54 protein-coding genes (1 of these 54 cut by a window edge) are annotated in these 55,893 nt (G+C 64.2%); 23 read left to right on the top strand and 31 right to left on the bottom strand.

The genetic code is table 11. The features are described from left to right. From AC0SZ7_RS16025 to AC0SZ7_RS15990, 8 genes are all read left to right on the top strand, one after another. Window positions 1–238, top strand: the end of a protein-coding gene (locus tag AC0SZ7_RS16025) for a phosphate ABC transporter substrate-binding protein PstS (RefSeq protein WP_475505290.1). The gene continues 749 nt to the left of window position 1, outside the view; only the last 238 of its 987 coding nucleotides appear in the window; its start codon lies beyond the left edge, outside the window; its stop codon occupies window positions 236–238. A gap of 391 nt (window positions 239–629) precedes the next feature. After that, window positions 630–2,663: an ABC transporter permease subunit gene (locus tag AC0SZ7_RS16020; protein WP_475505306.1), complete on the top strand. Its 2,034-nt coding sequence runs from the start codon at window positions 630–632 to the stop codon at window positions 2,661–2,663. A gap of 17 nt (window positions 2,664–2,680) precedes the next feature. Further along, complete coding sequence (gene pstA, locus AC0SZ7_RS16015) at window positions 2,681–4,351, top strand: phosphate ABC transporter permease PstA (RefSeq protein WP_475505289.1); 1,671 nt, start codon at window positions 2,681–2,683, stop codon at window positions 4,349–4,351. 84 nt (window positions 4,352–4,435) lie between these two features. Further along, a complete protein-coding gene (gene pstB, locus AC0SZ7_RS16010) occupies window positions 4,436–5,272 on the top strand; it encodes a phosphate ABC transporter ATP-binding protein PstB (protein WP_416421779.1) in 837 nt (278 codons plus the stop codon). Between the two features lie 124 nt (window positions 5,273–5,396). Beyond that, complete coding sequence (phoU, locus tag AC0SZ7_RS16005; protein WP_416421780.1) at window positions 5,397–6,155, top strand: phosphate signaling complex protein PhoU; 759 nt, start codon at window positions 5,397–5,399, stop codon at window positions 6,153–6,155. A gap of 162 nt (window positions 6,156–6,317) precedes the next feature. Beyond that, window positions 6,318–7,214 (top strand): response regulator, encoded by an 897-nt coding sequence (locus tag AC0SZ7_RS16000; RefSeq protein WP_475505288.1) that lies wholly within the window; start codon window positions 6,318–6,320, stop codon window positions 7,212–7,214. A gap of 163 nt (window positions 7,215–7,377) precedes the next feature. Continuing rightward, on the top strand, window positions 7,378–7,719 hold the full coding sequence (locus AC0SZ7_RS15995) for a hypothetical protein (protein ID WP_475505287.1): 342 nt from the start codon (window positions 7,378–7,380) through the stop codon (window positions 7,717–7,719). Between the two features lie 35 nt (window positions 7,720–7,754). After that, window positions 7,755–8,651, top strand: a complete 897-nt coding sequence (locus AC0SZ7_RS15990; protein ID WP_475505286.1) for a peptidoglycan DD-metalloendopeptidase family protein — start codon at window positions 7,755–7,757, stop codon at window positions 8,649–8,651. A 13-nt stretch (window positions 8,652–8,664) separates the two neighbouring features. Here the strand turns inward: AC0SZ7_RS15990 and AC0SZ7_RS15985 are convergent, their stop codons facing one another. The 3 genes from AC0SZ7_RS15985 to phoB form a co-directional block, all read right to left on the bottom strand. After that, entirely contained in the window at window positions 8,665–10,005 is a 1,341-nt protein-coding gene (locus tag AC0SZ7_RS15985) for a hemolysin family protein (protein WP_475505285.1), read from the bottom strand. 100 nt (window positions 10,006–10,105) lie between these two features. Then, window positions 10,106–11,428 (bottom strand): phosphate regulon sensor histidine kinase PhoR, encoded by a 1,323-nt coding sequence (gene phoR, locus AC0SZ7_RS15980; RefSeq protein WP_475505284.1) that lies wholly within the window; start codon window positions 11,426–11,428, stop codon window positions 10,106–10,108. 42 nt (window positions 11,429–11,470) lie between these two features. Continuing rightward, window positions 11,471–12,160 (bottom strand): phosphate regulon transcriptional regulator PhoB, encoded by a 690-nt coding sequence (phoB, locus tag AC0SZ7_RS15975; protein WP_008366891.1) that lies wholly within the window; start codon window positions 12,158–12,160, stop codon window positions 11,471–11,473. Between the two features lie 149 nt (window positions 12,161–12,309). Between phoB and AC0SZ7_RS15970 the strand changes: the two genes are divergently transcribed. After that, window positions 12,310–12,702, top strand: coding sequence for a COG4315 family predicted lipoprotein (locus AC0SZ7_RS15970; RefSeq protein WP_475505283.1), 393 nt, complete (start codon window positions 12,310–12,312; stop codon window positions 12,700–12,702). A 99-nt stretch (window positions 12,703–12,801) separates the two neighbouring features. On the opposite strand, the gene ubiA is transcribed toward AC0SZ7_RS15970, so the two are convergent. After that, on the bottom strand, window positions 12,802–13,692 hold the full coding sequence (ubiA, locus tag AC0SZ7_RS15965) for a 4-hydroxybenzoate octaprenyltransferase (RefSeq protein WP_475505282.1): 891 nt from the start codon (window positions 13,690–13,692) through the stop codon (window positions 12,802–12,804). After that, window positions 13,692–14,291, bottom strand: coding sequence for a chorismate--pyruvate lyase family protein (locus tag AC0SZ7_RS15960; protein ID WP_475505281.1), 600 nt, complete (start codon window positions 14,289–14,291; stop codon window positions 13,692–13,694). The genes ubiA and AC0SZ7_RS15960 overlap by 1 nt, the downstream gene beginning before the upstream one ends. Before the next feature lie 111 nt (window positions 14,292–14,402). Here AC0SZ7_RS15960 and AC0SZ7_RS15955 point away from each other — a divergent pair, with 111 nt between their 5' ends. The 3 genes from AC0SZ7_RS15955 (at window position 14,403) to AC0SZ7_RS15945 (ending at window position 16,211) form a co-directional block, all read left to right on the top strand. Next, complete coding sequence (locus AC0SZ7_RS15955) at window positions 14,403–14,570, top strand: rubredoxin (RefSeq protein ID WP_027616797.1); 168 nt, start codon at window positions 14,403–14,405, stop codon at window positions 14,568–14,570. Window positions 14,571–14,598: 28 nt separating this feature from the next. Then, on the top strand, window positions 14,599–15,747 hold the full coding sequence (locus tag AC0SZ7_RS15950) for an NAD(P)/FAD-dependent oxidoreductase (RefSeq protein ID WP_475505280.1): 1,149 nt from the start codon (window positions 14,599–14,601) through the stop codon (window positions 15,745–15,747). A gap of 188 nt (window positions 15,748–15,935) precedes the next feature. Next, a complete protein-coding gene (locus AC0SZ7_RS15945) occupies window positions 15,936–16,211 on the top strand; it encodes an HU family DNA-binding protein (protein ID WP_008366879.1) in 276 nt (91 codons plus the stop codon). A 51-nt stretch (window positions 16,212–16,262) separates the two neighbouring features. Here AC0SZ7_RS15945 and AC0SZ7_RS15940 read toward each other — a convergent pair whose 3' ends face one another. The 3 genes from AC0SZ7_RS15940 to AC0SZ7_RS15930 form a co-directional block, all read right to left on the bottom strand. Beyond that, entirely contained in the window at window positions 16,263–16,598 is a 336-nt protein-coding gene (locus AC0SZ7_RS15940) for a tryptophan synthase subunit beta (RefSeq protein WP_475505279.1), read from the bottom strand. Window positions 16,599–16,698: 100 nt separating this feature from the next. Next, the gene (locus AC0SZ7_RS15935) at window positions 16,699–17,424 is read right to left on the bottom strand and encodes a DUF3142 domain-containing protein (protein ID WP_475505278.1); all 726 of its coding nucleotides are present in this window, start codon (window positions 17,422–17,424) and stop codon (window positions 16,699–16,701) included. After that, a complete protein-coding gene (locus tag AC0SZ7_RS15930) occupies window positions 17,421–19,589 on the bottom strand; it encodes a PA5441 family protein (RefSeq protein WP_475505277.1) in 2,169 nt (722 codons plus the stop codon). The genes AC0SZ7_RS15935 and AC0SZ7_RS15930 overlap by 4 nt, the downstream gene beginning before the upstream one ends. Before the next feature lie 215 nt (window positions 19,590–19,804). On the opposite strand from AC0SZ7_RS15930, the gene iolG reads away from it, so the two are divergent. From iolG to AC0SZ7_RS15900, 6 genes are all read left to right on the top strand, one after another. Further along, complete coding sequence (iolG, locus tag AC0SZ7_RS15925) at window positions 19,805–20,818, top strand: bifunctional inositol 2-dehydrogenase/D-chiro-inositol 1-dehydrogenase (RefSeq protein ID WP_475505276.1); 1,014 nt, start codon at window positions 19,805–19,807, stop codon at window positions 20,816–20,818. 310 nt (window positions 20,819–21,128) lie between these two features. Further along, entirely contained in the window at window positions 21,129–21,581 is a 453-nt protein-coding gene (locus AC0SZ7_RS15920) for a MarR family winged helix-turn-helix transcriptional regulator (RefSeq protein WP_475505275.1), read from the top strand. Then, window positions 21,578–23,665: an FUSC family protein gene (locus tag AC0SZ7_RS15915; protein WP_475505274.1), complete on the top strand. Its 2,088-nt coding sequence runs from the start codon at window positions 21,578–21,580 to the stop codon at window positions 23,663–23,665. The genes AC0SZ7_RS15920 and AC0SZ7_RS15915 overlap by 4 nt, the downstream gene beginning before the upstream one ends. Next, the gene (locus tag AC0SZ7_RS15910) at window positions 23,662–23,871 is read left to right on the top strand and encodes a DUF1656 domain-containing protein (protein WP_008366872.1); all 210 of its coding nucleotides are present in this window, start codon (window positions 23,662–23,664) and stop codon (window positions 23,869–23,871) included. Before AC0SZ7_RS15915 ends, AC0SZ7_RS15910 begins: the two co-directional genes overlap by 4 nt. Beyond that, the gene (locus AC0SZ7_RS15905; RefSeq protein ID WP_475505273.1) at window positions 23,868–24,761 is read left to right on the top strand and encodes an efflux RND transporter periplasmic adaptor subunit; all 894 of its coding nucleotides are present in this window, start codon (window positions 23,868–23,870) and stop codon (window positions 24,759–24,761) included. Before AC0SZ7_RS15910 ends, AC0SZ7_RS15905 begins: the two co-directional genes overlap by 4 nt. Continuing rightward, a complete protein-coding gene (locus AC0SZ7_RS15900; protein ID WP_475505272.1) occupies window positions 24,758–26,194 on the top strand; it encodes an efflux transporter outer membrane subunit in 1,437 nt (478 codons plus the stop codon). Before AC0SZ7_RS15905 ends, AC0SZ7_RS15900 begins: the two co-directional genes overlap by 4 nt. Before the next feature lie 377 nt (window positions 26,195–26,571). Here the strand turns inward: AC0SZ7_RS15900 and AC0SZ7_RS15895 are convergent, their stop codons facing one another. After that, the gene (locus tag AC0SZ7_RS15895; RefSeq protein ID WP_475505271.1) at window positions 26,572–27,330 is read right to left on the bottom strand and encodes a slipin family protein; all 759 of its coding nucleotides are present in this window, start codon (window positions 27,328–27,330) and stop codon (window positions 26,572–26,574) included. A 3-nt stretch (window positions 27,331–27,333) separates the two neighbouring features. Then, entirely contained in the window at window positions 27,334–27,819 is a 486-nt protein-coding gene (locus tag AC0SZ7_RS15890) for an NfeD family protein (RefSeq protein ID WP_475505270.1), read from the bottom strand. A gap of 80 nt (window positions 27,820–27,899) precedes the next feature. Here AC0SZ7_RS15890 and AC0SZ7_RS15885 point away from each other — a divergent pair, with 80 nt between their 5' ends. Together AC0SZ7_RS15885 and AC0SZ7_RS15880 are read left to right on the top strand one after the other, a co-directional pair. After that, a complete protein-coding gene (locus tag AC0SZ7_RS15885) occupies window positions 27,900–28,139 on the top strand; it encodes a DUF2789 domain-containing protein (protein ID WP_475505269.1) in 240 nt (79 codons plus the stop codon). Window positions 28,140–28,313: 174 nt separating this feature from the next. Further along, the gene (locus AC0SZ7_RS15880; protein WP_475505268.1) at window positions 28,314–28,952 is read left to right on the top strand and encodes an NADH:ubiquinone oxidoreductase subunit N; all 639 of its coding nucleotides are present in this window, start codon (window positions 28,314–28,316) and stop codon (window positions 28,950–28,952) included. Between the two features lie 109 nt (window positions 28,953–29,061). On the opposite strand, the gene AC0SZ7_RS15875 is transcribed toward AC0SZ7_RS15880, so the two are convergent. From AC0SZ7_RS15875 to AC0SZ7_RS15835, 9 genes are all read right to left on the bottom strand, one after another. Then, entirely contained in the window at window positions 29,062–31,515 is a 2,454-nt protein-coding gene (locus AC0SZ7_RS15875) for a TonB-dependent siderophore receptor (protein WP_475505267.1), read from the bottom strand. Window positions 31,516–31,601: 86 nt separating this feature from the next. Continuing rightward, window positions 31,602–32,564: a FecR domain-containing protein gene (locus tag AC0SZ7_RS15870; RefSeq protein WP_475505266.1), complete on the bottom strand. Its 963-nt coding sequence runs from the start codon at window positions 32,562–32,564 to the stop codon at window positions 31,602–31,604. Further along, a complete protein-coding gene (locus AC0SZ7_RS15865) occupies window positions 32,554–33,054 on the bottom strand; it encodes a sigma-70 family RNA polymerase sigma factor (RefSeq protein ID WP_475505265.1) in 501 nt (166 codons plus the stop codon). Before AC0SZ7_RS15865 ends, AC0SZ7_RS15870 begins: the two co-directional genes overlap by 11 nt. Window positions 33,055–33,222: 168 nt before the next feature. Then, on the bottom strand, window positions 33,223–33,693 hold the full coding sequence (locus tag AC0SZ7_RS15860) for an SRPBCC family protein (protein WP_475505264.1): 471 nt from the start codon (window positions 33,691–33,693) through the stop codon (window positions 33,223–33,225). A gap of 26 nt (window positions 33,694–33,719) precedes the next feature. Then, on the bottom strand, window positions 33,720–37,109 hold the full coding sequence (locus AC0SZ7_RS15855) for an amino acid adenylation domain-containing protein (RefSeq protein WP_475505263.1): 3,390 nt from the start codon (window positions 37,107–37,109) through the stop codon (window positions 33,720–33,722). Window positions 37,110–37,124: 15 nt separating this feature from the next. Then, a complete protein-coding gene (locus tag AC0SZ7_RS15850) occupies window positions 37,125–38,054 on the bottom strand; it encodes a diiron oxygenase (RefSeq protein WP_475505262.1) in 930 nt (309 codons plus the stop codon). After that, on the bottom strand, window positions 38,051–38,824 hold the full coding sequence (locus AC0SZ7_RS15845; RefSeq protein ID WP_475505261.1) for a DUF3050 domain-containing protein: 774 nt from the start codon (window positions 38,822–38,824) through the stop codon (window positions 38,051–38,053). Before AC0SZ7_RS15845 ends, AC0SZ7_RS15850 begins: the two co-directional genes overlap by 4 nt. A 538-nt stretch (window positions 38,825–39,362) precedes the next feature. After that, window positions 39,363–40,118, bottom strand: a complete 756-nt coding sequence (locus AC0SZ7_RS15840; RefSeq protein WP_475505260.1) for a thioesterase II family protein — start codon at window positions 40,116–40,118, stop codon at window positions 39,363–39,365. Between the two features lie 74 nt (window positions 40,119–40,192). Next, window positions 40,193–40,882 (bottom strand): GntR family transcriptional regulator, encoded by a 690-nt coding sequence (locus AC0SZ7_RS15835; RefSeq protein ID WP_475505259.1) that lies wholly within the window; start codon window positions 40,880–40,882, stop codon window positions 40,193–40,195. 357 nt (window positions 40,883–41,239) lie between these two features. Here AC0SZ7_RS15835 and AC0SZ7_RS15830 point away from each other — a divergent pair, with 357 nt between their 5' ends. Further along, window positions 41,240–41,611 (top strand): helicase, encoded by a 372-nt coding sequence (locus AC0SZ7_RS15830; RefSeq protein ID WP_475505258.1) that lies wholly within the window; start codon window positions 41,240–41,242, stop codon window positions 41,609–41,611. 35 nt (window positions 41,612–41,646) lie between these two features. Here AC0SZ7_RS15830 and AC0SZ7_RS15825 read toward each other — a convergent pair whose 3' ends face one another. The 6 genes from AC0SZ7_RS15825 to exbB form a co-directional block, all read right to left on the bottom strand. Continuing rightward, complete coding sequence (locus AC0SZ7_RS15825) at window positions 41,647–43,047, bottom strand: aminoacyl-tRNA deacylase and HDOD domain-containing protein (RefSeq protein ID WP_475505257.1); 1,401 nt, start codon at window positions 43,045–43,047, stop codon at window positions 41,647–41,649. A 128-nt stretch (window positions 43,048–43,175) separates the two neighbouring features. Continuing rightward, complete coding sequence (gene recG, locus AC0SZ7_RS15820) at window positions 43,176–45,251, bottom strand: ATP-dependent DNA helicase RecG (RefSeq protein WP_475505256.1); 2,076 nt, start codon at window positions 45,249–45,251, stop codon at window positions 43,176–43,178. Then, on the bottom strand, window positions 45,248–46,180 hold the full coding sequence (locus tag AC0SZ7_RS15815) for a hydrogen peroxide-inducible genes activator (RefSeq protein ID WP_416421813.1): 933 nt from the start codon (window positions 46,178–46,180) through the stop codon (window positions 45,248–45,250). Before AC0SZ7_RS15815 ends, recG begins: the two co-directional genes overlap by 4 nt. A 93-nt stretch (window positions 46,181–46,273) precedes the next feature. Next, window positions 46,274–47,017: an energy transducer TonB gene (locus AC0SZ7_RS15810; RefSeq protein ID WP_475505255.1), complete on the bottom strand. Its 744-nt coding sequence runs from the start codon at window positions 47,015–47,017 to the stop codon at window positions 46,274–46,276. Beyond that, window positions 47,014–47,439 carry a TonB system transport protein ExbD gene (gene exbD / locus AC0SZ7_RS15805; RefSeq protein WP_475505254.1) on the bottom strand — a complete coding sequence of 142 codons (426 nt, stop codon included), beginning with the start codon at window positions 47,437–47,439 and terminating at the stop codon, window positions 47,014–47,016. The genes AC0SZ7_RS15810 and exbD overlap by 4 nt, the downstream gene beginning before the upstream one ends. Before the next feature lie 3 nt (window positions 47,440–47,442). Then, the gene (exbB, locus tag AC0SZ7_RS15800; protein WP_475505253.1) at window positions 47,443–48,408 is read right to left on the bottom strand and encodes a tonB-system energizer ExbB; all 966 of its coding nucleotides are present in this window, start codon (window positions 48,406–48,408) and stop codon (window positions 47,443–47,445) included. A gap of 190 nt (window positions 48,409–48,598) precedes the next feature. Here exbB and AC0SZ7_RS15795 point away from each other — a divergent pair, with 190 nt between their 5' ends. Beyond that, the gene (locus tag AC0SZ7_RS15795) at window positions 48,599–49,456 is read left to right on the top strand and encodes an SDR family oxidoreductase (RefSeq protein WP_475505252.1); all 858 of its coding nucleotides are present in this window, start codon (window positions 48,599–48,601) and stop codon (window positions 49,454–49,456) included. Between the two features lie 88 nt (window positions 49,457–49,544). Here the strand turns inward: AC0SZ7_RS15795 and AC0SZ7_RS15790 are convergent, their stop codons facing one another. The 6 genes from AC0SZ7_RS15790 to AC0SZ7_RS15765 form a co-directional block, all read right to left on the bottom strand. Beyond that, complete coding sequence (locus AC0SZ7_RS15790; protein ID WP_475505251.1) at window positions 49,545–50,282, bottom strand: hypothetical protein; 738 nt, start codon at window positions 50,280–50,282, stop codon at window positions 49,545–49,547. A 59-nt stretch (window positions 50,283–50,341) separates the two neighbouring features. Next, window positions 50,342–50,722, bottom strand: a complete 381-nt coding sequence (locus AC0SZ7_RS15785; protein ID WP_008366837.1) for a RidA family protein — start codon at window positions 50,720–50,722, stop codon at window positions 50,342–50,344. Between the two features lie 32 nt (window positions 50,723–50,754). Then, window positions 50,755–52,863: a bifunctional GTP diphosphokinase/guanosine-3',5'-bis pyrophosphate 3'-pyrophosphohydrolase gene (gene spoT / locus AC0SZ7_RS15780; protein ID WP_416421819.1), complete on the bottom strand. Its 2,109-nt coding sequence runs from the start codon at window positions 52,861–52,863 to the stop codon at window positions 50,755–50,757. A 57-nt stretch (window positions 52,864–52,920) separates the two neighbouring features. Further along, window positions 52,921–53,184 (bottom strand): DNA-directed RNA polymerase subunit omega, encoded by a 264-nt coding sequence (gene rpoZ, locus AC0SZ7_RS15775; RefSeq protein ID WP_003177259.1) that lies wholly within the window; start codon window positions 53,182–53,184, stop codon window positions 52,921–52,923. Between the two features lie 165 nt (window positions 53,185–53,349). Further along, window positions 53,350–53,970: a guanylate kinase gene (gmk, locus tag AC0SZ7_RS15770; protein ID WP_475505250.1), complete on the bottom strand. Its 621-nt coding sequence runs from the start codon at window positions 53,968–53,970 to the stop codon at window positions 53,350–53,352. Window positions 53,971–53,982: 12 nt separating this feature from the next. Further along, the gene (locus tag AC0SZ7_RS15765) at window positions 53,983–54,846 is read right to left on the bottom strand and encodes a YicC/YloC family endoribonuclease (RefSeq protein ID WP_475505249.1); all 864 of its coding nucleotides are present in this window, start codon (window positions 54,844–54,846) and stop codon (window positions 53,983–53,985) included. A gap of 230 nt (window positions 54,847–55,076) precedes the next feature. Between AC0SZ7_RS15765 and rph the strand changes: the two genes are divergently transcribed. Further along, window positions 55,077–55,799, top strand: coding sequence for a ribonuclease PH (rph, locus tag AC0SZ7_RS15760; RefSeq protein ID WP_027980786.1), 723 nt, complete (start codon window positions 55,077–55,079; stop codon window positions 55,797–55,799). Window positions 55,800–55,893: the final 94 nt, after the last annotated feature.

Raw genomic sequence — 55,893 nt, 5'->3', positions numbered from 1 at the left:
CGTCGAAGACACCGAGGAAAACGCCCTGAACGGCAAGTACCCGCTGTCGCGCTTCCTGTTCCTGTACGTGAACAAGGCGCCGAACAAGCCGTTGTCGCCCATGGAAGCGGAGTTCGTGAAGCTGGTGCTGTCACAATCCGGTCAGCAGGTCGTGGTAAAAGATGGTTACATTCCGCTCCCGGCCAAGGTCGCTGCAAAAGCTTTGGCAGATCTGGGGCTGAGCGAAGGCTCAAAGTAAGTAGAATGTCTGGCGGGCCCGTTCTAGAGGGCTCGCTTACTGATTCACCTGGTTTGCTGCCCAGAATCGCTGGGCGGCAGACCTTGCTGCGTCAATTCACTGTCATGTTTCTGTAATACGAGGCCGCTAGGGTGTGCGCATGAACGATTTGGCCAACTCTGCAATGACCCCGCGCAAACCCCCGGAGCGCATCGACTTCAATACCCCGGAGCTGGTGCGCAAGCGCAAGCTGCGGGCGCTCAAGGACCACCTTTCCCGCTGGTTTGTGCTGGTGGGAGGCTTGGCCGTGCTGGCCGCCATCACCCTGATCTTCTTCTACCTGGCCTACGTGGTAGTGCCGCTGTTCAAGGGCGCCGAACTGACGGTGAAGACGCCCATCACCCCGGCTTGGATGCAGGAAGCCGGCAAGCCGCTGATGCTGGCCCTGGAAGAGCAGAACCTGGTGGGCATGCGGGTGTCCGACCGCGGCCAGGCATTGTTTTTCAGCACCCGTGATGGCAGCGAACTGAAGCACGTCGACCTGCCGCTGCCGCCTGGCACCACGGTTTCCTCGATCGGTGAAGACCAGCCCGGCAGCGCTTTGGTGATCCTGGGCCTGTCCAACGGCCAGTCGCTGATCTTCCGGCACAGCTACAAAGTGACTTACCCCGATGGCCACAAGACCATCAATGCCAACATCGACTTCCCCTACGGCCAGGCGCCGCTGACCCTCGACGACCAGGGCCGCGCGCTTGAGCACGTCAACCTCAGTGCTACCGATGATGCGCTGATCGTGGCTGGCTCCACCGGCCCGCAGTTGCACGTGCTGTCGCTGACCAAGTCGGAAAACATGCTGACCGGCGAAACCGAGACCGCCCAGGCCACCATCGAACTTCCGCAGATGACCGAGCAGGTCAAGGCCATCTTCGTCGACCCGCGCCAGCAATGGTTGTACGTGATCAACGGCCGCGCCCAGGCCGACGTGTTCAGCCTGCGCGACAAGAGCCTCAACGGCCGGTACAAACTGCTGGAAGACGCCAATGCCGAAATTACCGCCAGCACCCAGCTGGTGGGCGGCATTTCGCTGATCGTCGGCACCTCCAAGGGCGGCCTGGCGCAGTGGTTCATGGCCCGCGACCCCGACGGCGAACCGCGCCTGAAGCACATCCGCGATTTCCAGATGGGCACCGCGCCCATCGTCGACATTACCGCCGAGCAGCGCCGTAAGGGCTTCATCGCCGTCAACGCGGTGGGCCAGCTGGGCGTGTTCCACAGCACTGCGCACCGCACCCTGCTGGTCCAGCAGGTGGCCCAGGGCCCAGGCGTGCTGGCGCTGTCGCCGCGCGCCAACCGCATCATGGTCGAGGAGGGCGGGCGCCTGGTGCCCATGACCCTGCTCAACCCGCACCCGGAAGTGTCGTGGAGCGCGTTGTGGGAAAAGGTCTGGTATGAAAACTACGACGAGCCCAAGTACGTCTGGCAGTCCACCGCCGCCACTTCCGACTTCGAACCCAAGCTGAGCCTGTCGCCGCTGACCTTCGGTACCTTGAAGGCGGCCTTCTACGCCATGTTCCTGGCTGCGCCGCTGGCCGTGGCCGCCGCGATTTACACCGCCTACTTCATGGCGCCGGGCCTGCGCCGCAAGGTCAAGCCGGTGATTGAACTGATGGAAGCCATGCCTACGGTGATCCTCGGCTTCTTCGCCGGGCTGTTCCTGGCCCCGTACCTGGAAGGTCACTTGCCGGGCATCTTCAGCCTGCTGATGCTCACGCCCATCGGCATATTGGTGGCCGGCTTTGCCTGGAGCCGCCTGCCGGAGTCCATTCGCCTGCGGGTGCCCGATGGCTGGGAAAGCGCGATCCTGGTGCCGGTGATCCTGCTGGTGGGCTGGGGCTCGCTGGCCATGAGCCCGCACCTGGAAGCCTGGTTCTTCAACGGTGACATGCGCCTGTGGATCAGCAACGACCTGGGCATCACCTACGACCAGCGCAACGCCCTGGTGGTGGGCCTGGCCATGGGCTTCGCGGTTATCCCCAACATCTATTCGATTGCCGAGGACGCCGTGTTCAGCGTGCCGCGCAGCCTCACCCTGGGCTCGCTGGCGCTGGGCGCCACGCCTTGGCAGACCCTGACCCGCGTGGTGCTGCTCACGGCCAGCCCGGGTATCTTCTCGGCGCTGATGATCGGCATGGGCCGCGCCGTGGGCGAGACCATGATCGTACTGATGGCCACCGGCAACACCCCGGTGATGGAGATGAACCTGTTCGAGGGGATGCGTACCCTGGCCGCCAACGTGGCGGTGGAAATGCCCGAGTCGGAAGTGGGCAGCAGCCACTACCGCGTGCTGTTCCTGGCCGCGCTGGTGCTACTGATGTTCACTTTCGTGATGAATACCCTGGCCGAGCTGATTCGCCAGCGTCTTCGCAAAAAATACTCGTCGCTTTAAGTAGAAGGTAGCGATCCGTGAAAAAGGATTCTCTCAAGGGCTGGTTCAAGAGTGGCTCGCCCGGCGTCTGGCTCAGCGGTGGCGCAGTGTCCATTGCCGTGATCATGACCGTCGGCCTGCTCTCGGTGCTGGCCGTGCGCGGCCTGGGCCATTTCTGGCCGGCCGACCTTGTGCGCGCCAGTTACAACGTGCCCGGCCAACCGGCCCAGATGCTGATCGGCGAAGTGGTGCAGCGTGACGAAGTGCCTCGCGCGCAACTGGCCGGTGCCGGCCTGCCGGTGCCCAAGGAAGGCCCGGAGTTCATGACCCGCGAGCTGATCAAGGTGGGCAACCGTGACATCAACGGCGCCGACTTCATGTGGGTGGTGGGCGACTGGCTGCAAGACCAGAGCAAGCCGCCCGAGCTGGTGAGCGTGGAGCGCCGCGAGTGGGGTAACTTCATCGGCTACCTGCTGGACGTGAAGGAAAACGGCAAGGTCGTCGCCGAGGGCGACGCGGTATTCAAGGAGTTCTACCCCCGCCTGGACCGCGTGAAAGACCTGGCCCGTCAGTTGAACCGCCTGGAGAAGGGCGAGATCGGTTCGATCAACGCCCAGCTTGAACGCATTCGCCTGCACGGCCGCAAGCTGGAGCTGGAACACCAGCTCGACGCCGCCGCCCAGGCCGACATGGATGCCGAACGTGCCGCCCTCAAGGGCCAGTACCAGGAAATCGAATCCCGCCTGGGCGACCTGCACCAGGCCATCGAGCGCGACAGCATCACCGTGCGCGACGTCAATGGCAAGGTGCTGGAAATCAGCATGGGCAAGGTGCTGCACGCCTACCAGCCCAACAATATGGGCCTGTTCAAGAAACTGTATTACTACGGCATGAAGGTGTGGGAGTTCCTGACCCAGGACCCGCGTGAGGCGAATACCGAAGGCGGTGTGTTCCCGGCCATCTTCGGCACCGTGATGATGACCCTGATCATGGCGATGATCGTCACCCCGTTCGGCGTGCTGGCGGCGGTATACCTGCGCGAGTACGCCCGCCAGGGCCCCATGACCCGGCTGATCCGCATTGCCGTGAACAACCTGGCCGGCGTGCCGGCTATTGTCTACGGGGTGTTTGGCCTGGGCTTCTTCGTCTACGTGCTGGGTGGCTCCCTGGACCGCCTGTTCTTCCCCGAAGCGCTGCCGGCGCCGACCTTCGGTACGCCCGGCCTGCTGTGGGCCTCGCTGACCCTGGCGCTGCTGGCCGTGCCGGTGGTCATCGTCGCCACCGAGGAAGGCCTGGCGCGCATTCCACTGAGCCTGCGCGAAGGTTCGCTGGCGCTGGGCGCCACCAAGGCCGAGACGCTGTGGAAGATTGTGCTGCCCATGGCCAGCCCGGCCATGATGACCGGCATGATTCTGGCCGTGGCCCGCGCCGCCGGCGAAGTAGCCCCGCTGATGCTGGTGGGTGTGGTGAAGATGGCGCCGTCGCTGCCGTTGAACGGGGTGTACCCGTACCTGCACCTGGACCAGAAGATCATGCACCTGGGCTTCCATATTTACGACGTCGGCTTCCAGAGCCCCAACGTCGAGGCCGCACGCCCGCTGGTGTATGCCACGGCGCTGCTGCTGGTGCTGGTGATCGCCGCGCTGAACCTGTCGGCCGTCGCCCTTCGTAACCACTTGCGCGAGAAGTACAAGGCACTGGACAACTGACCGTCCCCCTTGGCACTCGCCAGCCGCCCCCTCGATGCGAGGCGGGCGGCTCAACCAACGCACTGAACGCGTAGGGAGCCACCCATGCAGCAAGACCCCAACACCCCCGGTGGCATCAGCCTCTCCGCCATCGGCCGCAAGCGCCAGGGCCTGAGCATGGCCAACGAAACCGTGGCCATCCAGGTGCCAGGCCTGAACCTGTTCTACGGCAACAAGCAGGCGCTGTTCGACGTTTCGCTGGATATTCCCAAGCAGCGCGTCACCGCGTTCATCGGCCCGTCGGGTTGCGGCAAGTCGACCCTGCTGCGCACCTTCAACCGCATGAACGACCTGGTGGATGGCTGCCGTGTGGAAGGCGAGATCAACCTCGACGGCCACAACATCTACCGCAAGGGCGAGGACGTGGCCGAGCTGCGCCGCCGGGTGGGCATGGTGTTCCAGAAGCCCAACCCGTTCCCCAAGACCATCTACGAGAACGTGGTGTACGGCCTGCGCATTCAGGGCGTGAACAAGAAGCGCGTGCTGGACGAGGCGGTGGAATGGGCATTGAAGGCCTCGGCGCTGTGGGACGAGGTCAAGGACCGCCTGCACGAGTCGGCCCTGGGCCTGTCCGGCGGCCAGCAACAGCGCCTGGTCATTGCCCGCACCATTGCCGTCGAGCCGCAGGTATTGCTGCTCGACGAGCCGTGTTCGGCCCTGGACCCGATTTCGACGTTGAAAGTTGAAGAACTGATCTACGAACTGAAATCCAAATACACCATTGTGATCGTGACCCACAACATGCAGCAGGCTGCCCGGGTTTCCGATTACACGGCGTTCATGTACATGGGCAAGCTGGTGGAGTTCGGCGACACCGACACTCTGTTCACCAACCCTGCGAAAAAACAGACCGAGGACTACATCACCGGTCGGTATGGCTAGAGGTAGCTGCAAGCTTGCAGTTTCACGCGGCAAGCAGAAGCGGTACTGCGTTTGTGTTCTGGATCACCACTTAACCACTTGTAGATTGCAGCTTTAAGTCTCAAAGCTGTCGCGGAGCGACCCGATGATTGATAAAGATAGCCTTACGCACCACATCTCCCAGCAGTTCAACGCCGAGCTGGAAGAAGTCCGCAGCCACCTGCTGGCCATGGGCGGCCTGGTAGAGAAGCAGGTCAATGACGCGGTCACCGCCCTGATCGACGCCGACTCGGGCCTGGCCCAGCAGGTGCGTGATGTTGACGAGCAAATCAACCAGATGGAGCGCAACATCGACGAAGAGTGCTTGCGTATTCTCGCCCGCCGCCAGCCGGCCGCTTCCGACCTGCGCCTGATCATCAGCATCTCCAAGTCGGTGATCGACCTGGAACGCATCGGCGACGAATCGACCAAGATCGCCCGCCGCGCCATTCAGCTGTGTGAGGAAGGCCAGTCGCCGCTGGGCTACGAAGAAGTACGCCACATCGGCGACCAGGTGCGCCGCATGGTGCGCGAGGCGCTGGACGCCTTTGCTCGCTTCGACGCCGATCTGGCCCTGTCGGTTGCCCAGTACGACAAGACCATCGACCGTGAATACAAGACCGCGCTGCGCGCGCTGGTCACCTACATGATGGAAGACCCGCGCTCCATCTCCCAGGTGCTGAACGTGATCTGGGCCCTGCGCTCGCTGGAACGCATCGGCGACCACGCGCGCAACATCTCGGAACTGGTGATCTACCTGGTGCGCGGCACCGACGTGCGCCACCTGGGCCTGGCGCGCATGCGCGAAGAAGTCCAGGGCCGTGCCGATCGCGCTAATGTTCCGGGTGTTTCGGACGATAAGTAAGACTGCCCGACTAAAAATGCCCGGCCTAGCGCCGGGCATTTTCGTTTGCGGGTCATGAAAAGAAATGGCACCCGTGAACAAAGAGTCCCGGCGTGACTTATTAGTTTTGGCAAATGGCCATCAGTCAGCGCTATGCTTGCCGGGTAATCTTAGGAGTGGTCAATGAGTAAGGTCAGTGTGCTGGTTGTGGATGACGCGCCCTTCATCCGTGATTTGGTGAAAAAGTGCTTGCGCAACTACTTTCCAGGCATGGTCATCGAAGACGCCGTGAACGGCCGCAAGGCCCAGGCGTTGTTGATGAAAGACAGTTTCGACCTGGTGCTGTGCGACTGGGAAATGCCGGAAATGTCTGGCCTGGAACTGCTGACCTGGTGCCGCGAGCAAGAGGCCCTCAAGGCCATGCCGTTCATCATGGTGACCAGCCGTGGCGATAAGGAAAACGTGGTCCAGGCCATTCAGGCCGGCGTTTCCGATTTCATCGGCAAGCCGTTCACCAATGAGCAGCTGCTGACCAAGGTGAAAAAAGCCCTGACCAAGATCGGCAAGCTGGAGGCGGTAATGTCCACTGGCCCTGCCCGGGCCGGTTCGGCTTTCGCCAACGATTCGCTCAGCGCCCTTACTGGTGGCAAGGCCGAGGTGGTGCGCCCGGCCCCGGCGGCACGGGGTGGCCTGCTCAACTACGCGCCGCGCCCAGGTGCAGCCCCTGCGGCCGCACCTGCCGGCAACCGTGGCCAGGGCCAACTGCGCCTGTCCAGCGGCAACCAGCAGTGCGTGATCAAGGCCCTGAGCCTCAAGGAGGCGCTGTTGGTGGTGCGCCGCGGGGAAGTGCTGCCCCAGGTGCTGGAAAACGCCGTGCTCGACCTTGAGCAGGGCGACAACGCCGAAGTGGCCCGCCTCAACGGCTACCTGCACGCCATCGTCGCCCACGAGCCCAAGCCGGACAGCGAGTGGCTGCAGCTGACTTTCCGTTTCGTTGACCAGGACGCGCAGAAACTCGACTACATCTCACGCCTGATCGCCCGCGGCACCGCCCAGAAGCACTTCGTTCCAGGCGCCTGACGCTGCCTCGCGGCCGCTGCTACACAACCCGTAGCAGCTGCCGAAGGCTGCGTCCAAGGCTCCACAGGGAGCAACTTCCTACACAACTTTGGGAATCGTTACGCTGCCGCTCCCAGGGCTTCGCGTGCATGCTTGCACTTCCCTCACGGAGTGCCCCCCGACCATGCCCTGCGACCTCTGCCAGCCCCTGCACGCCCCCCTCAACCCCGGTGACGAGTTGGTCTGGCTTGAATACAACGTGTGGGTCACCGACGTGCCCGCCGGCCTGGCCAACATGGACCTCAAGGGCTACCGCCTGCTCAAGGACGCCCGCCTGGCGTGGCCCATCGACCATTTCGACGCCTGGGGCCAGCCCTGGGTAGCCCTGCAGCGCGTGGACGGCGACGCCAGCGTACGTTACGAACTGGTGCGCCTGGAACCGGGCACCTACCGTCCGGTAGCCTGCGACCCTGCCTACCCCGTCATCCGCCATGCGGCTTGCGCAAGGCGCGGGCGCAGCTGCTAATCTTGGCCCCAGGCCCATTATTCCAGAATGCCACCATGCAGCTTCGTACCTTCCTCTTCTGCGCGCTGGCGCTGGGCTATGGCCAGGCTGGCGCCACCACCATCTACAAGTACACAGACGCCTATGGCGTGACGTCCTACACCGACCGGCCCACCCGCAATGCGAAAGTGCTGGTGTTCGCCGACCGCATGAACGAGCGGCTGGACCAGCAGGTGCATCTGGACGTGCGAAAAAACCTGGGTGTGACCACCTTTTCCGCGCGCAACGAACTGTACGCACCCGTGGAAGTGGAGCTGCGCCTGGCCAACCTGGGCAACGTACGCCCCGGCGCGCCTTCGCTGGTGCGGCGGGTGCTGCCGGCGCGCTCGACCATCGACCTGGCCACCCTGGTGGCGCAGAAACCCGGGCAGGCGCTGCGGTTTTCGCAGAAGTTTCGTTATTCGCTGGGCAACCCGTCGACCGCGCCCATGGGTTACCGCTACCCGTTGCCGTGGGTGGGTGGCCCCTTTCGCCTGACCCAGGGCCCCAACGGCACCTTCAGTCATTTCGGCCCCAAGAGCCGCTACGCCATGGATATCGCCATGCCCGTGGGTACGCCAATCATCGCCGCCAGGGGCGGCACGGTGGTCAAGGTGGAAAACGGCCAGGGCAGCGGCGGCAACAACCCGTCCGGCAATTTCGTGCGAATACTGCACGATGACGGCACGATGGGGGTTTATCTGCACCTGATGCAAGGTTCTGTGAGCGTACGTGAAGGCGAACACGTGGCGGTGGGCACGCCATTGGCGCGCTCTGGCAACACCGGCAACAGCACCGGGCCGCACTTGCACTTCGTGGTACAGCGCAACGTGGGCCTGGGGCTGGAGTCCATACCCTTCCAGTTCAACCAACCGGTGGGTACGTTGCCCAACTTTGCGTTGGGCAATAAATAACCAGAAGGGGTGATTATTCCAGGCGAAGCACTTTCGCCAGCACGATCTTGGGCCCCTTCATCTTCTTGATGATGATGCGCAGGCCTTCTACTTCCAGAACTTCTTCCTCTTCAGGCACGCGCTTGAGGCTGTCGTAGATCAGGCCCGCCAGGGTTTCCGCCTCGATGTGGTCCAGGTCCACGCCCAGCAGGCGCTCCACCTTGAACAACGGGGTGTCGCCGCGCACCAGCAGCTTGCCCGGCTGGTAGGCCAGGATGCCGCGTTCGGCCTTGCGGTGTTCGTCCTGGATATCGCCTACCAGCACTTCCAGCACGTCTTCCATGGTCAGGTAGCCAATGACCTTGCCGTCGGCTTCCTCCACCAGCGCGAAGTGCGCGCCGCCCTTGCGGAACTGCTCCAGCAGGCGCGACAGCGGCATGTGCCGGGACACGCGTTCCAGCGGGCGGGTCAGCTCGGCCAGGTTGAACGACTCGGGAATGTGGTCAAGGTCGGCCAGTTCCAGCAGCAGGTCCTTGATGTGCAGCAGGCCCACGAATTCATTGCGCTGGGCGTCGTACACTGGGTAGCGGCTGAACTTGTGGCGGCGGAACATGGCCAGGATTTCCTTCAACGGCGCGTTGAAGTCCAGGCTCACCAGGTCCTCGCGCGAGTTGGCCCAGTCCACCACTTCCAGCTCGCCCATTTCCACCGCCGAGGCCAGCACGCGCATGCCCTGGTCGCTGGGGTCCTGGCCACGGCTGGAGTGCAGGATCAGCTTCAGCTCGTCACGGCTGTAGTGGTGCTCGTGGTGCGGGCCAGGCTCGCCCTGGCCGGCAATACGCAGGATGGCGTTGGCGCTGGCGTTGAGCAGGTAGATGGCCGGGTACATGGCCCAGTAGAACAGGTACAGCGGCACGGCCGTCCACATGGACAGCAGCTCGGGCTTGCGGATGGCCCAGGATTTTGGCGCCAGTTCGCCCACCACGATGTGCAGGTAGGAGATGACGAAGAAGGCGCTGAAGAACGACACGCCCTTGGCCACTTCCGGCGATTGCACGCCTATGGCTTCCAGCAGCGGTTCCAGCAGGTGCGCGAAGGCGGGTTCACCCACCCAGCCAAGGCCCAGCGAGGCCAGGGTGATACCCAGTTGGCACGCGGACAGGTAGGCGTCGAGCTGGCTGTGCACGGTGCGCAGGATCTGCCCACGCCAGCCGTTTTTCTCGGCGATGGATTCCACCCGGGTGGAACGCAGCTTGACCATGGCGAACTCGGCGGCTACGAAAAAGCCGTTGAGCAACACCAGCAGCACAGCGAAAAGAATCATGCCGAAATCGGCGAAGAGTGAAGCGAGGGTAAAGCCAGGGGAAGGGTCCATGATGGAGTTTTACGGGTTCCGTCTTCAGAAAAAGGGGGTGGCAGCGGTGCCTGAAATGCAGGCACAAGACCATCAATGTAGCGGCTGAAGGGGCGCTTGCCTAGAGTACTTTCAGGCCTTGTGCCTGTATCACCAGCTGTTGCGGGGCGAAAATGCAGGTGAAGGTACTGCCTTGGCCCGGTGTGCTGCTGATCTCAAGGTGCCCGCGGTGGCGCAGCAGCACGTGCTTGACGATGGCCAGGCCCAGGCCGGTGCCGCCGGTCGCCGAAGCGCGGCTGGAGTCCACGCGGTAGAAGCGTTCGGTCAGCCGTGGCAGGTGCTTGGCATCGATGCCGATGCCCGAGTCCTGCACGCTCATGTAGGCCATCTTGCCGTCGCCCCACCAGCGGATATGGATGTTGCCCTCGGCTGGGGTGTACTTGACGGCATTGAAGATCAGGTTGGAAAAGGCGCTGCGCAGCTCCGATTCGCTGCCCTTGAGGCGGATGCTGTCGTCGGCCTCAAGCGTGATGCGCTGGTTGCGCTGGCCGGAAAGGGCCTGCGCGTCGCTCTTGATCGACTGCAGCAGGGCGTACACCGCCACCGGCTGGGTGTCGGAGGGGTAGTCGGTGGCTTCAAGCTTGGCCAGCAACAGCAGGTCGTTGAGCAGGGTCTGCATGCGCCCGCCCTGTTGCTGCATCTGCTGCAGGGCGCGAGCCCAGCGCGGGTTCACGTCCTCGACGTTGTCCAGCAGGGTTTCCAGGTAACCGGCGATCACCGTCAGCGGCGTGCGCAGCTCGTGGGACACGTTGGCGATGAAGTCCTTGCGCATCTGTTCCAGCTGGTGAATGCGGGTCACGTCGCGCACCAGCATCAGGTGTTCATTGTTGCCGTAGCGGGTGATCAGCATCTGCACGCGCATGCGGTCATTGATGGGCGAGGGGATTTCCAGCGGTTCGGCGTAATTCTCGGCTTCGAAGTATTCCTTGAAGCGTGGGTGGCGCACCAGGTTGGTGACCGGCTGGCCCCCGTCCTGCGGGGTCTTGAGGCCCAGCAGGGTCTCGGCGGCGCGGTTCCACCATTCCAGGTTGCCGTCGCTGTCGAGCATGATCACCGCATCGCGCAGGGCCGCCGTGGACTCCTGCACCCGGTCGATCACCGCTTGCAGGCGCCCGCGCACGCGCTGGTCGCGGCGTTGCAGGTGGTAGATGCTGTCGAACACGTCGCCCCACAGGCCGTAGCCATCGGGCGGTGCTTCATCGGGTTGGTGCTGGTTGAGCCAGCGGTGCAGGCGCAGCAGTTGCTTGAGGGTCCAGCCCAGGTACACGGCAAGGCCTATGGCCAGGCACCAGCCGTAATAACCGCTGACCAGCCCTGCCAGAAGGCAAAGCGTGACCAATATCAGCATGTGCCTGATCAGGATGCTGTGCCAGTTCTGGTTCAATTAACGTCGCGTCCTTTCGAGTTATGGCCTGGCGGGGGGGCTTCAGCTCTTGGTGGAAAAGCGGTAGCCGGTGCCGCGCACGGTTTGTACCAGATTCTCGTAGGCGATGCCGAGGGCTTTGCGCAGGCGGCGGATATGCACATCGACGGTACGCTCCTCGACATAGACGTTGCCGCCCCACACCTGGTCAAGCAGCTGGCCACGGGTATAGGCGCGTTCCTGGTGGGTCATGAAGAACTGCAGCAGGCGGTATTCGGTAGGACCCATTTCCGCTGGGCGGCCATCGATGGTCACGCGGTGGCTGATGGGGTCCAGCAGCAGGCCGCCGACTTCGATCGGCGCCTCGCCGTCGCTGGGGCCGGCGCGGCGCAGCACGGCCTTCAGGCGCGCCACCAGCTCGCGCGGCGAGAACGGCTTGGTGATGTAGTCGTCGGCGCCCACTTCCAGGCCCTGGATCTTGTTGTCTTCCTCGCCCTTGGCGGTGAGCATGATGATCGGGATATCGCCGGTCAGCTCATCACGCTTGAGGCGGCGGGCCAGCTCGATACCCGAGGTGCCGGGCAGCATCCAGTCGAGCAGGATCAGGTCAGGCTTGCGGTCGACGATGATGGCGTGGGCCTGCTGGGAGTTTTCTGCTTCGAGGCAGTCATAGCCAGCCATTTCCAACGCGACGGCGATCATTTCGCGAATGGGCGCTTCGTCGTCAACGATCAGAATGTTCCTGCCAACCATGCTCAAACCTCTTGTCATTGAAGTGTCTTGGGGCGCATTAGATAACGGAATTATTGCAGTCGTGTGACAGGTTGCCGCCAGCGTACCAAGTTCCAGACGCTGAGCTAAGCTGAAATTCCGTTACCACGAATAACAATGAGGTAGATCCAATGACACGACATACGCTGAACTGGATGGCCTTGGTGGGCGCCTTTGCCCTCGCCGCACCTGCCCTGTCCCACGCCGCAGAGCCTGCGATGGCCAAGGACGGCATGCTGGTGGACCACCACGGCATGACCCTCTACACCTACGACAAGGACGGCGACGGCAAATCCAACTGTAACGACAAGTGCGCTGAAAACTGGCCGCCGCTGATGGCGGAAAGCGGGGCCAAGGACGACGGCGACTGGACCGTGGTCAAGCGTGATGACGGCAAGATGCAGTGGGCGTTCGGCGGCAAGCCGGTGTACACCTTCAAGATGGACAAGAAGGCCGGCGACAAGATGGGTGACGGCAAGATGGACGTCTGGCACGTAGTGCCCACCGACGCTGACGCCGATTGATTCACTTCCTGTAGCAGCAACTATTTGTGGGAGCTGGCTTGCCAGCGAGCTTTTATGGCCTCAACAGCTCGCTGGCAAGCCAGCTCCCACAAAAAAGCTTCAACGCAAGGCGTAGTCGGCGACGATGCCGGCGAAAATCGCCAAACCCGCCCAGTGGTTGTGCAGGAACGCCTTGAAGCATTTCATCCGCTCGCGGTCGCGGGTGCTGTGCCATTCCCAGGCAAAGCACGCCGCTGCTGCCAGCAGCCCCAGGTGGAACCAGCCGCCCAGGCCGAACTGCCCGCCGGCCAGCAGCAGGCACACCAGCGCCAGGCCCTGCAGCAGTACGATGATCAGCCGGTCGGCGTCGCCGAACAGGATAGCGGTGGACTTGACCCCGATGCGCAGGTCGTCGTCGCGGTCGGTCATGGCGTAATAGGTGTCATACCCCACGGTCCACAGCAGGTTGGCGATGTACAGCAGCCAGGCGGCTGCGGGCAGGTGCCCGGTTTCGGCGGTGAATGCCATGGGCATGCCCCACGAAAACGCCGCGCCCAGCACCACCTGCGGGTAATAGGTATAGCGCTTCATGAACGGGTAGGTGGCGGCCAGCAGCAGGCCACCGAACGACAGGCCGATGGTGGTGGCGTTGGTGCACAGCACCAGGGCGAAACTGATACCCACCAGCACGGCGAAGAACACCAGCGCCTCGCGCGAGCTGATGCGCCCGCTGACCAACGGCCGCTGCTCAGTGCGCTTCACGTGGCCGTCGACCTTGCGGTCGGCAAAGTCGTTGATCACGCAGCCAGCGCCACGCATCAGAACCACGCCCAGCACGAAGATCACCAGGTTGGCCAGCGACGGCTTGCCTTCACCGGCAATCCATAGCGCCCACAGCGTCGGCCACAGCAACAGGTAGATGCCGATCGGCTTGTCCATGCGCGTCAGCTGGACGAAGTCCCAGGCGCGCGGGTGGACCCGGTTCAAGGATTTGAGCAGGCTTTGGAACATCAAGGGTTCTCCGCGTCGAGTTGAGCGGCCGGCCACAGGCTCGGCAGGAAGACTTCAGCCACCAGCACCCGCAGCGCGCCACGGTCGAAGCGCGAGCGGCGTGCCCACAGCCCTTCGCACGCCTGCTCGGCGGGCAGCCACTGCACAGGGTAACGGCACACCTCGATGGGCTGGCGCTGGAACGCCGGGGTGGTGAACAGCAGCTCGCCCAGCGAGCGGCTGCCCAGCGCGCCCAGCGCCAGGCCGTCGGCCTCCAGGGCCTGGCGCCCGGCCACGCTGCGGGCATACACCCAGGGGGTGCCCTGGCCGCGCAGGTACACTTCACGCACCCAGCCGCTGCTGCCATCGGCCAGGCCAAGGGCCTGACATTCATCGGCGCGCAGTACCTGCCATTGCTCGTGCAGGGGTGTAACACTGAAGTGGTCGCGGGACAGGCGGGTAAGGCGGCGGGTCAGCGAGCCCTGGTCGAACAACCAGTCACGAATAACGGCATCGGCGCTCGATGGCGCCTGCGCCAGCCAGGCCGGCGCGCAGGTGGGTTCATGTGTCACGGTAAGCAGCTGTCTGCAAGCGGGTAAGCCGCCGAGCTTAGCATGCATTCCCTCTTGCATCTGTGCACAACCCCCAGTACAAAACCGCCTGAGCCGGTCGGCAGCGCAGCAACCAACGATCGACCGAGCCGTGAGCCTGAGCAACGAGGAAACCTGCAAATGAAAAAGTGGCAGTGCGTGGTATGCGGCCTGATCTACAACGAAGCCGACGGCTGGCCCGATGACGGCATCGCCCCTGGCACCCTGTGGCAGGACGTGCCCGAAGACTGGCTGTGCCCCGATTGTGGCGTGGGCAAAATGGATTTCGAGATGATCGAGATCGCTTGATCGATTCTTCCCTGCAAGGAGTACATAAATGACAGCACCTGTGGTGATCGTGGGTACCGGCCTTGCCGGCTACAACCTGGCGCGGGAGTTTCGCAAGCTGGACGGTGAAACGCCGTTGCTGTTGATCACCGCCGATGACGGTCGTTCGTACTCCAAGCCGATGCTGTCCACCGGCTTCGGCAAGAACAAGGACGCCGACGGCCTGAGCATGGCCGAACCCGGCGCCATGGCCGATCAGCTCAAGGCCGAGATCCGCACGCATACGCGGGTCACCGGCATCGACCCGGGCCACAAGCAACTGTGGCTTGGCGAGGAAGCCGTGCTTTACCGTGACCTCGTCCTGGCCTGGGGCGCGCAGACGGTCAGCGTGCCGGTCGAGGGCGATGGCGCCGACACGGTGTTCCCCATCAATGACCTGGAGGACTACGCGCGCTTCCGCGCGGCAGCCCAGGGCAAGAAGCGCGTGCTGATATTGGGTGCGGGCCTGATTGGCTGCGAATTTGCCAACGACCTGATTGCAGGCGGTTATGAAGTGCAGTTGGTGGCACCGTGCGAACAGGTGATGCCGACCCTGTTGCACCCCGCTGCGGCCGCCGCCGTGCAGGCCGGGCTGGAGGGCCTGGGCGCGCGGTTCTACCTGGGCCCGGTGCTCAACCGTCTGCAGCGCGTGGCCGACGGGCTGGAAGCGCACCTGTCCGATGGCACCGTGCTGGGCTGCGACCTGGTGGTGTCGGCCATCGGCCTGCGGCCGCGGGTGGACCTGGCCGCCGCGGCCGGGCTGGAAGTAAACCGTGGCATTGTCGTCGATCGTGCGCTGAAAACCTCGCATGCCAACATCCACGCGCTGGGCGACTGCGCCGAAGTCGATGGCCTGAACCTGTTGTACGTGATGCCATTGATGAGCTGCGCCCGCACGCTGGCGCAAACCCTGGCCGGCAACCCCACGCAGGTCAGTTATGGCCCCATGCCTATCACCGTCAAGACGCCGGTCTGCCCACTGGTTGTGTCCCCGGTGCCACGGGGCCTGGAAGGTGAGTGGCAGGTGGAAGGGCAGGGCGCCGACATCAAGGCATTGTGCCGCGATCTGGCCGGCAACCTGCTGGGCTACGCCCTTACCGGCGCGGCGGTAGGGGAGAAACTGGCGCTGAACCGGCAGCTTCCACCGCTGCTGGCGTAAATAACGGTCTTTCTGTCGGATTAACCCGATTTTTGTCGCTACAAACCCCTGGGGGAGACTGGCGCAGCCTCTTGCGCCGTGCCATTCTCACTCCGTCTGCCGCAGCGTAGAGCCTGCGGCGCCTTCGGCGCTGTTCCGGAAGAACAGCCCGGGCAATAACAACAAAAAACCGTCAAAGGGGCTTCACTATGCGCAAACCAGAACTCGCCGCCGCTATCGCCGAAAAAGCAGATCTCACCAAGGAACAAGCCAACCGCGTGCTCAATGCGGTGCTGGAAGAAATCACCAACGCCCTGCACAAGAAAGACAGCGTCACGCTGGTCGGTTTTGGCACCTTCCTGCAGCGCCACCGCGGCGCGCGCACTGGCAAGAACCCGCAAACCGGTGAGCCGGTCAAGATCAAGGCCAGCAACACCGTGGCGTTCAAGCCAGGCAAGTTCCTCAAGGACAGCGTCAATCCATAAGTGATAGCGCGTAAAAAAGGGCCCTGCGGGGCCCTTTTTCGTTAACGCCGGTCAAAGCAGCTTGTCGTCATCGTCCAGCAAGTGGTCCAGGCCGCCCAGCTCGCCGCGCACCGCGTCGCGGGTCTTGAGCTTGGCCAGTGCCGCTTCCGGCAAGTCGGTGATGCGGATCACGCCCTTGCTGGTCAGTACCTGGATGAGGTCATCGAGCACCCGGATCATGTCCATGTCGCTCTGGCGCAGCTGCTGCAGGCGGCCCTCGATGGTGCCACGGGCCAGCCAGGCCAGCACGTCGGGGTGGTCTTCGACGAGGAAATCTTCTGCCTGAGGATAGGCGTTCTTCTCGGCGCGGATGATGTGACCGAGTGCATTGCGTTGCACGTAGTACATGGGGCCCTCCTTGAGGTAACCGGTAACGTTCAACAAGCAGCTTAGGCTAGCTTGCCCAAACCCGGGCTGCATTGCCATGGGCTGAGGGCGGCGGTGGAAACTATTTTTCCGGCGGCGCGGGGTTCTGTAAAAACACCACGTAACCCCGGAACCACGGGCTATCGCCGAGGAAACCGGGCGCCTGCCAGTCGCCGCCCTGAATCAGCCCTACCTTGAACGGCAAGCCCAGGCGGCTCAGCCTTGGCAGATAAGCAGCGTAATCGGGGATGCTGTGGCGGCCCTGGTAGGTCTGCACCACCACCTCGTCCACCACGCCCTGCAGCTGGCCGATGACCTGGGCATCGGCATTGCTGCTCCAGTCCATCAGCCCGGTAATGCTCAAGCGGTACTGCGTGGGCAGGCGCTGGCGCAGGTCGCGCAGGAACGCCACGTATTCATCGAGGTAGCGGGTACGGGCGTCGAAATCGACCTGGATGCCCACCACCGGGATGCCTGCCCGCGCCCAGCGCTGCACCTGGCCGAACAACTGCCGGTACACCGTGTCTGGCCAGTGCAGGGTGTCCACCCGGTAGGCCAGCCACACCTGGCCTGCGGTAAGCCGGGGCATGGCCATGCCTTGGGCGATCAGCTGCGCCGGCGCCTGGCGGTTGCGCCGGGGTGTGGCGACCTGGCCCTGCAGAATGTACAGCGTGCGCGCGTGGGCCAACGCCGGCTGGCTGGCCACCCCGCCCCACACCCAGAAGGCGTCGTGGCCGGCGGCGTCCACGGCGGCCTGGGCGCTGATGGTAGCGGTCAGCAGCCACAGGGCCAGGCACCAGCGCTTCACCAGTAGTACTGCAGGGTCTTGCCCCAAGTGGTGTCGGCATAGCTTGCCTTCAGGTCGCGGAACCACTTCTTGCGCACCGCCGGGGCGATGTCCTGGCTGCCGCAGCTGTTATAGCCGCTGGGGGCATAGCAGTTAATGGCGCGGTACAGGGCGTAGGCGCGGTCGCCATGGCCGGCCTGCTGGTTGGCGATCACTTGCTGGTAGCCGTCGAGGCGCGAGTAGGCCGGGCCGTTGAAATTGCCTGGCTTGCCCTTCGATTTCGCGGCGCGCTGGTCCATCGGCAGCGAGTCCAGGCTGTTGCGCAGCATGAACTCGCCCAGGCAATTGAGCGCCTTGGGGTCGCTGGCGGACTTTCGCAGCGCGGCGGCGGTATCGGCGATGGCCGGGCAGGTGTAGCCCGATGCGGCCTGGCCGCCCTGCCAGCGGAACATGGCCAGGCTGCGGCCATCACCGTAGACGAAGCCCAGGCTTGTGGTCAGTTTTTGATCAGCAGGTGGTTGTGCGGGCAGCAAGGCCATGTCCTTGCCGAAGTCGGCGTACAGGCCGCGTGTCAGGTCTTTGTACAGCAGCACGAACAGCGCCGTGTCGCGCTCGGTCTGGTCCAGGCCCTTGCTGGCCTGGCGGCGCAGCAGGTCGGCGCTGGCGCTGCTGTAGAGCAAGATGTTGCGCAGTTGCGCAGCCTTGATCGGCGAGTCATCGGCGAACACCTTGTCCAGCTGGCCGCTGCTTTGGTAATTGAGTGCCAGGGCCATCTCCAGCTGGTCGCGCTGCAGCGGTTGCTGGGCGGCGGGCAGCAGTTTCAGCCACAGCTGCGCGGCGCCGGGGTAATCCTTCTTCTGCTCCAGGGCCAGGCCTCGCAAGGTCTGCTGGCTGAACGCCAGGTAGTCGAGCTTGGTCGGTACGTTGGCGGGCACGGCGGCCAGGGTGGCGTCAGGGTCGTTGGCGATGTACAGCTGGTACACGCCCAGCAGGTAGTCGTGCAGGCCCGGCTGTTCGGTAAACAACGGCTTCTGCGCTTGCAGCTCAGCCAGCGTCAGCGTGGGCAGGGGCTTGCCGCGCAGCTGCATCAGGTCCACCACGGCCAGCACCAGCGGGTCCTGCACCTGCTCAGGCTTGGCGCCCACCAGCAGCTTGGCGTCGGCTTCGGTAATCAGCTGGCCAAGGTCAGTGTTGCGTTGCTGCGGCGTGGCCTGGGTGAGCTGCCAGGCGAAATCGGCGGCCAGCGCCTTCTGGTCGCCGGCCAGCCAGTGCACACGGCGCAGCAGGCCGCGGGCCGAGGTGGCGTAATCGCCCTGTGGATAAGTTTCCAGGTAACGGTTGAAGCCAGCGCCGGCCTGTTGCAGCGCCGTGGTGTCGACCTTGGCCAGCGCTACCATGCCGTACTCGTCGAAGGCGTTGGCCTGGGCGGCGTTCAACGCGGTACGGGCGCTCATGTACAGCGCCGTTTCCTTCACCCACGGTGCCGGGCTGTTGGCCAGGGCAGTGAATTGCACCTGGGCCTGGTCGAAATGGCCACGGTAGAAATTGGCGGCGGCTTGCAGGTAGCTGGCGAAGGCCTGGCCTTGTGCCGACTGCACCGTGGGCAGCAGGGTGGCGAGGTCGCTGTCGCTCCATTCACAGGCGCCCAACATGGCCAGCCGCGCCTTGCCCAGGGCCAGCCGCTCGTCTGTCGGCAGGTCCTGCAGTTGTTTCAGGAATTGGCTGGCGCTGGCTTCGGCGTTGCTGCGGCACCGGCTGCCTTCGCCGCCCAGGAAGTTGTCGCCGGCCAGGTTTTGCGGGGCGGCGGGCAGGCCCAGCTGGCTGCTCAACTGGTCCAGGGCACGCGGGGCTGGCGCCGCCGTGGCGTCCGGCGCTGGTGCTGGCGGGCTGGCTGGCGTCAGGCGCGCCATGTCGAAGGGCACCGGGCCGTAGCCTTCCTGGCGCTCCTGGTCGGTGATGCCCATGTCGGGCAGGGGCAGCGCGCCCTTGTCGGCCAGCAGCAGGCGCAGGTTTACCTGGCTGTCGTTGCCAGGGGACAGGAAGGGCAGGCTGTTGCAGCCGCCGGCGAAGCCGCTCACGTTGAGCACCCAGGCCGGGTAGCAGGAGTCGTCGCCGCTGGCGAAGGCCTGGGTGGCGAAGCCGGCGCTGACGGCCAGGGCAAGCGGGGCTAGCAGGCGGGTGCGCATTGATCGTCCTTAATCGGTTGTTCTAGGTGTCGGTGATGATACAACCGCCGCTGGAGGGCGCGGAAAAATCCCGCAATAAAACAAAAATTCCAAATAAATTATTTATAGAAAAATAATTGATTTAGCCATGGCGGCGTTCTAGCCTGAGATCACTCGAACGGCTTTCCTTTCGAAAGCCTGATCAAGCGGCCCACAACAACAAATCAGGAGCCATCATGACTTTGAACATCGGTGTCATCGGGACCGGCGCAATCGGCCGCGAACACATCCGCCGCTTAAGCTTCGCCCTGGCTGGCGCACGCGTGGTGGCGGTTAACGACATCAACGCCGAGCAGGCGCGCGGCGTGGTCACCCAGCTGGGCATCGAGGCCGAGGTGTACGCCAGCGGCCAGGACCTTATCAACGCGGCCAACGTGCAGGCCGTGCTGGTGACGTCCTGGGGCCCCAGCCACGAAGAGTTCGTGCTGGCGGCCATCGCCGCGGGCAAGCCGGTGTTCTGCGAAAAACCGCTGGCGGTCACGGCCGAAGGCTGCCGGCGCATCGTCGAAGCCGAGATGGCCCACGGCACCCGCCTGGTGCAGGTCGGCTTCATGCGCCCGTTCGACCAAGGCTACCGCGCCCTGAAGGAAGTGATCGACAGCGGCGCCATCGGCGAGCCGCTGATGCTGCACTGCGCCCACCGCAACCCCGAAGTGCCCACCGCCTATGGCACCAGCATGGCCATCACCGACACGCTGATCCATGAGCTGGACGTGCTGCGCTGGCTGGTCGACGACGATTACGTCTCGGCCCAGGTGGTGTTCCCGCGCAGCACCCGCAACACTCATGCCGCTCTGCGCGACCCGCAGATCGTGCTGCTGGAAACCGCCAGGGGCGTGCGCATCGACGTCGAAATCTTCGTCAACTGCAAATATGGCTACGACATTCAGTGCGAGGTGGTGGGCGAGCAGGGCATCGCCAAGCTGCCCGAGCCCACCGCCGTGCAGATGCGCAGCGACGCCAAGCTGTCCACCGGCATCCTGATGGACTGGAAAGACCGCTTCATCGACGCTTACGACGTGGAGCTGCAGGCGTTCATCAAGGGCGTTACCAGCGGCCACCTGGGTGGCCCGTCGGCCTGGAACGGCCTGGCCGCCGCCGTGGCCGCCGACGCCTGCATCCTGGCGCAGACCAGCGGCAAGATCGAAGCCATCGACCTGCCACCGCGCCCGGCCTTCTACGCCGACTGAAACCCGGCCGTGGGAGCGGGCTTTGCCCGCGAAAGCCGCACCGCGCAGTCTCAGCCAGACCGTGGCGTTACCTTCGCGGGTAGAACCCGCTCCCACTACAGCAGCCCCGTAACCGCGGTTACGGGGATTTTTTCGCCTGCTGAAACGCTGCTGTAACGCGCGCAACGGCACTGTTGCGTCTATAACAACAAGGCAGCCAGGCATTTGCGCCATACCACGAAATGTCTCGCCGCCACTATTGACGGAGGGGGATTCCTTGCCCGAATATAGATAGTTAGCAAACTATGAATATCGGTGTGTTCCTGTCCAAATGAACCTCGACAAGCTGCACCTCAATATCAGTAGTGGCATGGTCACGGCCGCCCGCCATTGGCGCCGCATCTGCCAGACCACGTTGGCCAACTACGGCATTTCCGAAGCCTGCGCGGTGCCGCTGCTACTCATCGTGCGCCTCGGCGACGGCGTGCGGCAGGTTACCGTGGCCCACGCCGCAGGGCTTGAGAGCCCGTCCCTGGTGCGCCTGCTCGACCAACTATGCGCGTCGGGCTTCGTGATCCGCACCGAAGACCCTACTGACCGGCGCGCCAAGGCCTTGAGCCTGACCGCCACCGGGCGCGAACTGGCCGAAGCCATCGAAGGCGAACTGGTGCGCCTGCGCCGCGAAGTGCTGCACGACATCGCTCCCGCAGACCTTGAGGCCGCCCTGCGCGTAGTGCGGGCCTTCGAGGAGGCCGGGCAGGGCACGGCGGTGTCGTCGTCTTGAAAGCCTTTTTCAGCGATGTGCCGCCGCTGCGGGACTGGTTCTACGGTGTCCGTACCTTCATCGCCTCGATGGTGGCGCTGTACGTCGCAATGAAGCTGGAAATGCCACGGCCGTACTGGGCCATGGCCACCGTCTACATTGTCTCAAGCCCCTTCGTCGGCCCTACTACGTCCAAGGCGCTGTACCGGGGCATCGGGACTTTCGTGGGCGCTGCGGCCGCCGTGCTGTTCGTGCCCATGTTCGTGCAGACGCCATTCCTGCTGGCGCTGATTGTGGCGGCCTGGACCGGCACCCTGCTGTTCCTGTCGCTGCACCTGCGCACGGCCAACAGCTACGCGCTGATGCTGGCCGGCTACACCATGCCGCTGATTGCGCTGCCGGTGGTGGACAACCCCACGCTGGTCTTCGACATCGCCTCGGCGCGCTTCCAGGAAATTTGCCTGGGGCTGATCAGCGCCGCCGTCATCGGCTCCATCTTCTGGCCGCGGCGCCTGGCGCCGGTGCTGGGCGACGCCACGCGCAAGTGGTTCGTGGAAGCCACCACCTACAGTGATCGCTTCCTGTCGCGGGAAATTACCGCTACTGAAGTAGGCACCCTGCGCGCGTCGATGGTCGCCACCTTCAACTCCCTGGAATTGATGATCGGCCAGATCCCCCACGAAGGCGCGCTGCCGCAGACCGTGCGCAACATCAAGGAACTGCGCGGGCGCATGATTCACCTGCTGCCCACCATCGATGCGCTCGACGATGCGCTTATTGCCGTGGAGCGCCGCACCGAGCTGATCGCCATCCTGGCGCCAGTGCTCGAAGACGTGCGCCAGTGGCTCAAGGAAACCGGGGAAAACGCCTCGCCGGCCTTGTGGACCCAGCTGCATACTCGCCTGGACGATCTGCAGCCCGAACCCGAAGCCCTTGATGACCGCCGCAACCTGCTGCTGTCCAACGCCCTGTACCGGCTGGGCGAATGGGTGGACCTGTGGCAGGACATGCGCACCCTGCAAGTGGCCATCGAGACCGAGGACCAGTCGCAATGGCGCGCCGTGTACCGCCACTGGCGCCTGGGCCGGCTGTCGCCATTCTTCGACCGTGGCATGATGATGTACTCGGCGTTCACCACCATCATGGCCATCGTCGTGGCCTCGATGATCTGGATTTTCACCGGCTGGGCCGATGGCGGGGGCGGGGTGATCCTGGCGGCCGTGGCTTGCAGCTTCTTTGCCGCCATGGACGACCCGGCGCCGCAGATCTATCGGTTCTTCTTCTGGACCTTGATTGCGGTAGTGATGTCCAGCCTCTACCTGTTCCTGATCCTGCCCAACCTTCATGATTTCCCCATGCTGGCGCTGGCGTTCGCAGTGCCGTTCATTACTGCGGCCACGCTTACCCTGCAGCCGCGCTTCAACCTCGGCATGATGCTGACGCTGGTCAACGGCGCCACTTTCATCAGCCTCGACACGGCCTACGATGCCAACTTCCTGTCCTTCTTGAACTCCAACATCGCGGGGCCTGCGGGCCTGCTGTTCGCGTTCCTCTGGACGCTGATGGTGCGTCCGTTCGGCACCGAGCTTGCGGCCAAGCGCATGACCCGCTTCAGCTGGCGCGACATTGTCAGCCTCAGCGAAAAGGCCACCCTGGCCGAGCACCGCGCCATGGGCGTGCAGATGCTCGACCGGTTGATGCAGCACCTGCCGCGCCTGGCGCAGACCGGCCAGGACACCGGCGGCGCGCTGCGCGACCTGCGCGTGGCGCTGAACATGCTCGATTTGCTGGCCTACATGCCGCGCATCCCGGTGGGCCCGCGCGCCCAGGTGCGGCAGGTGGTGGACGAGGTAGGTGCCTATTTCCGCAACTGCCTGAAAGCCCGCGAACGGCTGCCCGCGCCCATGGCTATCCTCATGACCATGGACCGCGCGCGCCGGGCGTTGAGCCAGCAGAACGTGGGTGACGAGGCCGAGGCGCGGGTGCAGATGCTGCATTCGCTCAGCGGCCTGCGCCTGGCGCTGCTGCCGGGTGTGGAAGTGGTTATCGAGCCGAGCGCTGCCCCAGAGCCGCCGACTCAAGGCCTGGATGGAGCTCCGTTATGATCGGTGAAATTGATGTAAGCGGGATCTTCCTGCCCACGCTACTGGTGATGATGGCTATCACCTATGTGCTGTTTCTGATGGTGCATGGCGTGCTCAATCGCCTGCATTTTTATCGCCTGGTCTGGCACCGGGCCTTGTTCAACGTCGGTCTGTACGCGCTGATGCTAGGCGCGGTGGACGCACTCTGCCGAAACCTGATGACATGAAAAAACCTTTGTTGACCGTTGGCCGCCTTCTCCTGACCTTGCTGGTGGTGGTCCTTGCCACTGTGGTGGTCTACCGCATGGTGATGTACTACATGTTCGCGCCCTGGACCCGCGACGGCCACATCCGTGCCGACGTTATCCAGGTCTCGCCCGACGTTTCCGGGCTGATCCAGGACGTGGCGGTGCGCGACAACGAAGTGGTCAAGCGTGGGCAGGTGCTGTTCACCATCGACCAGGACCGCTTCAGCCTGGCCCTGCGCCAAGCGAAAGCCGGCCTGGCCGACCGTCAGGAAACCATGGCCCAGGCGCAACGCGAGGCGCGTCGGAACAAGGGCCTGGGCAACCTGGTGGCCAAGGAGCAACTGGAAGAGAGCGATTCCAAGCTGGCCCGCGCCCAGGCTGCGCTGGCTGAAGCCCAGGTGGCCGTGGATACCGCCCAGCTGAACCTTGACCGTTCGGTGATCAAGAGCCCCGTGGATGGCTACCTCAACGACCGTGCGCCGCGTGCTCACGAGTTTGTGGCAGCCGGGCGCCCCGTGTTGTCGGTGGTGGACAGCAGCTCGTTCCACGTCGATGGTTATTTCGAGGAAACCAAGCTGCCGCTGATAGAAGTGGGGCAGAAGGTCGACATTCGCGTGATGGGTGACAACGCGCGCCTTACTGGCCATGTGCAGAGCATCGTCGCCGGTATCGAAGACCGCGACCGCACCAGCGGCTCCAACCTGCTGCCCAATATCAACCCGGCCTTCAGCTGGGTACGCCTGGCCCAGCGGATTCCGGTGCGCATTGCCTTCGACGACGTGCCGGAGCACTTTCGCATGATCGCCGGGCGCACCGCCACGGTGTCCATTGTCGACGAGACCGGCCACTCTGCGGAGGCCACTCGATGAACCACTGCGTGCGTCTTTCGGCGGTGGCCCTCGGGTTGCTGCTGTCGGCCTGCCAGATGGTCGGGCCGGACTACCACCGGCCCAAGGAAGGCGCGATCAACCGCCCGGACCTGCAAGGCAGCCTGGCCACTGGCGACAGCAACGTGGTGTCGGCGCCGGTGCCGCAGGACTGGTGGAAGCTGTACAACGACCCGCGCCTGGACCAGTTGGTGAACCAGGCGCTGGTGTCGAGCACCGACTTGCGGGTGGCGGCGGCGAACCTCAGCCGCGCCCGCGTGCAAATCGAGGAAGCGCAGAACGCCGGTGGTTTTACCACCACCACCGAGGCGGGTGCGCAGCGCTTGCAGGAGTCAGCCGAATCCTATCTGCAGGGTGTGAAGATCCCGGTGGCCAACGTCGGAAGCCTGGCGTTGACCACTTCGTATCAGTTTGACCTGTGGGGCACGTTGAAACGTGGCGTCGAGGCCTCCCAGGCCAACGCCGACGCGGCCCAGGCCGCCGCCGACACCGCGCGCATCACGCTGGTGGCCGAAGTGGTGCGTTCCTACACGCAGATCTGCGCTGCCAACGAAGAACGGCACATTGCCCAGAAGTCCCTGGACCTGCAGATGCAGGGCGTGCGGTTGACGCAGCGCCTGCGTGACGCTGGCCGTGGTGATGAAACCCAGGTGACGCGCACCCAGACGCAGTTCAAGTCGTTGCGTGCCGACCTGCCCAAGTTCGAAGCCCAGCGCCAGGCCGGGTTGTACACCCTGGGCATGCTGCTGGCGAAACCGGTCAATCAGTTGCCGGCGGGCACCGCCGACTGCGCCGAGCTGCCGAAGATCGCCCAGGTGATGCCCGTTGGTGACGGCGCCGCGCTGCTCAAGCGCCGCCCCGACGTGCGCCAGGCCGAGCGCAAGCTGGCCGCCGCCACCGCCGAAATCGGCGTGGCCACCGGCCAGCTGTACCCCAACATCAGCTTCGGTGCCACCGTGGGCTCCGTGGGGTTCCTCAAGGACCTGGGTGAAGACACCGCCAACCGCTGGGGCTTTGGCCCGCTGATCACCTGGACCATCCCGGGCAACCAGGCGCGTGCCCGGGTGCGTGAGTCCGAGGTGGCCACCCAGGCGGCCCTGGCGCACTTCGATGGCGTGGTACTCAATGCCGTGCGCGAAGCCCAGACTGGCCTGGCCCAATACACTGCCCTGCTGGAACGCCGCGACGCCCTGGCCGACGCCGAGCAATCGGCCCGCCAGGCCGCCGACCAGACCCACCGCTTCTACCTGGCCGGCCGCGAATCGTTCCTGGCCGACCTGCAGGCCACCAAGACCTACACCGACGTGACCGCCCAGCTGTCCGCCGCCAACACCCAGGTGGCGATGCAGCAGATCAACGTGTTCCTGGCGTTGGGTGGCGGTTGGGAAACCCCGCAACACTCAACCACCCCGTAGCAGCTGCCGCCAGGCGGCGTCCTGGGCTTGCACCGTGGCGCTGCCGGACGCAGCCTTCGGCAGCTGCTACGCGAGGCGGTGTTCGCGAAGCCCTGTAGCAGCTGCCGCCAGGCGGCGTCCTGGGCTTGCACCGTGGTGCTGCCGGACGCAGCCTTCGGCAGCTGCTACGCGAGGCGGTGTTCGCGAAATCCCGTAGCAGCTGCCGCCAGGCGGCGTCCCGGGCTTGCACCGTGGCGCTGCCGGACGCAGCCTTCGGCAGCTGCTACGCGAGGCGGTGTTCGCGAAATCCCGTAGCAGCTGCCGCCAGGCGGCGTCCTGGGCTTGCACGGTGGGGCCGTCGGACGCAGCCTTCGGCAGCTGCTACGGGGGCGAGGGTGTCAGGGTTTGCCGGACAGGTCGGCCATGCCCTTGAGCAGTTCGATGGGCAGCGGGAAGACGATGGTCGAGGTTTTGTCGCCGGCGATGGCGCTCAGGGTCTGCATGTAGCGCAGTTGCATGGCGCCCGGTTGGCGGCCGAGCATTTCGGCGGCCTGGGCGAGCTTTTCCGAGGCCTGCAGTTCACCCTCGGCGTGAATCACCTTGGCGCGGCGTTCGCGCTCGGCTTCGGCCTGCTTGGCAATGGCGCGCACCATGGACTCATTGAGGTCCACGTGCTTGATCTCGACGTTGGCCACCTTGATGCCCCACGCGTCGGTCTGCGCATCCAGCACTTGCTGGATGTCCATGTTCAGCCGTTCACGCTCGGCCAGCAGTTCGTCCAGCTCATGCTTGCCCAGCACCGCGCGCAAGGTGGTCTGCGCCAGTTGGCTGGTGGCCATCAGGTAGTCCTCGACCTGAATGATGGCTTTCTGTGGGTCCAGCACACGGAAATACAGCACGGCATTGACCTTGACCGACACGTTGTCGCGGGTGATGACGTCCTGGGGCGGCACGTCCAGCACCACGGTGCGCAGGTCGACCCGCACCATCTGTTGCACCACCGGAATCAGGATGATCAGCCCCGGGCCTTTCACCTGCCAGAAGCGCCCCAGCTGGAACACCACGCCGCGCTCGTATTCGCGCAGGATGCGGAAGGTGGACAGCGCCAGCAGGAACAGCACCACCAGCACGGCGGCGTAGCCGATTTCAATGAACATGGTTCACGCTCCCGTGGGCGGTTTCGCCGCGGCCACTTCCAGCTGCACACCACGGCGGGCGAGCACTTTCACCTGCTCGCCCTGCTGCAGCGGCGCGTCGCAGCGAATCTGCCACTGCTCCCCCTGCAACTGCACCCAGCCTGCGCAAGCGTTGTCCGATTGCAGCGCCGACACCTCGGTCACCTTGCCCACCAGTTCACTGTCGCCACCCACCGGCCGACGCCTGGCGGCGCTGATGGCCATGGCCAGCACCGTGATCACCAGCACCACCGCCACGGCGGCCATGGCCAGCAGCAGTGCGCCTGACACGGCAATGTTGGGCCCTTGCGCATCCACCAGCACCACCACGCCCAGCAACAGCACCACCAGCCCACCTACACCCAGCACGCCATAGGTAGGCAACAGCGCTTCGATGGCCAGCATTACCAGGCCGAAGAAAATCAGCCCAACTGCCGCCTGGTTGACGGTCAGCACAATCACCGCGCCCACATGAACCTCCGGGGTTGCCCCTCGACGTCAGCGTCAAAATTACCTTTAATAAGAGTTTAGTTTACCCCGAGGGTACCCACATGGAATCGCCCAGCCATAGCCTGCCGGCCCTGTTCGATCAGTTGGGCCTGGCCTCCTCGCCGGTAGAAATCGAACGTTTCGTCACCAGCCATTCGCCTCTCAAGCCGGGCCTGAAGTTGCATGAGGCGTTCTTCTGGACGCCCGCTCAGTCAGCGTTCCTGCGCGATGAAATCCTGGAAGATGCCGACTGGGCCGAAGTCATCGACCAGCTCAACGAGTTGCTGCACAAGGTGCGCTGAACCTGCCGCTTATCCGCTACCGCCGAGCTTTTGACATTCGCGGGCAACAATCGCCGCAAGCTGTCCTATGCTCTGATTTATCGGGTTCCTGTGGTCTGTTCATGACCGCGCGGCGGTACTCACGCGGATTCTTTCAGTCATCACTGGCCCCGGGTCAATGGGATGATAATAACTATGAAAGATTCCTATGCTCCTGGCTTCTGGTGCGCCACCACAGCGCTCGGATTGATTACTGCCACCTACTTCTACGGGGTCGTTCAGGCCCACCAAATCGAGCAGGCCCTGGTCTTCTTCAATAGCGCGCTGGGCCTGATCGGCGTGCTGGCGATGGCGGTGCTGGCCTGGTCGGCCCACGAAAACGCCCAGCTGAAAAAGCGACGAGAAACCCAGGGCCACACCCTGGTACGCATCTGGGACACCAAGGTTGCCCTGCGCAAGGTCGAAACCGTGTTCGACCGTTATTTCTGGGGCAGCTACTGGCAACCCGGGCGCACTTTCCAGGAGGTGATGGGTGACCTGGCGGGCACGCCGCTGGAGAAATCCCTGGAGGCGCTGAAGCTGCAGTGCCAGGAGCTCGACGAAGAGATCCACGACAGCCAGTGGCACTGGCTGGACAACGCCCGCGAGCTGTCCACCGTGGCCACTGCGCTGGCGCGCCAACGCTACCTGCTGGACTTCTGCGACCCGCGCACCACCATCAAGGGCGGCGCGGTGGTGGACCGGGAGATGGAGACGCTGGTGTACACCTGGTCAGCCCGGTTGCGTGCGTTCGATCACCAGCTCGATGAGCTGGAGACCGAATATAACGTGTGATGCCTGACGCGGCCTGTGGCCGCTGCTACAGGACGGGGTCCGTATTGACGTTATCGCGACGTCATTTTGTTACCGGTTTGTAGCAGCGGCCGCAGGCCGCGTCCGGGGTTCAGAACTTGTAACTCAAGGTGGCCGCCACGTTGCGCTCCTCACCCACGTAGCAGAAGTTCAGGCTGGCGCAGGTGGCCACGTATTTCTCGTTGGTCAGGTTGTTGGCGTTCACCCGCAGGTCCAGGCCCTTGAGCCCCAGCTTGCCCAGGTCGTAGCCTACCGACGCATCGTAGAGGGTATAGGCCGGCACCTTCATGGTGTTCTCGGCATCGGCCCAGCTGTAGCCCACGTACCGCACGCCGGCACCCAGGCGCAGGCCGTCCAGCGCGCCGTCGCTGAACTTGTAGTCCGCCCACATCGAGGCCATCTGCCGTGGCGCCTGGGTGGGCGAGTTGCCCTTGTTCTCGATGACGTTGTCAGCGGTACTCAGAGTGCTGATCATCGACTTGGAATATTTGAGGTCGGTGAAGGTGTAGCTGCCCAGCAGCTTCAGGTTGTCGGTGAGCTGCAGGTGCGCCTCCAGCTCCACGCCCTGGGAACGCACGGCGCCGATGGCGCGGTAGAAGTTTTCCTGCGGCAGTTTGGTGGCCAGGTTCTCCTGGTCGATGCGGAACACCGAGGCGGTGTAGAGGTTGTCCGAGCCTGGCGGCTGGTACTTCAGGCCGGCTTCCCACTGGGTGCCGTCGGTGGGTGGCAGCGGGTTGCCGCTGGCGTCGGAGTAGGAGTTGGGGTTGAACGACTCCGAGTAGCTGAGGTACGGCGCGATGCCGTTGTCGAACAGGTAGAGCACGCCGGCGCGGGTGGTCAGTTTGCTGCGCTCGTCACTGATGGTGGTGCCCAGCGGGCGGTTGTATTCGGCGATGCGGTTCTCATCCGAGGTCTTCACCCAGTCCTGGCGCACGCCCAGTGAGAAGCGCCATTTGTCCAGCTCGATCAGGTCCTGCAGGTACACGCCGGTCTGTTGCAGGCGGCGCAGGTAGCTGGTGGGGCTGTAGTAGCTGATGGTGGAGTTGCCATATACCGGGTTGAATGCATTGATTGGCGCCAACGAGCCGCTGGTCCAGTCGACCACGGTCTTGCGGCGCTGATAGTCCACGCCCAGCAGGGTGGTGTGCTTGGCGGCACCGGTGAAGTACTCGGCCTGCAGCATGTTGTCGATGATGAACGAGTGCAGTTTTTCGCTGGCGCCCGAGTAGTAACGGTTCAGCTCATTGCTGCTGGGCGATACCCAGCCGTAGCCGTACACCTGGTCCAGGTCGACCTTGGAGTCCAGGTAGCGGAAGTTCTGCCGGGCGGTGAAGACGTCGTTGAAGCGGTGCTCGAACTGGTAGCCGAACGACTGCTGGTCGCGGCTGTAATGGTCCACGCCCGGCTCGCCCTCGAAGAAGTGTTCGGAGATGCGCTGGCCGTTGTGCTGGTGCAGCAGGCCGTCGGCGGGCAGCCCGCCGTGGTAGCCGCCCTCGGGGTCGTGCTGCAGGTAGGCCTGCAGGGTCAGCGAAGTGTCTTCGTCGAAGTCGATGCTCAGGGTGGGCGCGATGGCGTAGCGCTTCTCTTGGTTGTGATCGAACTGGGTGTCGGCTTCGTGGGTGAGGCCGGTCACGCGGTAAGCGATGCGCTTGTCGTCATCCAGCGGGCCGCTGAAGTCGAAGCCCACGCCGTGCTGGCCCTGGGTGCCGACGGTGGCCTGGATCTCGTGGTAGTCGTCGTACAGCGGCTTCTTGGTGGTCAGCGCCACCAGGCCGCCAGGCGAACTGCGACCGTACAGCACCGACGATGGGCCTTTCAGAATGTCGACCCGCTCCAAAAAATAGGGGTCGATCTGCATGGTGCTGTAGGTGCCGCTGTCGCCCATGGACTTGAGGCCGTCGATGTAGATGTTATCCACCGAGCCGTCGTTGAAGCCGCGCATGGCCACGTAGTCGTAGCGATGCGTGGCGCCGTAGGGGTTGGTCAGCACGCCGGGGGTGTAGCGCATGGTCTGCGACACAGTCTGCGCGCCTTGATCGTCCATCTGCTGGCGGGTGACCACCGACACGCTTTGCGAGGTTTCCAGCAGAGCGGTACTGGTCTTCGTGGCGATCTGGCTGTGGGTGGCGTTGTAGCCGTCGGTGCTGCCCAGCGCGTTGCCCAGCGCGAAGCCACGCACATCGGTGGACGGCAGGGCCATGGCCTGGTCCTGGGCAGTCTGCAGGATGAAGCTGTTGCCGTCGGCGCTGCTGGCGCGCAGGCCGCTGCCGGCCAGCAAGGTGCTCAGGCCCTGCTCGATGCTGTAGCTGCCGTGCAGCCCGGGGCTTTGCTTGCCCTGGGTCTGCTCCGGAGTGGCGGCCAGGGTGATGCCAGCCTGGCGGGCGAACTGGTTCAGTGCGTCCCCCAGGGTGCCGGCGGCGATGGCGTAGCTGCGGTTGGCGGCCTGGGAGGTGCTGGCGTCTGCGGCATGGGCCGCCAGGGGCAGGGCGGCCAGGCCCATGGCGGTGGATAGCAGCAGGGAAAGTGCAGGGGTTTTGCCGGTCATGGTGCGGTTCCAAAGGGGCATGAACAGGTTGATTACTGTCCAAGCCGGTTGGCGCGGCGAAACCCGCCAAAAAATCTTTCCGGTGGTCAGGCCGCTTCCAGCTGCACCCAGAACCGCGTGCGGGTGCGTACCTGTACCGGCAGGGTCCGTGGCAGCAGGGCCAACAGCGCGTCGGTGTCGGCAAGGCGGAATACGCCGGACAGGCGCAGGTCGGCGATCTCGCTCGCGCACCCCAGGTAGCCGCGGCGGTAGCGCCCCACTTCCTCAAGGAACGCCTGCAGGCGCATGTCGCGGGTGACGATCAGGCCGTCGGCCCAAGCGCCCATGTCCATGTCCGGGTGGGTGACAAGGCGCAGGCCCTGGTGGTCCAGCTGCCAGCTCTCGCCAGCCTGCGCCCACGTCAATGCGCTGCCTTGGGCGGGGTAGATCGCCACCTTGCCTTGGGTCACGCTCAGGCGTGTGCAGTCGTCCTGCTGGCGCACGATGAAGCGGCCTTGCGGCGCTTCGAACAGGCCGTCGCGATTGCTCACCTGGAAAGGGCGCGCATCGGGCTGGCAGCTGATCATCATTTCGCCATGCCTGAGGCTGACCAGCCGTTGCCGGGCGTTGAAGCGAAGGTCGGCGGCGCTGTGGGTATTGAGTTGCAGTTGTGAGCCATCAGGCAGCTTGAAGCGGCGCTGCTCGCCGACGCCGGTAGCGAAGTCCGACGACCACTGTTGCCATTGCTCAAGGTCACGGCCCAGCCAGCCCGCGCTGCCCAGCAGTGTTACCACGCCCAGCAGTTTCAGCGCCTGGCGCCGGCCCAGGCGTTGGGCGCTGGCCTCAAGCGCTTGGCCGGCACCCGGTACGGCGCGGTAGTGGCTGGCCATTTCCTGGCTCATGGCCTGGAGGCGCTGCCAGGCCAGCTCGTGGCGCTGGTCGGCGGCGCGCCAGTCGGCGCACTGGCGTTGCAGGCGCGGGTTGGCGCGTTCGTTGCCCATGCGCAGCATCCAGTCGATGGCCTGGCGCACCATTTGCGGGTCGGGAGCGGCGCCCGGTTCAGTGTTCATAGCGCAGCAGATAGCAGTGGTAAAGCGCATCGGCGACGTAACGTTCCACCGAGCGCAGGGAAATGCCCATCTGTGCGGCGATGTCTTTGTGCGCGATGCCTTCGCACTGGGACAGCAGGAATGCCTTGCGCACTTTCGGTTTCAAGCCGTCGAGCAGCCGCGCGATGCCTTCCAAAAGCTCCAGCAGCAGCGCACGGGTTTGCAGGCACGGCACTTCGGCGGCAGGCAGATGGGCGATGGTTTCCAGGTAGGCGCGGTGCAGTTCTTCGCGGCGCCAATGGTCGATCACCAGGCCGCGGGCGATAGTGCGCAGGAACGCACGTGGTGCGCTCAGCTCCAGGCGTTCGGTGCGCTGCAGCAGGCGCAGGAAAGTGTCTTGCGCCAGGTCCGCAGCATCGGCGGCGTTGCCCAGCCGGCTCCGCAGCCAGGCATTGAGCCAGCCGTGATGGTGATGGTAGAGCGTGTGCACGGCATTTTCTGGGGAGGGCATGAGGCTGCACTGCGCGAAACTGCATGAATGATAATTAGTCTTATTTTCATGAAGCTTTGCACATTTTGCAACAACCTGGCGTTGAGCAGCTGTTGTGGGAGCTGGCTTGCCAGCGATCTGTTGAGGCGTGAAAAACTCGCCGGCAAGCCAGCTCCCACAAAACACAGGTTATTCGAGCAACGTGCGGGCATTGCTCATGGCGTCATCGGCAAAACCCTGCAGGAACTGCTGGAAGCCGGGCAGGGCCTGCGCGCCGCCCTGCGCGGGTTCGCCCTGGATGGTCCACAGCGCCCGCGACCTGCCCGGGCCGTCCTCGAACACCTCCATGGAGGCCCACAGGTTGCCGATGTCCAGGGTGGTATAGATAAGGCTCCAGGTCATGCGCCGCGCCTGGCTGTCATGGCTATTGAGCTGCTCGACGACGATGTTCTCGCCATCGGCGAAGTGCTTGATGCGCAACGAGCGGGGCCCAGTGCCCAGCATGTCGATGCGTGCCAGCGCTGGAATGAACGTGTGGAAACCGGCGAAGTTGCCAACCAGCGCCCACACGGCGTCGGCGTCGGCATTAATCGCCACTTCGGCGCTGACGGTGCAGCCCTGGGGGTGGCGGACCAGGGTATCGGGTACGAGTGCGTTCATGGTGCTTCTCCTGGGGGTGGGATGACTCAGATGAACTGTATTTCCTTCAGGTATGCGCAACCCTTGCGCAGCAGCGCCGGGGTCTTGCTGGGGTAGCGCTCGCCCATGCGCTGCACGCCGTCGCGGGCATTGCCGTGGTCGATGCGCGAAATGTCGCCGATGTCTTCCTCGAAGCCGTCCAGGTAGAAACCCAGCACGCCGAATAATGCGTTGTCGGCATCCACGCGGCCCAACTGCTGCTGCCACTGGGCCACGCTGACCAGCTCGAAGTCGCGCCCCGCCTCGCGGAAGGCCGCCACGTAGCTGGCCCAACTCAGCGGCTCGGGATTGTGCAGGTTGAATACGGCGTGGCCGGCCTGGTAGCGGCTGCTGTGGAAAGCCAGGAAGCGCGCCAAGAAGTCCACCGGCATGAGGTCGAAGTTCAGGCTCAGCGCCGGCACCTGGCCCAGTTGCAGCGAGCCCTTGAGCATCAGCATCAGCCGGTTGCGGTGCGGCTGGCACACGCCGGTGCGGCTGTTGAAGGTGATGTTGCCGGGGCGGTACAGGTTGGCCCATACACCTTGCTCGCGGGCGCGCTGGAGGATGCGCTCGGCCACCCACTTGGACAGGTTGTAACCGTTGCGGATGTAGATGGGTGGGGTATCGGCGGGCGGCTCTTCCAGCACATTGCCGTCGGCATCGATGACGCTTGAGGCCGAAAGGGTCGAGACGAAGTTGAAGATTTTCTTGCTGCGCCCCTCGCACAGGCGCAGGCAATGGAACACTGGTTCGACGTTGCTGGCCGCCAGTGCTTCGTAGTCGAGCACGTGGTTGACCACTGCGGCGTTGTGGATAAGTGCACCGTAGCGCTCGTCGATGTCGGCATACACGGCGTCGCTCAGGCCCAATTGCGGCCGGGTGATGTCGGCGGCATGCACGCGCACGCGGCTGAGGTCCAGGTGCTGCAGGCGGTTTTCCATCAGCGCCTGGGCGAAGCGTTCGCTGGCGCTGAGCCCCGGCTGCTCGCGCACCAGGCACGCCACCTCGGTAGCGCCCCAGGCCAACAGGGCTTCGACGATGTGCACGCCGAGGAAACTGTTGGCACCGGTGACCACTACCTTGTGCACATCGCCCAGGCGGTCCATGCCCAGCGGTGTGATTGGCAGTTCGCGGAAGGCGTCGCTCAACGCTTGTGGGCTGACCTGCCGCACCTGGTCCTGCACGCCTGCCACCAACTCGGCCAAGCGCTGCAGGGTTGGCTGTTCAATGAAGCGGTTGATCGAGATACCCGTGCCAAAGCGCTCGCGAATCTGCAGCAGCATCTGCGACAGCAGGATCGAATGGCCGCCCAGGTTGAAGAAGCTGTCCTGGGTGCAGATCTGCTCGCCAGGCAGCTCGAGCAGTTCGCTCCACAGCTGCAGCAGCTTGGCTTCGGCGGAATTGGCCGGTGCCTGGCGCGGTTTGTCCCGGGCTGGCGCCTGAGGAATGGCCAGCAAGGCATGGCGGTCGATCTTGCCGTTGGCGGTGGCCGGCAGCAGCGTCAGCTCGCTGTAGTGCAGCGGGCGCATGTAGTCGGCCAGGTGGGCCTGGGCGTGGGCCGCCAGGTTTGCCAGCGCCTTGGGCTGGCGCGGCTGGGCGACGAACGCCAGCAGGCGTTTTTGTGCGTCCACCACCACTGCCACCTGGCCGAACTGGCCGCTGGCGCGCAGGCAGTGCTCTACCTCCTCCGGCTCCACGCGAAACCCGCGGATTTTCACCTGGTTGTCGCGGCGCCCGCTCAAGGCGATGCCATCGTTGCACCACTGGCCGATATCACCGGTGCGGTATGCCGCCAGCTGCTGGTCACCGGGTAGCGTCAGGGTGACAAAGCGTTCGGCAGTCAGCGCTGGATTGTTCAGGTAACCAAGGCCGACGCCAGCGCCGGTGATGTACAGCTCCCCCACGGTTTCGTCGGTTACCGGCCAGCCGTCCTCGCCCAGTATCAGCACCTGGGTATTGGCAATCGGGGCGCCCAGTAGCCGTGGGTTATCCCCCGGCTGCATGCGGCGGGTGGTGGCCAGGATGGTGGTTTCGGTGGGGCCGTAGATGTTGTGCAGCTGGCAGCGGCCGGCGAAGGTTGCCAGTGCCGCCGGTTCGCAGACATCGCCGCCGGTTACCAGGTGCTGCAGCGTGAGTGGCTGGTCGCTGGGCAGGATGCTCAGCAGGGCGGGCGGCAGAAACGCGTGGCTGACCTCCAGGCCATTGATCAACGCCACAAGCTGGGCGGGGTCGCGGCGTTGATCCTCGCTCGGCACCACCAGGGTGGCCCCGGCGATGACCGTGGGCAGGATGTCCAGCAAGGACGCGTCAAAGCCGATGGTGGAGAACTGCAGCACGCGGCTGCCCGCCGCCAACGCCACGTGGCCGCGGTACCAGGCCTGGAAGTGGTTGAGGTTGGCGTGGCTGAGCAGCACACCCTTGGGCTGGCCGGTGGTGCCGGAGGTGTAGATGGCCACGGCGGCGGCATTGCATTCCGGCAACCGGTCGAACAGCCGGCTGTGCGTGCCTGGCGCCAGGCCATCGACCTGCAAGGCCGCCATGCCGTCTGCCTGGAATGGCGCCGCGCCGCTGTGCAGCAACAGTGTGGCGCGGGCATTCTCGGCAATGGTTTGCAAGCGCCGGGGCGGGTGGCTGGGGTCCATGGGCAGGAACACTGCGCCACTACCCAGCACTGCCAGCAGGGCGGCGTACAGCGCAGGCGATTTGCCCAGGCATACGCCGATCACCGGCGCCTGTGCAGCCCCAAGCCAGGGCGTCAGGGCGCTGCGCAAGGCCATGGCCTGCGCGTGCAGTTGCTGGTAGCTCAACGTGCCATCGCGCCAGTGCAGGGCCGGCCGCTGGGCATGCCGCAGCAGGCTGGCCTGCAGCTGCTCCAGCAGCGGCGGCTGGGCGCTGTCGAGCAACGCTTTTCGCGCGGTGTGGTTGAAGGCATGTTCGTAGGCCAGCGCTTCCAGGGCCACCAGCCCCTGCTGACCGGCCAGCGCCGCAGCGTCGCAGGCGGGCCAGCGGGAAAAGTGTTGCGGGTCACGGGAAAGGCGGCTGACCTCAAGCGTCAGCCGCTCGACAAGGCTCTCGATTGCCTGCGCGCACAGCGCCGCGCCGTTGCCGCTGGGCGGCGCTGCCAGCGCCTGGCAGATAATCAGCCGCTGGGCCTGGGCGCTGCCCGCCCAGCATTGCCATTGCACCTCGGGCAGTTGCCCTGCACCCTTGGCCAGGCTGACGCGCAGGCCCAGGTGCAGGCAGCGGGTGGCGGCAGGCACCACGGCGCTGCCGTCCTCGATCAACAGGTCGGCGGGGCCGCCACCTTCATCCACCAGGTGACCGTACTCGCGCAACGCGCTGCCCAAGGCCTGCAAGGCCCGGCTGGCACCACACAGGATGATCTGCAGACGTCTCATGCTCTTCTCCTTGAATCAGGTCAGGTAGGCGGCCAGGGCATCGCGCACGCAGGGGCTGTCGAGCATCGAGCTGCCCTGGAAAAACCGCAGGATGTTGGCCAGCAGCGGGTGTTGGTGGTTGATCGGGTAGGCCAGGGCTTGCACCTCCGCAGCCAGGGCCCGGCGCACGTCGGCGTTGGGGTGCAGGTGCTCTATCAGGCTCAGGTCGAAGGCTTTCTGGATGTCGTTGGTCAAGTAGCGCTCAATGAACGTCGGCAGCATTTGCGCCAGCAGGGTGCGGTCCTCCTGCGGCGCGGCCTGCCAATAGATGCGCACCAGCCGGGTCCAGAAGGTTGAATGCCGGCCTTCATCCAGCAGGTGGTCGGCCATCAGCCCCTTGATCGAGTCCTTCACCGTGGCATCGCGGGCAAAGGCGGCCACGTCATTGGTCAGGGTGTTCTCGGCGATCGCCACGCAAATCAGCTCGCCAGCCTGGCGCAACGCTTCCGGCAACTGCGCCAGTGCCGCGGGGATGGCCCGGCTCAGCTCGATTTCACGGGGCAGGCCAATCGGCTCGATGCCGGTCAGCTCGATGGTCTGCTGCATGAAATCCATGGCCACCAGCGCGTGGTAGTCCTCGTCCACCACCACGGTCATGGCGTCGTAGCGGCAGGCGAACGGGAACTGCATGGCGAACCGCCCGCGGGCGATGGCGCCAGCGGTACGGTTGACGATCTCGGTCTCGAAAATCACCACGTCGTGGATGAATTTGTATAGGCTTTGCACTAGCGCAAAATCGCGCCGCTGCGGGCATTCGCGCTCGAAGGTGGCGCTAAGCACCAATGGTTGGCGGCTGAGCGGGTAGATCAGCCGCTGGTCATTCTCAACCCGCCGTCGTGGCCGGGTGCGGATGGTGGCCCGGCTTTCCCAGGCGTCGGCGAACGAGCGGTAGTCGGCGGCGTTCATGCGCTCACCTCGGCGCCGGCGCGCATGCTCACCCGCAGGCCGTTCCACAGCGCCATGCGGCTTTCAATGGCTGCCAGGGCCGCCTCGTGTACTTCCTGCCGGCGTTGCTGGTCGTCGCCCACCAGGCGGTCGAGCAGCGATTGCGCGGCGGGGCCGTGGTCGTCCGAATCGACTTCGATGTGCCGCTGCAGGTAGTAGTGCAACGTGGGGGCCTGCTCGCGGGGAATGTTCCAGTCGTCCAGCAGTTGCTGGAACATCTGCGGAATGACGCTTTCGCGCCCGTGCAGGAACGCGGCGGCCACCACGTGGGCGGGGGCGTGCAGCGCGGTGTCCAGGGTGTTGCAGACGAAGCGCACTGCGGCGGGGGCGGCGTTTACGCTGTGCAGCGCGGTCAGGTAGTTGACGCCCTCGGCCTGCAGTTGCACGAAGCGCTCGATAGGGCCGGTGTCGGCACCAATTTCGCGCATGGCGTCCAGGTACAGCTCGAAATGGCTGTAGTGGCCTTCGAGCAGGTGGTCGTCGGTTTCCTCGCCCAGCACTATTTCATTGATCAGGCGTGCGGCCTTGGGGTCGCGTGGCGGCAACCAGGGCAGGCTGATGCAGGTGAGTTCGCGCTGCAGGCGCTTGGTCAGGGACATGAAGTCCCACACGGCAAAGACGTGGGTTTCCATGAAACGCTGCAACACCGGCAGCGAGTTTATTTCGGCAAAGATCGGGTGGGCACCCAGTTCGGTTTTCTTCTGCTCCAGCGCAACATCTTGATAGGTCATGGCACTTTCCTCACTGTTTTAAACCGGCAACCAACGGAAATAACTCTGTTTGATCAAGGGCAAATACTGTGGGCGGCTGAATATCTCCTTTGTTCTGCCTTGCGGATGTAAAATATTGTTTTAGGCGCCGCTGGTTAACTTGCCTGGCGGCCTGTTCGACACTTTCAACGCTAGACCATGGGTTGTGTTTCTTTCAAATAAAAACGTTAAAAAACAATTAGTTAGAATTTTAAGGCAATAGTATTTCGCTAAAACCGACGCGGCCGGTTTTAGAAGCGCGAGCGCTCCCCTTTCAACGGTTTATGGTCAAAATAAATAACAACGAGTGACTGCTTCACTCGGAGCACTCGAAGGGATGGGGTGGCGAAGTATTAATTGATCGAGGGACAAGCCCGGCGCGCGCTGCTCCTGCATGGGGTACTTTGGGCGGCCCATCGGCTGTATGAGCCGGTCACGGCCCTGAGGCCAAGGCAAGAGTGTGCGCTAAATGGCCAGATTGCCATCAGTGGGCGATTACCGAAGGTAAGCGTTGCGGTAGTCAGGCGCTGAGCAGGCCCAGGTGGGTATTGATGATGTGCTGCAGGCGCTGGCGCTGGCTGTGCACGAAGAAATGATCACCGGGCAGCTCGATCAACTCGAACTCGCGCTGGGTGAAACGCTGCCAATGCAGCATGTTGGTCAGTGGCTCCAACGGGTCTTCGCTGCCATACAGCGCAGTCAGCGGCACCTGCAGCGAATGGCCCACCGTGTCGGACCAGGATTCGGCCAGGCGCAGGTCACAGCGCAGCAGGGGTTCGAGGCGTGCAGTGAATTGGGTGTCCGCGCGCTGTTGGGCGGTGATGGCGTTCAGGGCTTCAAGGGTCTGGAACAATTCTGGGCCCGGCAGCTGATGCAGCAACGGCGGGCGTGGGCGGGTATCGGGGCTGCGGCAGCCGGCGATGAACAGGTGGCGGGTTTGGTGGGGGAAAGCGCGGAGGGCACGTTTTGCCACTTCGTAGGCAATGCTGCCGCCCAGGCAGTGGCCGAACAGGGCGTGGGGTTCGGCGAGCAGCGGCTTGAGCTGGGCGAAGGTCTGCTCCAGCAGCCTGGGCCATTCATCCATGGCCGGTTCATCACCCCGGGCGCCGTGGCCAGGCAGGCACACTGCGACCAGCTCTATATGGTCGTCCAGTTCGTCCGCCAGCTGCAGCATCTGCGCGGGGTCCGCCCCCGCGCATGAAAAGCAGATCAGGCGCATCTGCGCGGGCTGCCCGGAATTCGCGACCATCAACCAGGGGTTGTCTTGAGCGTGCACGGCCTTCCCTCTGCCCGGGCCGTGCCGGGCATGCGTTACCGGGGCCGCGCCGCCTCCCTGGGCGCGGTGCCCGTTCAGTCCGGCTCGCGGGTATCTAGATAGTGCCGGATGGTTGCGGATGCGTTGTTCAGGTGCCTTTGCAGCACGCTGACGGCGCGTTCGGTGTCGCGGTCCTGCACGGCTTCCACCAATTCTATGTGGTCATCCTGGGTAGGTTTGCCCAAGCCCATGGAAGACAGGTGGAAACGCAGGAAGCGTTCTTCTTCATTGAGTTCGTGTTCTATCAGGCGCAGCAGCTTGCGGTTGGTGGTACCGGCATACAGCGACATGTGGAACAGCCGGTTCAGGCGGCCCAACTCGGTGAGGCTGGTCTCGGTGTCGAGCTGGTCAATGTAGTGGCGCGCCTCGGCAATGTGCTGTTCGGTGAGGTGCGGAATTGATTGGCGCAGCGCCTCGGTTTCCAGCAGCAGGCGCAGGTTATAGGTATCGACGGCGTCTTCGCCGATCAACGGTGCAACCACCGCGCCCTTGTGCATGACCACCTGCAGCAGCGATTGCGCTTCAAGCTGGCGCAAGGCCTCGCGCACCGGCATGCGGCTGACACCGAACAACGTCGCCAATTCCTGCTGGCGCACGGCCATGCCCGCAGGCAGCCGGCCGTCCAGGATGGCGCTGCGCAGCTTTTCCTCGATAACCGAACGAGCCAGGTGGGCTGGCACCTGCTCGCTGCCCAGGATGGAGCTCAACGACTTTTTGGCTGTCACGATCGGGCACCTGCATGAATGTAACGCAATGTGTAAAGGATCCAATAGAAGCTAGTGGGCCCCCGTGTTGCTGTCAAACGAGTGGCCACGAGGTTTTTTTGTACGATCTGATTCGTACAGGGCAAATCCGTACCGTTGCGTTCGAGTTTCTTATCGTGACGGAGTTTTAGCGACTTTGAAAGGTGGCGAATCGCCGAGAGTGTTGCGTGCTTAGACAGGCTGGTAATTCGCCGATATGGCGTCTAAAAACCAGTTACGGCGGGCAAAATCGTTAATAAATGATTTTGTAGTGGTGCTGGGCGATGATAGCGGTACACTGCTGGGCACCCTATTGATGATTTTTTCCGAGGCGCGTACATGAAGTTTCGCTTTCTGCTCTGGGCCATGGGCTTGTTGATGGCCCGGGCCAGCCGCACCAACCCTGCCTTCAGCCAGCAGCTCAAGGACCGCGACCTGGTGTTCCAGCTGCAAACCCTGGACGGCAAGGTGGCCCGGCATTTCATCGTCAAGGACATGCGCGTGACCAGCAAGGGTGGCGCGGCGGCCGACCCGGCGTTCGCCATCGCCTTCAAGGACGCCGCTTTCGGCTACGAGACCCTGCAGGCCAAGAACAAGCAGTTGGCCTTCATGCAGGGTATTCAGGACAAGACCATCCAGATCAAGGGCAACCCGGCGCTGGTGATCTGGTTCCAGGGCATCATGAAATACCTGAAACCGAAGAAGAAGTAAGGCCTGTGGGAGCTGGCTAGCCAGCTCCCACGCGGTCAGTGGTGGTTGAACTGCGAAGCCAGTTCGCGCAACAGCACCTCGGCGTCCAGCACTTTGCTGACCACGTCCTCGGCCTTCTCGCGGCTCAAGCCAAGACGCTCCAGCAGCTCGTCGGGAATGCCCTCGTCGGCACCCGAGCCGATGCCACGGCTGCGCAGCAGGCGCACCGCCAGGCACACAAGGTTGGGGTACTGGGCGTAGTCGCCGTCGTAGCCGGGGTCGTGCTGGAAGCGCAGGGCGCTGGCCAGCTCGTCGGGCATGTCCCAGAAACGCATCAGCCAGGCACCGATCTGCTCGCGGGTGATGCCCAGCAGGTGCTGCTCCACGTAGCTGTGGCACAGGTGCGGGTTGACCTCCAGGTGGCGGCAGATCAGCGAGAAATGCGGCGGGAACACATGGGCCAGCAGCAGGTAGCCGAAGTTGTGCAGAAGGCCGGCCAGGTATGTCAGCCCGGTTTCCGGGCGCTGCGCCCGCGGGATGGCGCGGGTCAGGCCTTCGATTACCGCGGCGGTGTAGATCGACTGCTGCCAGTACGGCGTGGCGTGCTGCGGCTGGTCCTTGGGCAGGCTCAGGGTTTTGCCCAGGGCCAGGCCCAGCGCCAGGTTGATCACCAGGTCGAAGCCCAGCACGCGCACGATGGCATCTTCCACCGAACGGATCTTGCCCGGTGAGGCGTAGTACGGCGAAGCTGCCCAGCTGACCACCTGTGCGGCCAGCGCCGGGTCGGTTTCCACCACGCCGGTGATGTCGTCGATCGTGGCGTTGGGGTCGACCCGCAGCTTGATGATTTTCTGCGCGGTTTCGGCCAGCGGCGGAATCTCGATGGTGGCTTCCAGGCGTTGCTGGATGCGCCGCGCGGTAAACGCCTGCACCGCCTGGGTGATTTCCTGGCGGTCATCGTGCGGGCGGTCGAGGTTGGGGCGAATGCTGCTCAGGGGCTCGCCGAAGTTGCCGACGCTGGCCTTGCTGAGCATTTTCCTGAAGTCGTCACGGGTGATTTCCAGCAGCAGCCCAGGCTGGCCCGAATTGATCAGCAGGTCGCTGGCGTCCAGCAGCCGCTCGTCGTACAGGCACGGCGAGCTGGTCAGCGCCGGCAGGCCGGGCAACTGCTTGAGGTCATGCTTGGCCAGCATCTTGTCCAGGCGGTCCAGCGGCACGGCGGTCAGCCGGCGGCCGGTCAATTCAGCCAGCCGGTTCAGGTCCAGCAGCTGGTTCTGCGGGAACAGCACCATGAGCGCGCCAACGGCATCGTTGAGCAGCACTGCCTGAACCTTGCGCGCAGGGTCCAGCTGCGGGTGATCGAGCACCTCGCGGTAGCTGATGACCAGCTTTCCCAGCATATCGTGAATGACAGACGGGGTGTGGGGGGTTGCGGTGTCCAGGGCAACTTCAGTCATGGTCTGTATCCATATTCCTACATGGGCGACAGTATACGCAGCTTGAAGGTGCTGCTGGATCCATCGTGCCAAGTCTTTTTGAGCGTTACGTCGCAACCGCGGTCAAATTGCCGCGGTGGACGCGTTCCTTATACCTGTCCGTATTGCTGGCCGTGCCGTAGCCAACGCTCCAGTAGCGGGTCGACATGCGCAGGCCATTGCGAAAGCAAGGTCTGGGCCGCATCCCTTACGGCTGGCAGCAGGTCGGCATCACGCATCAGGTCCGCCACCTTGAACTGTAGCAAACCCGTCTGGCGGGTACCGAGCATCTCGCCGGGGCCACGCAATTGCAGGTCTTTCTCGGCGATGACGAAGCCGTCATTTGTTTCGCGCATGATACCCAGGCGTTCGCGACCGATCTGCGACAGTGGCGGTTGGTACAGCAGCACGCAGTGGCTGACCGCGCTGCCCCGGCCCACTCGGCCGCGCAGCTGGTGCAGCTGCGCCAGGCCCAGGCGCTCGGGGTTTTCGATGATCATCAGGCTGGAGTTGGGCACGTCCACGCCTACCTCGATCACCGTGGTAGCTACCAGCAGTTGCAGCTCGCCGGCCTTGAACTGGGCCATGATCTCGGCCTTTTCCGCCGGTTTCATGCGCCCGTGGATCAGGCCCACGCGCAGTTCGCCCAGCGCGCTGGTCAGTTCCTCGAACGTGGTTTCGGCCGCCTGGCAGGTCAACTCCTCGGATTCTTCGATCAAGGTGCATACCCAATAAGCCTGGCGGCCTTCGGCGCAGGCAGCGCGCACCCGCTCGACCACCTCGATGCGCCGGCTGTCGGCCACCAGCACGGTGTTCACCGGGGTACGGCCGGGCGGCAGCTCGTCGAGCACCGAGGTGTCGAGGTCGGCATAGGCGCTCATGGCCAGGGTACGCGGGATGGGCGTGGCGGTCATGATCAGCTGGTGCGGGCACATGCGGCCGCCAACACCTTTCTGGCGCAGCGCCAGGCGCTGCTGCACGCCGAAACGGTGCTGTTCGTCGATGATCACCAGCGCCAGATTGGCGAATTTGACTTCGTCCTGGAACAACGCGTGGGTGCCCACCACCATGGGTGCGCCCGCCGCGATCTGCTCAAGGGCGGCGACCCGCGCCTTGCCCTTGAGCTTGCCGGCCAGCCAGGCCACTTCGATGCCCAGCGGCTCAAGCCAGCGCTTGAAGGTGATGAAATGCTGTTCCGCCAGAATCTCGGTGGGCGCCATCAGCGCCACCTGGTAACCGGCCTCCAGCGCCTGCAGCGCGGCCAGGGCAGCGACCACGGTCTTGCCCGCGCCTACATCGCCCTGCACCAGGCGCAGCATGGGTTCGCGCTGGCTGAGGTCGTAGGCGATCTCCTTGCCCACGCGCTGCTGCGCGCCGGTAGGGGCGAACCCCAGGTTGGCCAGGTACTGCTTGGGCAGCCGCTTGGCCACCGGCAAGGCGGGCGCGCGCAGGGCCCGCAAGCTGTCGCGCAGGCGTGCCTGGGACAGCTGGTGGGTCAGCAGTTCCTCGAAGGCCAAGCGGTGCTGGGCCCAATGGTGCCCCACTGCCAGCTCTTCCAGGTCAGCATCGGGCGGCGGGTTGTGCAGGTAACGGATGGCCTCGTCCAGCGGCGCCAACTGGTGCTCGCGGGCAAGCTCTGCGGGCAGCCAGTCGGGCAGGCTGCGCGGGCCGAGCATGGCCAGGGCCTGCTGTGACAGCTGCCGCAGCCGAGCCTGGGTCAGGCCTTCGGTAGTGGGGTAGATGGGCGTCAGCGTCTGCTCCACCGGCGCCGGCTCGTCGCCGGTGAGGGCGCGGTATTCGGGGTGGTAGATCTCCAGCCCCGAGGCGCCAGGCCTGGCTTCGCCGTAGCAGCGCAGGTGCGTGCCGCGCTTCATGGCTTCTTTTTGCGCGTTGCTGAAATGGTAGAAGCGCAGGCTCAGCGAGCCGGTGCCGTCGCCCAGGCGCACCAGCAGGCTGCGGCGCTTGCCCATGGCCACGTCGGCGCCGCTGACTACGCCTTCGATCACCGCGTCCTGGCCTGGGCGCAGGGCGCCGATCGGCACCACTCGGGTGCGATCCTGATAGCGCAGGGGCAGGTGGAACAGCACGTCCTGAAGATTTTCCAGGCCCACCTTGGTGAGCTTTTCGGCCATGGCCTCGCCAATGCCCTTGAGGGCGGTGACCGCTACCTTGGACAGCTCGGTCATGTGGCGACTTTACTCAGCGGCGTAGGCTTGGCCACGGAACACAGGCGAATGGAGTCGGCGAGGATCTCGATGGCCTTGGGGCGCGGGAAGCTGGCGCGCCAGGCGATGGCCACGGTGCGGAACGGCGATGGCGGGGTGAGCGGGCGCACGTCGATCACGCCGGGGGCGTAATGGTGGCTGTGCACCGCCGACAGCGGCAGGATCGACACCCCCAGGCCGGACGCGACCATGTGGCGGATGGTTTCCAGCGAGCTGGATTCAACCGTGGTGTGCTTGGCGCCCTCGGTACCTTTTACCAGGGTAGGGCAGGCTTCCAGCACCTGGTCGCGGAAGCAATGGCCTTCGCCCAGCAACAGCAGGCTCTTGTCGTTGAGCAGCGACGAGTCGATGGTTTCTTTCTGCGTCCACGGGTGGCCGGCCGGCATCAATACATAGAAGGGCTCGTCGTAGAGCGGCAACGTCAGCACATCGGCCTCGTTGAACGGCAGGGCGATGATCACCGCGTCCAGTTCGCCATTGCGCAGCTTGTCGCGCAGGATGTGGGTGAAGTTCTCTTCGATGTACAACGGCATCTGCGGGGCGACCCGGTGCAGTTGCGGGATGAGGTGCGGGAACAGGTACGGGCCGACGGTGTAGATGGCACCGACCTTCAGGGGCGCGGTCAGCTGGTTCTTGCCGGCCTGGGCCAGCTCGCGGATGCCCTGGGCCTGTTCGAGGACCTTCTGGGCCTGGGCGACGATGCCCTCGCCAACCGGGGTAAGGCGCACGGCGCTCTTGCTGCGCTCGAAAATAAGCACACCCAGTTCATCTTCGAGTTTCTTGACCCCCACCGACAAGGTCGGCTGGCTGACATGGCAGCGCTCGGCGGCGTGGCCAAAGTGCTGCTCCTGGGCGAGGGTGACGATGTAGCGCAATTCTGTGAGAGTCATAACGTGCGTCCATGAAGTTGCGGGCCCAGCATAGCGGCTGCAATCGATAGACGCACGTTATCAAGGTTGCATCTGTATGTCAGAAACAGATATTCATCTTTTGTCCAGCGAGTAGACGAACGGCGCAACCACTTCCAGGCTGCCGTTGTTCAGCAGCTCCTTGGGCGGCGGCGGCAACGGCTGTGCCCGACGGATCATGTCCAGGGTGGCCCGGTCCAGCGCCGCGCTGCCTGAACCACCGGCCAGCTCGTACGACAGCACCTTGCCTTCGGCATCCACCACGAAGCGCAGGCGGTTCACGCCCTGCAGGCCACGGCGACGCGCGTCCTCGGGGTAGCGCTTGTACTTGGCCAGGTGGCGCAACAGGTCGCCTTGCCAGTTAGGCAATGCGTTGCTGTTGGACGGCATCTGCGGCTGGGCCACGGGGGCCTTGGGTGCAGAGTCCTTCGCGGGGGCAGTATCGACGACCTTCTCGGACGGTGGCGTTTCCTGCGGCGGTTCGGGCTTTTTCTCAGGCTTGGGCGGCTGGGGCTTTGGCTTGGGTTTGGGCTTTTCCTGCTTGGGAATCGCGATCGTCGGCTTCGGTGCCTCGGCCAGCTTGGGCAGCGGCAATTCCTCTACCGGGGTGGGCGGCGTCGGCGGCGTGATCACCTTGGGCGGTGGTGGCGGTGCCACTTCCGGCACGGGCGCCATTTCCACCATCATCGCCATGGGTGGCAACTCCGGTGGTGGCGCGGCATGCCAGTTCAGCGCCAGGGCGATGGCCAGGGCATGAACCCCCAGCACTACCGCCAGGCTACCGCCGTAACGCGTCAGCTTATGGCGCGTCGTGATCATTTCTTCCCTACCGTCTCAAGGCCTACCAGGCCAACCTTCAGGTAGCCGGCGCCGCGCAGGGCGTTCATCACGTCCATCAGGTCGCCGTAGTCGACACTCTTGTCGGCCTGGAAGAAGATCGTGGTGTCCTTCTTGCCCTTGGTCCTGGCGTCCAGTACCTGGCCCAGTTGGGCGCGGTCGATTTTGTCGTCGCCCAGGTAGATGCTCTGGTCAGCCTTGACGCTGAGGAACAGTGGCTTCTCCGGTCGCGGTGCCGGCTTCGCCGTGGAGGCGGGCAGGTCAACCTTGATGTCAACGGTGGCCAGGGGGGCTGCGACCATGAAGATGATCAGCAGCACCAGCATCACGTCAATGAAGGGCGTGACGTTGATTTCGTGGTTCTCGGCGAGGTCGTCGCCACCTTCGTTCAGGTGCAGACCCATGGATTAACCCACCTTCACCATGTGTGGCGAAGCGCTGCGCTCGCCTGGCTGGTGGTCCAGGTCACGGCTGACCAGCAGCAGTACCTGGGCGGAAGCGTCGGAAACCTGGGCCTTGTAGCCAGCGATGGAGCGGGCGAAGACGTTGTAGATCACCACGGCCGGGATAGCTGCGACCAGGCCCAAAGCGGTGGCCAGCAGGGCTTCGGCGATACCGGGGGCAACGACGGCGAGGTTGGTGGTCTGGGTCTTGGCGATGCCGATGAAGCTGTTCATGATGCCCCACACGGTACCGAACAGGCCGACGAACGGCGCGGTGGAACCAATGGTAGCCAGCACGCCGGTGCCGTTGCTCATGTTGCGGCCGCAGGCGGCCACCAGGCGCTCCAGGCGGAAGCTGACGCGCTCCTTGATGCCTTCTTTTTCACGGGCATTGGCCGACAGGTGCATCTCTTCCAGGGCATCGTGCACCAGCAGGTGGGCCAGGGTGCCGGATTTGCTGGCGGTTTCGCTGGCGGCGGCAAGCGTGGTGGCTTTCTTCAGCTGGGCGATCTCGCCACGCAGGCGGCGCTTGGCGCCCAGCAGCTCGAAGCCTTTGGCGATCCAGATGGTCCAGGTGATGACGGAGGCGATGGCCAGGCCGATCATCACGATCTTCACGATGATGTCAGCGTTCTGGAACATGCCCCACGGCGACAAGTCGTGGCCCAGGCCAAAGCCGGTTTCCACAACGGGTTCGGCAGCGTCGTCAGCGGCGGCTTGCGCGTCGGTGGCAGCTGGCAGGGCAGTGCTGTCCGCAGGCGCGGCAGGTGCCGGCGCTGCAACGGCGGCAGCCGGGGCGGCCTGGTGGGCCTGGGCAGCCGGTTCGTCGGCGAAGGCCGCTGGAGTCAGGGCCAGGCCGATCATCAGGGCGGCAATACCGCGCCAAGGGCGTGTACGAGATGGCGAAACGCTAGGGCGATTAGGAGTCATGCTGGCCGGACCTTAGAGGAGTAAGGAGTGGATGTCCTTCCAGGCCTCGAGAGCGGGCCGAGAACAAAATGGGCAGTTATTATTGCAAGTAATTCTTGTTAACAAAAGCGATACGCTGGATTTTTTTCCTGCAATTTGTCGCTATTGTGGTATCCAGAGCAGTGTGCAGCGTTGATTCAGGAGTAATGAAATGCCCGTGCCCAGCGTTTTGATCATTGGTTGTGGCGATGTCGGCGGCCGCCTGGCCAGGCAGTTGCTCGCGCTCAAATGGCAAGTCCACGGCATGCGTCGGCAGGTGGCCAGGCTGCCCGAGGGCGTGGTGCCGGTGGCTGGCGACCTGGCGCGTGAGCAATGCCCGCCGGGCTGGCCCCAGGGGCACATCGACTATGTGGTGTATTGCGTGGCGGCCAGCCAGCATGACGAGGCGGGGTACCAGGCGGCTTACGTCGATGGTCTTACCCGGGTGGTGGGCTGGCTGAAGGACAACCGGCAGTCGCCGCAACGGTTGGTGTTTGTGTCCAGCAGCAGCGTCTATGCGCAATCGGGTGGGCAATGGATTGATGAGCATTCGCCTACCGAACCTACGGCGTTCTCTGGCCGCCTGATGCTGGAAGCCGAGCAGGTGGCGCGTGTGAGTGGCTGGCCGGCGTCGATCGTGCGCCTGACCGGCATTTACGGGCCTGGCCGCGAGCGGTTGCTGGAGCAGGTGCGCCAGGGCTACCGAGTGGCCCACGAGCCGGCATTGTTCGGTAACCGCATCCACAGCGATGATGCGGCGGGGCTGCTGGCGTTTCTGCTGCAGCAGGATGCAAAGGGCGAACCAGTAGCCAGTTGCTACCTTGGCGTGGACGACAAGCCGGCGCCATTGGCCGAAGTGGTGGAGTGGTTGCGGGCGCGGTTGGGCGTGCAGGGCTGGGCGGAAGAGGCCAGCGTGCGCCGCAACGGCAACAAGCGCTGCAGCAATGCCCGGGCCCGGGCGTTGGGGTGGGTGCCGCGCTACCCCAGCTATCGCGAAGGGTACGAGGCCATCCTCTCCACCCCCCTGTAGCAGCGGCCGTCAGGCCGCGTCATGGGCACGGCGGTTAGGCTGGGCTACTGCGGGACGCCGCCTGCGGCGGCTGCTACGGGGAGACGGGTTATTGCTTCTTCAGCAACCAGCGGCGGGCGCCGGCCTTGAAGCTGGGCATCTCGTCAGGCTGGGCCTGGTTGACCACTTCGAAAATCTCCAGCTGCTTGCCGTCACGCTTGAAGATATACGGCGCGCCCTGCTTGTTCAGCTCGATCCACATGCTGTCGAAGTCGCCGGTCATGGTCGCGCAGTCGCCCGCCAGGCACAGCGCGTAGCGGTCGGCGTTGGGGAAGCCGGCCAGCTGGCCATTGGCCAGGAAGTGCACCACGCCGCCTTCGCCGGCACCTTCCACGATCTTCCATTCGCCGCCCATGTAGGCGGCATACAGCGCCTGCTCGAAGCTGCTGCCCAGGGGCGCGCCCGGGTCGGTGCTGGTCTTGGGCTTGACGAAGACCTGCTTGGGCCCCGATTGGCTGGCGGCCAGTAACAGCTCGTCATCGTCGGTGGTCAGTTGCAGCTGCTGGTGGCCTTGGAAATCGGCCTGCCATTTGCCTTTGCCCAACGGCTGCAGGTTGCCCTGTACGCGCTCGAAGCCGTTGCTGAAGCTGGCCTGGCCGGCCTTGCTGTTGAGTTGCCATTCCAGCACCGGCCCGTTGGCGCTCAGGGCATCGCGCAGGCCTTGGCCCTTGGCGGCGGTATCGATGGCTTTCTGGTTGATCCAGACCCCGCTGGGGTCGACATTGCTGTGACTGGCGCAGCCGCTCAAAAGCGCGGCCAGCAACGGCAGGACAAGCGCGTGGCGCATGTAGGGAATCCTTCCGGGGAGGGGAAAGGCGAAGCGCTTGGCGCCTCGCCGTACTCGGTTTACTCGACGACCAGGATGGCGTCCATTTCCACCTGTGCACCGCGTGGCAGTGCGGCCACGCCGATGGCGGCGCGGGCTGGGTAAGGCTGTTCGAAGTAACGGCCCATCACCTCGTTGACCTTGGCGAAGTGGCTCAGGTCGGTCAGGAAGATGTTCAGCTTGACGATGTCCTTGAACGAACCGCCGGCGGCTTCGGCCACGGCCTTCAGGTTTTCAAAGACCTGCACGGTCTGCGCTTCGAAGCCTTCCACCAGCTCCATGGTTTTCGGGTCCAGCGGGATCTGGCCGGACATGTAGACGGTGTTGCCCGCCTTGATGGCCTGGGAGTAGGTGCCGATGGCCGCCGGGGCCTTGTCGCTGGTGATAACAGTCTTGGTCATGGATGACTCCTTGGCAGAGGGTGATGGCAGCCTTACGCGCGCATCCGCGTGATGCGGATGACGCCGGTCAGCGCCCGCAGTTTCTTGATCACGCGAGCCAGGTGCACGCGGTCGTGCACGCTGACGACCAACTGGACCACGCTGATGCGACCATCGCGCTCATCCATGCTGATCTTCTCGATATTGCCATCGGCGGCGTTGACGCTGCTGGCCAGCAGGGCGATCAGGCCGCGCTGGTGTTCGAGCTCCACGCGCAGCTCGACATTGAATTCGCCCGTGACGTCCTTGGCCCAGGAAAGCTGGATGCACTTTTCCGGGTTGTGGCGGATTTCACTGATGTTGCGGCAGTTTTCCAGGTGCACGACCATGCCCTTGCCCGCGGACAGGTGGCCGACGATAGGGTCGCCCGGAATCGGCGTACAGCACTTGGCATAGCTGAGCACCAGGCCTTCGGTGCCGCGGATGGCCAGCGGGCCTTCCGGGCTGGGCAGTTGCTCGCCTTCGCTGGCCAACAGGCGGCGCGCCACCACGTAGGCCATGCGGTTGCCCAGGCCGATGTCTTCCAGCAGATCTTCGATCTGCTCCAGGCGGTATTCGGCCAGCATTGCGTGCACACGCTCAGCAGGAATGTTTTCCAGGGCACTGTCGAAGCCGTTGAGCACCTTGTTCAGCAGGCGTTCGCCCAGGCTGATGGACTCGGAGCGGCGTTGCAGCTTCAGCGCGTGGCGAATGTGCGTGCGTGCCTTGCCGGTGACCACGAAATTGAGCCAGGCGGGGTTCGGCCGCGCGCCCGGCGCGCTGACGATTTCCACCGTGGAGCCGCTTTGCAGCGGTTCGGACAGCGGCGCCAGCCGGCGATTGATGCGGCAGGCGATGCAGCTGTTGCCCACGTCGGTGTGCACCGCGTAGGCAAAGTCGACCGCCGTGGAGCCTTTGGGCAGCTCCATGATGCGGCCCTTGGGCGTGAACACGTAGACCTCGTCCGGGAACAGGTCGATCTTCACGCTTTCGATGAATTCCAGGGAGTTGCCGGCACGTTGCTGCATTTCCAGCACGCCCTTCACCCACTGGCGAGCCCGGGCATGGGTGCCCTTCGGCTGCTCGTCGTCGCTGGACTTGTACAGCCAATGGGCGGCAATGCCGTTGTTGGCCATCTCTTCCATTTCACGGGTGCGGATCTGGATCTCGATGGGCACGCCGTGCATGCCGAACAGCGTGGTGTGCAGCGACTGGTAGCCGTTGGCCTTGGGGATCGCGATGTAATCCTTGAAGCGCCCAGGCAGGGGCTTGTACAGATTGTGCACGGCACCGAGCACGCGGTAGCAGGTGTCTACCTTGTCCACCACGATGCGGAAGGCGTACACGTCCATGATCTCGTTGAAGGCCCGGCGCTTGCCGCGCATCTTCTTGTAGATGCCATAGATATGCTTCTGGCGGCCGCTGACATCGCCCTCGATACCGTCCACGGCCAGGCAATGGCTCAGGGACTGCTCGATTTTCTGGACGATTTCCTTGCGGTTGCCGCGGGCGCGCTTCACCGCCTGGTAGATGCGCGCAGAGCGCATCGGGTACATGGCCTTGAAGCCCAGGTCCTCGAATTCCACGCGCACGTTGTGCATGCCCAGGCGGTTGGCGATGGGGGCGTAGATTTCCAGGGTTTCCTTGGCGATGCGCCGGCGTTTTTCACCGGACAGCACTTCCAGGGTGCGCATGTTGTGCAGGCGGTCAGCCAGCTTGACCAAAATCACGCGAATGTCGCGTGCCATGGCCATGGCCATTTTCTGGAAGTTTTCGGCTTGGGCCTCAGCCTTGGTCTCGAAGTTCATCTGGGTCAGCTTGCTGACCCCATCCACCAGTTCTGCCACGGTCTCGCCAAACTGCGAGCTGAGGGCTTCCTTGGCGATGCCGGTGTCTTCGATCACGTCATGCAGCATGGCCGCCATCAGGCTCTGATGGTCCATGTGCATGTCGGCAAGAATATTTGCCACCGCCAGCGGATGCGTGACGTAAGGCTCGCCGCTGCGGCGGCGCTGGCCGTCGTGGGCTTGTTCGGCGTAGAAGTACGCCCGGCGGACCAGGTTGACCTGGTCGGCGCCGAGGTAGGTCGATAAGCGATCGGCGAGGGCGTCTATACTCGGCATGATGACTCCTGCCGTAGGCTATTTTCCCGCGCCGTGCTACGTCGACCAGGCATAGGCTTAGACGGCCTCGTTGGACTCGTCCTCGAACGCTGCGAACAGCGGCTCGTCTTCGACGATTTCGGCGTTGGCGATGAACTCGTAGCTCATCAGGCCTTCGGCGATTTCACGCAGGGCCACAACGGTAGGCTTGTCGTTTTCCCACTGAACCAGGGGCTCTTTGCCGCCGGTGGCCAGTTGACGGGCACGCTTGGTAGAGAGCATGACCAGCTCAAAGCGGTTTTCCACGTGTTCTAGACAGTCTTCAACGGTTACGCGGGCCATGGTCTTCCTCGTAGCAAATGCAGTATGCGCGCAGCCCGGATGGGCGAGCGGACTCGATAGTTTAAAAAATCACCAGCGTTTAGGGAAGCGCTGATTTTCAAACAGCTTGTCCGGGCGCTGCGTAGACACCTCAACGGTAACCCATCGCAGCGCGGAAAGCTTCATTTAAGCCAGTAATTGGCTCAATAGATCGGTGAAGCGACCCTGTTGCTGTGCCTGCTGCAGGGTGTTGGCGCGGAAAATCGCCTTCAGGTCATCCAGCGCGGTGGCGAAATCGTCGTTGATCACCAGGTAGTCGTACTCGACGTAGTGGCTCATCTCGCTGACGGCTTCGCGCATGCGCCCGTCGATGATTTCGTCGCTGTCCTGGCCGCGGTTGGTCAGGCGCTGGCGCAAGGCCTGCTGGGTGGGAGGCAGGATGAAGATGGAGCGGGCCGCCGGCATCAGCTTGCGGACCTGCTGGGCGCCCTGCCAGTCGATTTCCAGGATCAGGTCGTGGCCTTCGTCCAGGGTCTGCTGCAGGGTGCTCTGCGAGGTGCCGTAGAGGTTGCCGAACACTTCGGCCTGCTCCAGGAAGTCGCCATGCTCGATCATGCCGACGAACTCGGCGCGGTCGACGAAGTGGTAGTTCACGCCATTCACTTCACCCGGGCGCATGGCGCGGGTGGTGTGCGAGACCGATACACGGATGTTCGGCTGCGCGTTGATCAGCGCGTTGACCAGGCTGGTCTTGCCCGCGCCCGAAGGGGCGGAAACGATGTACAGGGTGCCGGTGCTGTGGTTCATTCTGCGGTTGCCTTACTCAATATTCTGCACTTGTTCACGCATCTGCTCGATCAACACCTTGAGGTTGACCGCAGCCTGGGTGCTGCGCGGGTCGAAGGCCTTGGAGCCCAGTGTGTTCGCTTCGCGGTTGAGTTCCTGCATCAGGAAATCCAGGCGCCGGCCTGCCGCGCCGCCGGCCTTGAGCACGCGCCGCACCTCGGTGACGTGGGTGCTGAGGCGGTCCAGTTCTTCGGCGACATCGCTTTTTTGCGCCAGCAGCACCATTTCCTGCTCCAGGCGCTGCGGGTCGAGTTCGGCCTGCATGTCGGCGAAGCGGTCGAGGATCTTCTGGCGCTGCACGGCCAGCATGTGCGGCACCTGGCTGCGCAGGGTCTTCACCTCGCCCGCCATGGCGTCGAGGCGGTCGTTGATCAGCTTGGCCAGTTCCGCGCCTTCACGGTCGCGGCCGGCCTTGAGTTCCTTGAGCGCTTCGTTGAACAGCTCGATGGCTTCCTGGTTCAACGCCTGCGGGTCGGCGGCGTCGGCCACCAGCACGCCGGGCCAGCCCAGCACTTCCAGCGGGTTCAGTGCGGCGGGCTGCTTGATCAGGCTGGCGACGGTCTCGGCGGCGGCCACCAGCTGCGCGGCGCGTTCGCGGTCTACCTGCAGCGGCTTGCCGGTGCTGACCTCGCAGAAACGCAGGGTGCATTCCACCTTGCCGCGTGAAATGCCCTGGCGCAGTGCTTCGCGCACGGCGATTTCCAGGTCGCGGAAAGCTTCAGGCAGGCGCAGGTGCGGTTCCAGGTAGCGGTGGTTGACCGAGCGCAATTCCCAGCTGAGGGTTCCCTGGGTGCCCGCCCGTTCGACGCGGGCGAAGGCGGTCATGCTGTGCACCATGGGAGTACCTCGCAGAAAGGGGATGAAAGCCTGACGGCTGCAAAGGCGCAGGATTGTAGCGCACCGGTGCGCTGGCGCCCAAACCATTGCTGTTACAGCATGTCGACCGTCCGGCTGAAAATTCTATCCCCATGCGGGCCCGCCATCGTGTTGCAACTCAAGTCGGGCATTAAATGACCACAGGTCTTATAATGCTCGGCAGTTTTCGTTCCTCAGTACAGGTATCCCAGATGAAACGTCCAAGTGGTCGCGCTGCCGATCAGCTCCGCTCGATCCGCATCACCCGCAACTACACCAAGCACGCCGAAGGGTCTGTACTGGTCGAGTTCGGTGACACCAAGGTTATCTGCACGGTCAGCGTCGAGAATGGCGTGCCGCGCTTCCTGAAGGGCCAGGGCCAGGGTTGGTTGACCGCCGAATACGGCATGCTGCCGCGTGCCACCGGCGAGCGTAACCAGCGTGAAGCCAGCAAGGGCAAGCAGGGCGGCCGTACCCTGGAAATCCAGCGCCTGATCGGCCGTTCGCTGCGCGCAGCCCTGGACATGTCCAAGCTGGGCGACGTTACCCTGTACGTCGACTGCGACGTGATCCAGGCTGACGGCGGTACCCGCACCGCGTCCATCACCGGCGCCATGGTGGCCCTGGTAGACGCGCTGAAAGTGATCAAGAAACGTGGCGGCCTGAAAGGCGGCGACCCGCTCAAGCACATGATCTCCGCCGTGTCGGTGGGCATGTACCAGGGCGAGCCGGTGCTGGACCTGGACTACCTGGAAGACTCGGCTGCCGAGACCGACCTGAACGTGGTGATGACCAGCGCTGGCGGTTTCATCGAAGTGCAGGGCACCGCCGAAGGCGCGCCGTTCCAGCCTGCCGAGCTGAACGCCATGCTGGCGTTGGCGCAGAAGGGCATGGTCGAGCTGTTCGAACTGCAGAAAGCCGCGTTGGCCGATTAAATAGCCTGTGGGAGCTGGCTTGCCAGCGAGCTTTTCGAGGTCAAAAGCTCGCTGGCAAGCCCGCTCCCACAAAAGCCGCGCCCCAAAAAGGCGA

It is taken from the genome of Pseudomonas sp. JC1203 (assembly GCF_056175065.1).
The sequence above is the reverse complement of the archived record's forward strand: the minus strand, read 5'-3'. Positions and strand labels throughout refer to the sequence as shown.

Coding starts and splice junctions, on each gene's coding strand:
- AC0SZ7_RS16020 (WP_475505306.1), top strand. CDS start 630: ATGCAGGAAGCCGGCAAGCCGCTGATGCTGGCCCTGGAAGAGCAGAAC.
- pstB (WP_416421779.1), top strand. CDS start 4,436: ATGCAGCAAGACCCCAACACCCCCGGTGGCATCAGCCTCTCCGCCATC.
- phoU (WP_416421780.1), top strand. CDS start 5,397: ATGATTGATAAAGATAGCCTTACGCACCACATCTCCCAGCAGTTCAAC.
- AC0SZ7_RS16000 (WP_475505288.1), top strand. CDS start 6,318: ATGAGTAAGGTCAGTGTGCTGGTTGTGGATGACGCGCCCTTCATCCGT.
- AC0SZ7_RS15995 (WP_475505287.1), top strand. CDS start 7,378: ATGCCCTGCGACCTCTGCCAGCCCCTGCACGCCCCCCTCAACCCCGGT.
- AC0SZ7_RS15990 (WP_475505286.1), top strand. CDS start 7,755: ATGCAGCTTCGTACCTTCCTCTTCTGCGCGCTGGCGCTGGGCTATGGC.
- AC0SZ7_RS15985 (WP_475505285.1), bottom strand. CDS start 10,005: ATGGACCCTTCCCCTGGCTTTACCCTCGCTTCACTCTTCGCCGATTTC.
- phoB (WP_008366891.1), bottom strand. CDS start 12,160: ATGGTTGGCAGGAACATTCTGATCGTTGACGACGAAGCGCCCATTCGC.
- AC0SZ7_RS15970 (WP_475505283.1), top strand. CDS start 12,310: ATGACACGACATACGCTGAACTGGATGGCCTTGGTGGGCGCCTTTGCC.
- ubiA (WP_475505282.1), bottom strand. CDS start 13,692: ATGTTCCAAAGCCTGCTCAAATCCTTGAACCGGGTCCACCCGCGCGCC.
- AC0SZ7_RS15960 (WP_475505281.1), bottom strand. CDS start 14,291: ATGCATGCTAAGCTCGGCGGCTTACCCGCTTGCAGACAGCTGCTTACC.
- AC0SZ7_RS15955 (WP_027616797.1), top strand. CDS start 14,403: ATGAAAAAGTGGCAGTGCGTGGTATGCGGCCTGATCTACAACGAAGCC.
- AC0SZ7_RS15950 (WP_475505280.1), top strand. CDS start 14,599: ATGACAGCACCTGTGGTGATCGTGGGTACCGGCCTTGCCGGCTACAAC.
- AC0SZ7_RS15945 (WP_008366879.1), top strand. CDS start 15,936: ATGCGCAAACCAGAACTCGCCGCCGCTATCGCCGAAAAAGCAGATCTC.
- AC0SZ7_RS15940 (WP_475505279.1), bottom strand. CDS start 16,598: ATGTACTACGTGCAACGCAATGCACTCGGTCACATCATCCGCGCCGAG.
- AC0SZ7_RS15930 (WP_475505277.1), bottom strand. CDS start 19,589: ATGCGCACCCGCCTGCTAGCCCCGCTTGCCCTGGCCGTCAGCGCCGGC.
- iolG (WP_475505276.1), top strand. CDS start 19,805: ATGACTTTGAACATCGGTGTCATCGGGACCGGCGCAATCGGCCGCGAA.
- AC0SZ7_RS15920 (WP_475505275.1), top strand. CDS start 21,129: ATGAACCTCGACAAGCTGCACCTCAATATCAGTAGTGGCATGGTCACG.
- AC0SZ7_RS15910 (WP_008366872.1), top strand. CDS start 23,662: ATGATCGGTGAAATTGATGTAAGCGGGATCTTCCTGCCCACGCTACTG.
- AC0SZ7_RS15905 (WP_475505273.1), top strand. CDS start 23,868: ATGAAAAAACCTTTGTTGACCGTTGGCCGCCTTCTCCTGACCTTGCTG.
- AC0SZ7_RS15900 (WP_475505272.1), top strand. CDS start 24,758: ATGAACCACTGCGTGCGTCTTTCGGCGGTGGCCCTCGGGTTGCTGCTG.
- AC0SZ7_RS15895 (WP_475505271.1), bottom strand. CDS start 27,330: ATGTTCATTGAAATCGGCTACGCCGCCGTGCTGGTGGTGCTGTTCCTG.
- AC0SZ7_RS15885 (WP_475505269.1), top strand. CDS start 27,900: ATGGAATCGCCCAGCCATAGCCTGCCGGCCCTGTTCGATCAGTTGGGC.
- AC0SZ7_RS15880 (WP_475505268.1), top strand. CDS start 28,314: ATGAAAGATTCCTATGCTCCTGGCTTCTGGTGCGCCACCACAGCGCTC.
- AC0SZ7_RS15875 (WP_475505267.1), bottom strand. CDS start 31,515: ATGACCGGCAAAACCCCTGCACTTTCCCTGCTGCTATCCACCGCCATG.
- AC0SZ7_RS15870 (WP_475505266.1), bottom strand. CDS start 32,564: ATGAACACTGAACCGGGCGCCGCTCCCGACCCGCAAATGGTGCGCCAG.
- AC0SZ7_RS15865 (WP_475505265.1), bottom strand. CDS start 33,054: ATGCCCTCCCCAGAAAATGCCGTGCACACGCTCTACCATCACCATCAC.
- AC0SZ7_RS15860 (WP_475505264.1), bottom strand. CDS start 33,693: ATGAACGCACTCGTACCCGATACCCTGGTCCGCCACCCCCAGGGCTGC.
- AC0SZ7_RS15855 (WP_475505263.1), bottom strand. CDS start 37,109: ATGAGACGTCTGCAGATCATCCTGTGTGGTGCCAGCCGGGCCTTGCAG.
- AC0SZ7_RS15850 (WP_475505262.1), bottom strand. CDS start 38,054: ATGAACGCCGCCGACTACCGCTCGTTCGCCGACGCCTGGGAAAGCCGG.
- AC0SZ7_RS15845 (WP_475505261.1), bottom strand. CDS start 38,824: ATGACCTATCAAGATGTTGCGCTGGAGCAGAAGAAAACCGAACTGGGT.
- AC0SZ7_RS15830 (WP_475505258.1), top strand. CDS start 41,240: ATGAAGTTTCGCTTTCTGCTCTGGGCCATGGGCTTGTTGATGGCCCGG.
- AC0SZ7_RS15825 (WP_475505257.1), bottom strand. CDS start 43,047: ATGACTGAAGTTGCCCTGGACACCGCAACCCCCCACACCCCGTCTGTC.
- recG (WP_475505256.1), bottom strand. CDS start 45,251: ATGACCGAGCTGTCCAAGGTAGCGGTCACCGCCCTCAAGGGCATTGGC.
- AC0SZ7_RS15815 (WP_416421813.1), bottom strand. CDS start 46,180: ATGACTCTCACAGAATTGCGCTACATCGTCACCCTCGCCCAGGAGCAG.
- AC0SZ7_RS15810 (WP_475505255.1), bottom strand. CDS start 47,017: ATGATCACGACGCGCCATAAGCTGACGCGTTACGGCGGTAGCCTGGCG.
- exbD (WP_475505254.1), bottom strand. CDS start 47,439: ATGGGTCTGCACCTGAACGAAGGTGGCGACGACCTCGCCGAGAACCAC.
- exbB (WP_475505253.1), bottom strand. CDS start 48,408: ATGACTCCTAATCGCCCTAGCGTTTCGCCATCTCGTACACGCCCTTGG.
- AC0SZ7_RS15795 (WP_475505252.1), top strand. CDS start 48,599: ATGCCCGTGCCCAGCGTTTTGATCATTGGTTGTGGCGATGTCGGCGGC.
- AC0SZ7_RS15790 (WP_475505251.1), bottom strand. CDS start 50,282: ATGCGCCACGCGCTTGTCCTGCCGTTGCTGGCCGCGCTTTTGAGCGGC.
- AC0SZ7_RS15785 (WP_008366837.1), bottom strand. CDS start 50,722: ATGACCAAGACTGTTATCACCAGCGACAAGGCCCCGGCGGCCATCGGC.
- spoT (WP_416421819.1), bottom strand. CDS start 52,863: ATGCCGAGTATAGACGCCCTCGCCGATCGCTTATCGACCTACCTCGGC.
- rpoZ (WP_003177259.1), bottom strand. CDS start 53,184: ATGGCCCGCGTAACCGTTGAAGACTGTCTAGAACACGTGGAAAACCGC.
- gmk (WP_475505250.1), bottom strand. CDS start 53,970: ATGAACCACAGCACCGGCACCCTGTACATCGTTTCCGCCCCTTCGGGC.
- AC0SZ7_RS15765 (WP_475505249.1), bottom strand. CDS start 54,846: ATGGTGCACAGCATGACCGCCTTCGCCCGCGTCGAACGGGCGGGCACC.
- rph (WP_027980786.1), top strand. CDS start 55,077: ATGAAACGTCCAAGTGGTCGCGCTGCCGATCAGCTCCGCTCGATCCGC.